Genomic DNA, 55,860 nt, shown 5'->3' with positions numbered 1-55,860 from the left:
CTGCTGAAATCCGCCAAGGGACACAAGCAAGCGCGACTATGTTTTGCGTCAGATGGCTCCCTGACCAGATGCCGCATACCGTCGATATTCAAGCGGTTTTACCAACGGTTTGATTCCGACAATAAAACCAGTCTTCGCATTTGTCTTTGCGGCATTATGTGCCGCCCCGGAACTGGCGTCCCGTTATCCCCCATTGCTCGCCGCATCATCCGGCTTCGTTGCTGCCTTTGCATCGGCAACCGGCTTCGGCTTGTCGATCGGGAAAAATGTGTAGGAAAGTGTGATGGTCTTCACATCCTTCAGATCGGGATCGTTGACGATCTCCGGATCGACGAAGAAAACCACCGGCATTTCCATGTCTTCGCCCGGCTTCAGCGTGGTATCCGTGAAGCAGAAGCACTGGACCTTGTTGAAATAGGCGCCTGCCCGGCCCGGCGAGACATTGAAGCTCGCACGACCAAAGGTCGCTTCATCGAACAGGTTGCGCGCTTCATACTTGATCATGGTGGTTTCGCCGATACGCACCGTCACTTCGCGCTGCACCGGCTTGAAATCCCAAGGCAGGCCATTAGCCGTATTGGCGTCGAAACGCACCTTGATGGTCTTGTCGAGAATCGTATCGGAATATTGCTCAACGCGCTGCGTCGTGCCGCCATAGCCCGTGACCTGACAGAACAGCGTGTAAAGCGGAACGGACGCATAGGCCGCACCGATCATGCAGACGAAGAAAGACACGCAGGCAATCGCAATGGTCCGGTTGGAACGCTGCTGCCGCTTGAGCTTATCGTCTTTGTTCTGCTGATCTGCCATGGTCTCCTCCCAGTTTCCCTCCCGAAACAGCCTAACCCGAACTGTTTGTCAGAGCGGCCGCACCAGAATATTGGCACCCAGTTTTGCTATCGTGCCGACATAGACGAGCAGCACGAACAGCGCCAAGGCAATTGCCAGTCCCCAGGACCGGTTGCGCTGGGCTTTCTTCTGCTGCTCGGTCGGCACGACCAGTTCCAGCTTCTCATGAACCGGATTTTCTGCCGTTTTATCCATTACAACACTCCAAAGGCGTGAAGCACCTTCAACGTCAGCGCCTCGACCAGCATAACCGCGAACAGGCCGGACAGATACACCAGCGAAAAGCGAAACAGCTTGCGCGCGGCAACCAGCATTTCCGGCTGCGATGCGGCCATCCACATGCGCCAGGCATAATAGATGAAGGCTCCGCCCAGCAGCACCGATACGGCACCGTAGACCGGGCCTGCAAAGCCCATCACCCATGGCAGCACGCCGACCGGCGCCATGAGCAGCGTATAGAACATCGCCTGACGGCGGGTCGAAAGCTCGCCCTTCACATTCGGCATCATCGGAATGCGCGCGGCTTCGTAATCATTGGTCGAAAACAGCGACAGCGCCCAGAAATGCGGCGGTGTCCAGAGGAAAATGATCATGAACAGCACGACGCTGTCCCAGGTGATCTCGCCCGTTGCCGCAGCCCAACCGATCATCGGCGGGAACGCGCCCGCAGCACCGCCAATGACGATATTCTGCGGCGTCGAGCGCTTGAGCCACATCGTGTAGATGACGGCATAGAAGAAGATTGTGAAGGCCAGAAGCGCTGCCGACAGCCAATTGACCATCAGGCCGAGCGTCAGCACCGAAAAGACCGACAGCGTCAGACCGAAAGCCAGAACCTGATTGGGTGCAATCACACCAGCTGGAATCGGGCGGCTGCGGGTGCGCTTCATCACCGCGTCGATATCGGCGTCGTACCACATGTTCAGCGCGCCGGATGCGCCCGCACCAACCGCGATGCAGAGAATGCTGATGGCAGCCAGAACCGGGTTCATCGTGCCCGGAGCAAGGACAAGCCCGACCAGCCCCGTGAACACCACAAGCGACATCACGCGCGGCTTCAGCAGAACCAGATAGTCCCGCGCCGTTGCCTCCGAGAACGCGACTGCGTCATTCGGACCTGAAACGCTTACGTTTTTTTCCACCAGCGACATTAGACTTCAACAACCTCAAATTCACCGGTCCGACCACCGCATCTTGTTCGATACAGCTCGACAACCAACACAACTTGTCCCTCCCGGAGAACATCCGTTCCTGCCGGAAATGCCGTGCAATTGTCGGCAGGCCAAACCTGCCAGTACGGTCATAACGCGATGGGCGGAACAGAATGTCGCCCGCCTTTAGCACAATTTGTTGGAAAGGGCGAAGCCTTTTACAGACCTCCCCCTTCCCATCGCATTATCCTAAGCAAAACCGCTTCGCACTTTTGCTGGAAATGCTCACTTTTCCCTGTCGCATTATCCTAAGCAAAACCGCTTCGCACTTTTGCTGGAAATGCTCATGCCCTTCGCGCGATTACTTGATGCGCGGCAGCTGTTCCCACTGGTGGTACGGCGGCGGTGAAGGAAGCTGCCATTCCAGCGTGGTTGCGCCTTCGCCCCATGGGTTTGCACCCGCTTCACGCTTCTTCGCGAATGCCTCGAAGACATTGTAGAGGAAGATCAGCACGGCAAAGCCCGAAATATAGGAGCCGTAGGACGACACCATGTTCCAGCCTGCATAGGCATCCGGATAGTCGATGTAACGGCGCGGCATGCCGGCGAGACCGAGGAAATGCTGCGGGAAGAAGATCAGGTTCACACCGATGAAGGTGACCCAAAAATGCAGCTTCGCGGTGAACTCGTTATACATGTAGCCGCTCATCTTCGGGAACCAGTAGTACCAGCCCGCGAAGATCGCAAAGACAGCGCCCAACGACAGAACGTAGTGGAAATGCGCCACCACGTAATAGGTGTCGTGCAGTGCACGGTCGAGACCGGCATTGGCGAGCTGAACGCCCGTCACACCACCAACCGTGAACAGGAAGATGAAGCCGATTGCCCACAGCATCGGCGCGCGGAAGGTGATCGAACCGCCCCACATGGTCGCGATCCATGAGAAGATCTTGATGCCTGTGGGAACCGCGATGACCATCGTGGCGAACACGAAATAGCGCTGCGTGTCGAGCGATAGGCCGACTGTGTACATATGGTGCGCCCAGACCACGAAGCCGACGACACCGATGGCGACCATGGCGTAGGCCATGCCGAGATAACCGAAGATCGGCTTGCGCGAGAAGGTCGAGACGATGTGGCTGACGATGCCAAATCCCGGCAGAATCAGAATGTACACTTCCGGGTGACCGAAGAACCAGAACAGATGCTGGTAGAGGATCGGGTCACCACCGCCATCCGGCGCGAAGAAGGTCGTGCCGAAGTTACGGTCGGTCAGCAGCATGGTGATGCCGCCTGCCAGAACCGGCAGCGAAAGCAGAAGCAGGAATGCCGTGACCAGAACAGCCCACGCGAAGAGCGGCATCTTGTGCAGCGTCATGCCCGGCGCGCGCATGTTCAGGATCGTGGTGATGAAGTTGATTGCACCGAGGATCGACGATGCACCCGAAATGTGCAGCGCCAGAATGGCGAAATCGATTGCCGGACCCGGCTGACCGCTCGTCGAAAGCGGCGGATACAGTGTCCAGCCGCCGCCAGGACCCCAGCCGCCCGGTGCCGAAGGCATGAACAGCGAGATCATCAGCAGCATCAGCGCAGGCGGCAGAAGCCAGAACGAAATATTGTTCATGCGCGGGAACGCCATGTCCGGCGCGCCGATCATCAGCGGCACCATCCAGTTGGCGAAACCACCGATCAGCGCAGGCATGACCATGAAGAAGATCATGACCAGCGCGTGCGCCGAGGTGAACACGTTGAACATCTGCTTGCCGGCATCAAGTGCGGCATCGCCCTCGACACCGTAGACCATGGACGCAAGGCCATGGAAAATCTGAATGCCCGGTTCCTGCAGTTCGGCGCGCATCGCGATGGACAGCGCGCCGCCGATGATACCGGCGATGATTGCGAAGATCAGGTACAGCGTACCGATGTCTTTATGATTGGTCGAGTAAACCCAACGAACCCAGCCGTGCGGCTTGTGGTCGTCATGGGCACCCTCGTGAGCTGCTGTGCCAGCCATGGAATTCGCTCCCGTTTTTCAACAGTTTGGCGTTCGGGATCAGAGACCCGCCGCAGCCACTTTATTGTTTGCGCCACCTTCGACGGCAGCCTGCAGCGCCTTGTTCGCGCCGTTCAGATCCGAGCCCGCAGCGGCGAGCCATGTCTGGTACTGCTCTTTTGAGACAACGCGCACGGCGATTGGCATGAAGCCATGATCCTTGCCGCAAAGCTCCGAGCACTGACCGTAATAGAGGCCTTCCTTGTCAGCCTTGAACCAGGCTTCGTTGATACGGCCGGGAACGGCATCCATCTTCACGCCGAAGGCGGGAATGGTCCAGGAATGGATCACGTCGGCGGCGGTTACCAGAAGGCGAACGGTTTCACCGACCGGAACAACCACTTCATTGTCGACGGCCAGAAGGCGCGGATAGCGGGACTTATCCTCTTTGCCCGCGGCGGCGCGATCTGCATCCTTCAGAAGAAGGGCGTCAAAGCTGACCGGATTGTCGACCTGATATTCATAGCCCCAATACCACTGGTAGCCGGTTGCCTTGACCGTCAGGGACGGGTCTTCCGGCGAATATTGCGCGGTCAGAAGCTGGAACGACGGCACAGCCAGGAACAGAAGAATGATCACGGGACCGACGGTCCAGATCACTTCGATCATCGTATTGTGGCTGGTCTTCGATGGTTCCGGATTGACGCTCGCCCGGAAGCGAAGCACGACGATAACCAGCAACGCCAGAACCAGCAACGTAACCGGAATAATGAACCAGAGCGTATAGCGCTCAAACCAATGAATCTGCTCGGCAATACCCGTTGCAGCGTCCTGAAATCTCCATTCCCATGGACGCGGCTGATCCGCAAAAGCGGCACCGGTCATCCACAGCACTGCAAGAGCACCAACGACGGCGCCCTTCGTTGTGGCAACAATCTTATCCACCAGAACTCTCTCCCTTTTCGCCCTTTCAGGCTGGACGCCGGACGCAAATGACGGCCGCATCCCCCGTCGGCGTTCAAATCACACCTTAACGCACACCGCAAGGAAGGCGAATATGTTCCTGTGCGGCATTTTTGCGCGCAGCTTTTGCCCGCCGACGGAACCACTCCCAATTCCGCCCGGATTTCTAGCCTTATGCCTGCGCATCCGTAAACCGGCAAAAACTTGGGAAAAACCTGTAAATCTCATAATGAAGCCATGATTTGAAAAGAGGTTTCGCCGCACGTGCTACGTGACAATCGATCCAACAGGCGATATCACCGTTGCAATGATAGCTATGATTGACGATGACTGATAATCGCGTCTCTGATTGCTTTTCATGGCTGATGCTGCGCGTTAACGTCCCACTGATTCGATCAGGGATTCGATCTGGAGATTTCATGACTGTCCGCATGCTTGCCAACCGCCCGATTCTTCAGCGCCTGATGGCTCTTGCCGCTGGCGTCAGCCTGTCGCTCGCAGCCGCAACCCTGCCGTCCGCCGCGCAGAATACGCCCGCGCCGTTGCAGACACCGGATCAGGCCCCGGCTGCGCAGTCGCAGGCGGCCCCGTCCAACCCGCAGCAAAGCGGCAAGCTGAAGTCGCAGCACGGCGCTTGGGCTGTGCTTTGCGATACGCCCGCTGGCGCCAAGACCGAGCAATGCGCGCTAATCCAGAATGTGGTTGCCGCCAAGCGTCCGGAACTCGGCCTTTCGGTCGTGGTTCTGAAGACCGCCGATAACAAGGCGCGCATTCTGCGCGTGCTGGCCCCGCTCGGCGTTCTGCTGCCGAACGGCCTCGGCCTCAACGTCGACGGCAAGGATATTGGCCGCGCCTATTTCGTGCGCTGCTTCGAAGACGGCTGCTATGCGGAAGTCATTCTCGAAGACGAGCTGTTGAAGACGCTGCGTTCCGGAAAGGCCGCAACCTTCATCGTCTTCCAGACACCGGAAGAAGGCGTCGGCATTCCCGTGGATTTGAAGGGGTTTGGTGAAGGCTTCGACGCCCTGCCCTAAGAACTATCGATATTCCGGCGCTGGCGGGCTGCAAACCGCATCCCGCTGCACTTCCGGTGCTCATGTACCCTTAAGTACATTCCGCTCTGGTTCTCGCGGCCTACGGTTTTCGCCTCACCATCACCAGAATCTCAACAGTTCTTCATCGCGTGGTTGTTCTCAACCGTTTTAAGGCTTACATCCTGCAGCAGACCCATGCTGCAGGATTTGTTTTTATGAAAAGCCTGATCGACAGTTTCGATACCGGACGTGACGATATCGAACGCCTCGTCGCCGCGAGCCTCAAGGGCAGCGACGACGGCGAACTCTTCATCGAATATCGCGAAGCTGAAGCGCTCGTTTTCGACAATGGGCGCCTCAAGACCGGTTCCTTCAATCAGGATCAGGGTTTTGGCCTGCGCTCGGTTGCCGGTGAAGCCATCGGCTATGCCCATGCGGGCGACCTTTCGATGGCCGCGCTGAAGCGCGCCTCCGATGCGGTTTCCGCCACCATCAAGGGCTATGGCGGTTCCTATGCCGCAGCGCCTGCGGGCACCAATCGCCATCTCTATACCGACGAAAACCCCATCGGCTCGCCGACCTTTGATGCGAAAGTGCAGCTTTTACAGCAGATCGACGGCTATCTGCGCGCCAAGGACCCGAAAGTCCGTCAGGTTTCCGTCTCGCTGGCCGGTTCATGGCAGCAAGTTGAAATCCTGCGCGCCGACGGCCATTTCGTGCGCGATATCCGCCCCATGGTGCGGCTCACCGTTTCGGTCGTGGCAGGCAGCGGCGACCGTCAGGAATCCGGCTCGCACACGCTGGGCGGTCGCAAGGGGTTCGGCGAATTCATCACCGTCGAAAGCTGGCAGCATGCCGCCGACGAGGCGCTGCGTCAGGCGCTGGTCAATCTGGAAGCGATCCCTGCCCCGGCAGGCACGTTCGACATTGTACTCGCCAATGGCTGGCCGGGCGTCATGCTGCATGAAGCGGTTGGTCACGGGCTTGAAGGCGACTTCAACCGCAAGAAGACCTCGGCCTTTGCCGGGCTGCTCGGCCAGCAAGTGGCATCCAAGGGCGTGACCGTCGTGGATGACGGAACGATTGCCGAGCGTCGCGGTTCGCTGACCATCGACGATGAAGGCACGCCGACCAATCGCACGGTTCTGATCGACGACGGCAAGCTGGTCAATTACATGCAGGACCGCCAGAACGCCCGCCTGATGGGCATGGAGGCGACCGGCAACGGACGCCGTGAATCCTATGCCCATGCGCCGATGCCCCGCATGACCAACACCTATATGCTGTCGGGCGACAAGACACCGGAAGAGATCATCGCCTCCATGAAGAAAGGCATCTATGCTGTTTCGTTCGGCGGCGGACAGGTGGACATCACCTCCGGCAAGTTCGTGTTCGGCTGCACGGAAGCCTATATGATCGAGGACGGCAAGATTGCCGCGCCCATCAAGGGCGCCATGCTGATCGGCAACGGCCCGGACGCCATGCAGCGCATTTCGATGATCGGCAACGACATGAAGCTCGATACCGGCAGCGGCAATTGCGGCAAGGGCGGCCAGTGGGTTCCCGTTGGCGTCGGCCAGCCGCATCTGCGTATGGATCAGGTCACCGTCGGCGGTACGGCGGTCTGAGGACCGTCGTTTAGCCTGAAACACCGCGCATTTGATAAACCGCACAGAAGGCGTTTATAAAGCTCTCTGAAGGCTTATAGAAAATATAGGCCGATCTGGAGATGCATATGCCTGGTTCTTCATATGACTGGACAGGGAAGCAGCCCGACAAGCGCAACCGGCAAAAGCGCATGCTCATCATCACGGCGATCACGATGGGCGCGCTCATCCTGCTATTAGGCATGGTGGACGGACTTTTGATCCTGCTCGGTTGATGGTGCCCGTTTACGAAATCGACTGCGCAGGTGTGACAACGCCAGACGAACTCTGGCGACGCTACCTTGCCGCGGTCCCGGCGCAGGATGTGCAGTCCTTCGGCTATACGCTCGATTCTTTCTGGGATGCGGTGCAATGGCAAGGGCCAGGTTGGCCCGGCGAATGCGAGCTTGTGTTTAAAAACACAGAAGCGCTAAGCAAATTGCGCACGCTCGGAGGCAAGCCTTTTCTGGAAGCCTTCAGACGGCTGGTGCATGACACCAGCCGCATTTCGATAAGGCTAAACTAGATCGTCAGATATTCTGACCGCCGGACACTTCGATGCGCTGGCCGGTGATCCAGCCCGTGCCGCCCGACAGAATGGCCGCTACTGCACCGCCAATATCATCCGGACGTCCCACGCGACCCATGGCAGTGGAGTTCGCCACCATCTTGTTGACTTCCGGCATGTCGCGCACCACGCCACCGCCGAAATCCGTTTCGATGGCGCCCGGCGCAATCGCGTTCACCGCAATGCCGCGCGGGCCAAGTTCGCGGGCGAGATAGCGGGTCAGAACCTCGATGCCGCCCTTCATGGTGGCATAGGCCGAATAGCCCGGCAGCGCGAAACGCGCGAGACCGGTCGAGACATTCAAAATCTTGCCGCCATCCTCGATCAGCGGCAGCAGGGACTGCGTCAGGAAGAAGACGCCTTTCAGATGCACATTCACCAGACCGTCGAAATCTTCTTCCGTGGTTTCGGCAAATGGCTTGTGAACGCCATGACCGGCATTGTTCACCAAATAGTCGAAGGTTGTGCGGCCCCATTTTTCCTGAAGCGCCTGCTGCAACTTTTCAGCAAAAGCAGCAAAACTTGCCACCTTCCCCGTGTCGAGCGGCAGGGCAATGGCGGTGCCGCCCTCGGCTGCAATTTCAGAAACCGCCTCTTCCGCGGCCTTCGCATTGCTCTGATAGGTCAGGACGATGCCGACGCCCTGTCTGGCCAGATGCAGCGCTGCGCTGCGGCCAAGGCCCCGGCTACCGCCCGTGATGAGTGCAATCGTCATGTCAGTTTCCTTTCGCTCAACGAATTCTGGTTTCTATATTGCCGCTTTCCCGTTCGTTCGGCCTGCCACATTCTCCATGAAACATGCCCATTCCTCCGAAGGCTCCGATTTCTGTGTCACGGAAAACAAAGGCTTGCTATGCTTTTCCCATGTCCGAACACGCTTCAAATCTCGCAGCCCGCTGCATCGAAATTGTCCGCGAAACTGGGGTGGGGCCTTATCCTGCACCGACCGGCATCGACGGCGTAACCGTGGTCTGCTCCCCGGCCATATCGGCCATTCGGCCCGATATGTATCAGCCGATGATTTGCCTGGTCCTCCAGGGCGCCAAAGAAATCCTGCATGGCGAACGGGCCGTTCGTTTCGATGCGGGCATGACGGCGATCGTCTCGCACGAATTGATCACAGGTGCGCGCATTGTCGAAGCCAGCCCCGATAATCCCTATATAGCCCTTGCTTGCCGGATCGATCTGGAGATTTTGCGCGCCCTTCAGGGCGAGATTGAGCCGGAGATGATCGCGGCGGCGCGTAGCGAAGCCGTGGCCACCGGCAGGGCGGATGCAGGCGTGACCGATGCCATGACGCGTTTGCTCGATCTGCGCGACAAGCCGCTGGAACGCCGCGTTCTTGAGCCGATGATCCGCAAGGAACTGCATTTCCGCGTGCTTCTGACCCGCAACGGCGCGATGTTGCGTCAGCTTGCCCAGCCGGGCAGCCCGGCAAGCCGCATCGCTAAAGCAATCACCCATATCAAGCAGCACTGGAACAATCCGATCCGCACGGAAGAGCTGGCGGATATTGCCGGAATGAGCCCTTCCAGCTTTCACGAGCATTTCAAATCCGTCATGGCCACCACGCCGCTGCAATATCAAAAGGCGTTGCGGCTTCTGGAAGCGCGCCGCCAGTTGAGCGAAACCGCAGTGCCGGTTTCATCGGTTGCTTTTGCTGTCGGCTATGAAAGCCCGACGCAGTTCAGCCGCGATTATCGCCGCGCATATGGCGCCGCGCCTCGCGAAATGCGAGCATAGAAGAATTGCCCCGCATTGCGGTGAAGATGTGGGAAACGCCGCGAAGCGTGCCCTCGCCTGACAATTTTCAGTCTGGCATCCATAAAAATAAAACCGCCTCAAAAGGCGGTTTTATTGTTCAGCAGAATGCTCAGATGCCCGGCTCTTCTTCGAGCAGGCCTGTCACGAAATCGAACAGGCCGGGGCGGCGGTCGCGACGCAGGCGCTCGGCCTCAATGATCGACTTGATCGCCGCAAAGGAGCGGTCGAGGTCTTCATTGATGACAATATAGTCGTATTTCACCCATTTCTGGATTTCAAAACGGGCATTCTGCAAGCGTGTCTCGATGACTTCCGGCGTGTCTTCCGCACGGCGGTTGAGACGCTGCTGCAATTCGCGCATCGTCGGCGGCAGGATGAAGATCGACACCACATCGGCAGGCATCTTGGCCTGAAGCTGGTCCGCGCCCTGCCAGTCGATATCGAACAGCATATCCTGACCATCGGCCAGTGCAATCTCGGCGGTTTCGCGCAGAGTGCCGTAAAAATTGCCGTGCACTTCCGCCCATTCGATCAGTTCGTCATTGTCGCGCAGACGCTCGAACTCGCGAATGGTCTTGAAGTGATAATGCACCCCTTCGATCTCGCTCGGACGGCGCTGGCGCGTCGTCACGCTGATCGACAGCGAAAGGTCCATCTTCTTGTCTTCCAGCAACAGCCGGGCAATCGTGGATTTTCCAGCGCCCGATGGCGACGAGATCACCACCATCAAGCCTCTGCGCGCGACGCCATTTTCAACTGAAGTGATGGCCATGTTACTCTTACTCCAGATTCTGTACTTGTTCGCGAAACTGATCGACGACCGCTTTCAGTTCCAGCCCGATGGCCGTGATCGACGCCGCGTTCGATTTGGAACACAGTGTATTCGCTTCACGATTAAATTCCTGTGAAAGAAAATCGAGCTTGCGCCCGACCGGCCCGCCATCGGCGAGCAATTTATGGGCGGAGGCGACATGGGTGTCGAGCCGGTCCAGCTCTTCCTGAATATCCGCCTTGGTCGCAAGGAAAGCCGCTTCCTGATAAAGCCGGGCCTCATCCAGTTCACGCGGGCCGTCAAGCAGCAGCGCAACCTGCGTCGCGAGCCGCGCCTTGATGGCATCCGTGCTTCGCGACGGATCCTGACGCGCCGCTTCGGTGAGACGGCCAATCGTATCGACATGACCCGACAGGATCGTGAACAGCGCCTTGCCTTCCTGCGCCCGCGCCTCGGCAATGGCCTTCAGCGCGCCTTCAAAGGCTGCCACGACGGCTGCTTCCAGTGCTGCCCGGGCATCGTCGTCTTCCGAGACCTGCGCCTGATCGATCATGCCGCGCAGCGACAGAACACCATCGACGCTAGCAGGTGTCAGACCGTGCTTTTCCTGCAATTCGGCACCGAGTTTCAGCACCTCGGACAGCATGGCGTGGTTGATGACGAAATTGGCCTGCTCGTCGGTCCGTTCGACACTCAGGCTCGCCTGAAAATTGCCGCGGGAAAAATGACGCGCCAGCATGGAACGCACCGGATGCTCGACCGCTTCCAGCCCCTGCGGCAGACGCAGGCGCAGATCAAGCCCCTTGCCATTGACCGAGCGCACTTCCCAAACGATACGCGCTTCGCCATTGGCGCCGTCATGCTGCGCGGCATAGCGCGCAAATCCGGTCATGCTCTGGAGCGCCATGCGTCCCTTCCCCTCAACCTGAGCCCGGAAGCGATAGTTCGCCGCCCGTGCACCGAAACTCAATCATGCACTCCAATACGCGGAATGCTGCATTCCTTTAGACATACAGAGCCGGCGCTTTTCAGCAACCGGCTCTGTCGAATCACACACAGATATGTCTGGCAGTCAGGTCACTGCGCAACCTTCTGGCTGCCAGCAGCGCCACCGGCGCTGTTCTGCTGTTCGACATTGCGCCACTTGCGGACATTGGCATTGTGTTCCTGCAAGGTCTTCGAGAAGACATGCCCGCCGGTGCCATCGGCAACGAAATACAAATCCTCGGTCGCAAGTGGATTGGCGACCGCTTCCAGTGCCGCCTTGCCCGGATTGGCAATCGGCGCCGGTGGCAATCCGTTGATGACATAGGTGTTATAGGGCGTCGGCTTTTCGATATCCGACTTGAAGATCGGACGGTCGGACGGTTTGCCCGCACCACCGAACAAGCCATAGATGATCGTCGGGTCCGATTGCAGCCGCATGCCCTTGTTCAGACGATTGACGAAAACCGAAGCGACATGCGGACGCTCCGACGCGATACCCGTTTCCTTCTCGACGATGGAAGCGAGCGTCACGAATTCATTGCGGTCCTTGACCGGCAGGTCGGGGCCGCGCTTCGCCCAGATATCGTCAACCAGCTTCTTTTGCGAAGCGATCATGCGGTCGATGATTTCGGTCCGCGTGGTGCCACGCGTGAAATGCAACGTGTCGGTGAAGAGCGAACCTTCCGGCGGCATGTCTTTCGGCATATCGCCGACCAGAATCGGATCGGACGAAATACGATCGAAAATCTGCTTGACCGTCAGCCCTTCGGGCACCGTCAGCGGATACATGATCGACTTGCCGCTGATGAGAATATTCATCACGTCGCGCATGGTTGCACCCGCTGGAATGGCATATTCACCGGCCTTGAGGTCGTTTTCGTGACCATAGGCGCGCATGCCGAAACGGAAAATACGTCCATCGCTGACGATATCGCGGGCTTCGAGGCTGTTGGCGACTTCGGAAATGCCCGCGCCGCGCTTGACCACGAAAGTCGTCTCGCTTGCCAGCGGGCCCTGCCAGTCAAATTGCATCTTGCCGAAATAAAACAGCGCCGACGCGCCCAGCAAAGCGAGCACGACCAGCGACAGCATGAAATTCATGAAGACGACGATCTGGCTGCGCGCATGGCGCGAACGCTTGCGCGGCGGCGGCGTGCCGGGTTCAGGACGCAGAGCTTCCGACGCAGATTTGGGAACAAACGGCTTTGTGGCCGCAGCCGTTTCCGCCGGCGCTTCCGTTGGCGTCTCCGGCTTGCCAGCCTTGGCTTGCTCTTCAGCAGAGTTGGTTCCGGGTTGTGCCCCGGGCTGTACCTCTGAATTCACTCCGTCACCTCGGTCTTGTAGCCTTGACCGGCCTTGCCGCCAAGAGGCGTCAACGACCTGTCCCGAGCGGCTCTCCGCACTTGATGCCCAAATCCGCTCAGGCCGAAGCCTTCCGTCAATCCGAGCGTGCTCACCCTAACCACTATTAGCGATTTTAAATATCGCATCCGGTTATATTTTGACAAAAACGCGGAGAAATCCCCGCGTTTTTATTTATTCCTATCAGATTTGGTCTGTCCGGCCAGAAATGCCGGTCAGGAATAGCGACGCAACACCAGCGAAGCGTTGGTTCCACCGAATCCGAAGGAGTTCGAAAGAGCCACGTCGATCTTGCGTTCGCGTGCCTTGTGCGGCACCAGATCGATCTTGGTCGAGACAGCCGGATTGTCGAGATTGAGCGTCGCAGGTGCGATATTGTCGCGAATGGCCAGCGTCGAGAAAATCGCTTCGGCAGCACCGGCAGCACCCAGAAGATGGCCGATGGACGACTTGGTAGAGGACATGGAAATCTTCGAAGCCGCATCGCCGACCACGCGCTCGACAGCGCCCAGTTCGATCGTATCGGCCATGGTCGATGTGCCATGGGCGTTGATGTAGTCGATCTGGTCCGGCGTGATTTCAGCGCGCTTGAGAGCCGCAACCATGCAGCGCTCCGCACCTTCGCCGCTCTCGGTCGGAGCCGTGATGTGGTAGGCATCGCCCGAAAGGCCGTAGCCGATCACTTCGGCATAGATCTTCGCGCCACGCGCCAGCGCGTGTTCGAGTTCTTCCAGAACAACAACGCCTGCACCTTCGCCCATGACGAAGCCGTCACGGTCATCGTCATAAGGACGCGATGCGGCGGTCGGATCGTCGTTGCGCTTGGTGGACAGCGCCTTGCAGGCAGCAAAGCCCGCCAGCGAAATGCGGCTGACCGGCGATTCCGTGCCACCGGCAACCATCACCTCGGCGTCGCCGAAAGCGATCAGGCGGGCTGCATCGCCAATGGCGTGCGTGCCTGTTGCGCAAGCGGTGACGACCGAATGGTTCGGGCCGCGCAGATTGTGCTTGATCGACACATGGCCGGAAGCCAGGTTGATCAGACGGCCGGGAATGAAGAACGGGGAAATGCGGCGCGGGCCCTTGTCGCGCAGCGTGTAGCCCGCTTCGACAATGCCTTCGATGCCGCCAATGCCGGAACCGATCAGAACGCCGGTGCGCACCTGATCTTCATCGCTTTCGGGATGCCAGTTCGCGTCATCCAGTGCCTGATCGGCCGCGCCGACGGCATAGACGATGAACGGATCGACCTTGCGCTGCTCCTTGGGCTCCATGTGGAGATCGGCATTGAACGTGCCGTTGGTGCCGTCGCCAACCGGAATGCGGCAGGCAATCTGGCAGGCCAGATCGTCAACCTCGAATTCCGTGATGCGGCGAGCCCCGCTTTCGCCAGCCAGAAGCCGCTTCCAGGACTCTTCCACACCGCTTGCAAGCGGTGACACCAGACCGAGACCGGTGATGACGACACGCCTCATATCCACCCCTTAAAACTGTTATGTCACGAGCATCGACCCGCAGGCTTTCACCGGCAGATGCAATGTCCGGGCCTGACTTTGAAAGGGATGATGCTCCAATCGTTAAATCGGAGTCTGCCGCAAGAGCCTGTCGAAACGATCCGACACCGGCATGCCGGCAAATTCACTTGGATGCCGAAACGGCCCGTACAGACATGTCTGTACACTGTATTTTCTACACGCTTTATTCCCGACCATTCCCGGATGCGAGGCAACCTTCATTAAAAAGGCGCAGCATCCGGCAATGTCGGAATAGAGCTCAGAATACAGGCAGGGCCGGGTTCCGAAGAGCCCAGCCCTCAGCTCTGGTCCCGATTAGGCCGAAGCCTTGTCGATGAACTTCACAGCGTCGCCGACCGTGAGGATCGTTTCTGCAGCGTCGTCAGGAATTTCAACGCCGAATTCTTCTTCGAAAGCCATGACCAGCTCGACGGTGTCGAGGCTGTCTGCGCCGAGATCATCAATGAAGCTTGCGCCTTCCGTGACCTTGTCGGCATCTACGCCCAGATGTTCAACAACGATTTTCTTGACGCGCTCTGCGGTATCGCTCATGTCGGAACCTCGACCTGTTTGTTTGTTGCTCTGCCTTGGTTAGCGGCATGCAGGATTGTAATCAAGTTCTAAGATGACTGCCAGTTTCGAGCGAAGCCGCCCGGACAGTCATCCTGTGGATATTCCTTTCGGAACAGGATCGCGGCAAATTCTACGAAATGCCACAACTCTCGATGGGCGCATTACCATGCTTCTTGAGCAAGGCAAAGCGCCTTTTCCGGTCACGCCCCATGTATTAAGGCATTTTATACCATAAATCGGGGATCGCCGAGGGTTTATGTCTGAATCAAAAAGCGGCAGGCCGCGGCGAAAATGGTGATTTCGAGAACCGGAGCGCAGCGTACATTTGGGTACGTGAGCACCGGAAGCGCAGAAATTGCCATTTGCAGACCGGCATGGCGACTTTTGGATCAGACACTTAAATCATGGCCATGCCGCCATTGACATGCAGCGTCTGACCCGTCACGTAGCCGGCCTGATCGCTGGCGAGATAGACCACGGCAGCAGCAATATCGGCGCCAACACCCATGCGCTTCATGGGAATATTGGCCATGATCGCTTCTTTTTGCTTGTCGTTCAGCTTGTCGGTCATGGCCGATTCGATAAAGCCCGGCGCAATGCAGTTCACCGTCACATTGCGGCTTGCGATTTCCTGCGCCAGCGACTTGGAGAAGCCGATGAGGCCCGCCTTCGACGCGCAATAATTCGCCTGCCCCGGATTGCCGGTCACGCCGACGATGGAGGTGATGTTGATGATGCGGCCATTGCGGCGGCGCATCATCGGATGGGTCAGCTCACGCGTCAGGTTGAAAACCGAGGTGAGATTGACATTCAGAACGGCATCCCAGTCTTCATCGCTCATGCGCACGAACAGGCCGTCACGGGTGATACCGGCATTGTTGACCAGAATATCGACGCCGCCCAGCTCTTCTTCCGCCTTCTGGCCGAGCGCCTTGACGGCTTCGCGGTCCGACAGATTGGCCGGGAAGATGAAAACACGATCGCCGAGTTCGGCGGCCAGTTCCTTCAGCTTTTCTTCGCGCGTACCGTGCAGGCCGACAATAGCGCCCTGTGCATGGAGAGCGCGAGCAATCGCTTCACCCAGACCGCCGGTCGCACCGGTTACGAGAGCCTTGCGGCCAGTCAGATCAAACATATCGGATCCTTTTAGCTAATGAGCTTTTATGCCAGAGCAGCAAGCGCTGCTTCGATTTCTTCAGCCGAACCAACAGCGGCGCCCGACACATCCTTGGAGATGCGGCGCGCCAGACCGGTCAGAACCTTGCCCGAACCTACTTCATAAAGCGAGGTCACGCCATTGGCGGCAAACCATTCCACGGTCTCGCGCCATCGCACCTGACCCGTCACCTGCTCAACCAGCAGATCGGCGATTTCACTGGCGTCCGTCACCGGCGCGGCGCGCACATTGGCGATGAGCGGGACAACCGGATTGTGCTTCTCGACACTGGCCAGCGCTTCGCGCATTGCTTCAGCAGCCGGAGCCATCAGAGTCGAATGGAAGGGTGCGGAAACCGGCAGCATGATGGCGCGCTTTGCGCCCTTTTCCGAAGCAAGCTTTGCCGCCAGTTCGACCGCAGCCTTGGAGCCGGAAATTACCAGCTGGCCGCCGCCATTGTCATTGGCGATCTGAACCGAACCGGAAGCCTTTGCTTCCGTGCAGATTGCTTCCACATCGCCATGTTCCAGACCGATGATGGCAGCCATCGCGCCTTCGCCAACCGGAACAGCCTTCTGCATCGCATTGCCGCGAATGCGCAGGAGGCGCGCCGTATCGGCAAGCGAGAAGGTGCCGGCAGCGCAAAGTGCGGAATATTCGCCCAGCGAATGACCGGCCACATAGGAAACCTTTTCCTTCAGCGAGAAGCCACGCGCTTCCATGACGCGCAGGACGGCCATCGACACGGCCATCAGCGCGGGCTGGGCATTGGCGGTAAGCGTCAGAACGTCTTCCGGGCCTTCGAACATGGTGGCGGACAGCTTTTCGCCAAGCGCTGCGTCCACTTCGTCGAAGACGGCGCGCGCTTCCGCGAACTGTTCGGCCAGGGCTTTGCCCATGCCTACCGCCTGGCTGCCCTGTCCGGGAAAGGTAAATGCTACCGCCATTGATGCCTCGTTCTGGTTCTATGCATATGATATAAGGTGAAACCGGTATCCGTTTTCGCCGCCATGCCTGCAATGAAATGCACAATTTGGCGCGATGTGCCTTAGCCTTGGGCGAAAAGTCAAGCATTTGTCGGTTTTTCGGGGATATCGCGCTTGCAAACAAGGGGAAAAACACGTAATAGCCGCCCGTTCATTGCTCGGCACCAGCTGGGGGCTGAACGGAGGGCCGTGTCTTCTTGCCGTTAAAAGCCGGATAACACGTTGGAAGTCATAAGCGCTTCTGCCTCCCGTGTCTCCGCTCTCGACCGTCTCAAATACGCGTCCTTTCTTCACCGGTTTCCGGCAAAAGAGAAGTCGCAGGGGCTTAGCCGCTGGTGTCGGCGTGATATAACGAAGAAAGGCAAAGCCAATGGCTCTTTATGAACATGTGCTTCTTGCCCGCCAGGACATTTCCCAGCAGCAGGTCGACGCTCTCGTCGAACAGTACAAGGGTGTCCTCGAAGCTAATGGCGGCAAGGTCGGTAAGGTTGAAGCTTGGGGTCTGCGTCCCCTCACCTACCGTATCAACAAGAACCGTAAGGCGTATTATACGCTTCTGAACATCGACGCTCCGGCTGCTGCCGTTGCTGAAATGGAACGTCAGATGCGTATCAATGAAGACGTCCTGCGCTTCATGACCATTCGCGTTGAAGAACACGAAGAAGGCCAGTCGGCTATGCTGACCCGCCGTGACGACCGTCGCGAGCGTGATGGTGATGACCGTCCGCGCCGCCGTGAAGGTGGTTTCGACCGCGGTGATCGTGGCGATCGCGGTGATCGCGGCCCACGTCGCCCACGCGACAACGAAGCTGGTGAAGGAGCATAATCATGGTTGATATCAATCAGATCCCGACCCGCCGTCCTTTCCATCGCCGTCGCAAGACGTGCCCGTTCTCCGGCGCAAACGCACCGAAGATCGACTACAAGGACATCAAGCTTCTGCAGCGTTACATTTCCGAACGCGGCAAGATCGTTCCTTCCCGTATTACGGCTGTCAGCCAGAAGAAGCAGCGTGAACTCGCCAAGGCGATCAAGCGCGCCCGTTTCCTCGGCCTGCTGCCTTACGTTGTGAAGTAAGACTTTTTTCGGGAGGCATTCTCGTGAGAGATTGCCTCCCGGACCCCTTCCTCCCTTGCGATGGGCGCAACGGAGCGTACTGAAAACCCAAGTTGGGGCATTTGCCTCTAACTGCACGAGCCGGCAAGACCGGGGCAGGACAGCGAAACTGATGAAATTCAATGGAACCATAGTTGGTGTCGGCATATTGGCGGGGCTTGCCTCGGCACTGATGTCGTCCGGCGTCATTGTCCAGTCGGGCATGGCGATGGTTCTGTATTTCCTGACACCGCTTCCCATTTTTGTTGCAGCACTCGGCTGGGGTTCCACCGCCGGTATTGTCGCAGCAGCCGTAGCAACTGTCGCGGTCGGCGTATTCGCCGTTCCGATGGCGGCCCTCCTGATGGCGCTGACGAGCTATATTCCTGCGGCCATCGGTGCATATCTGTCCGGCCTTGCGCGCCCCGCCGAAGAACTGGGCGGACCGAAAGGCGTGATGGTCTGGTATCCGCTGTCGGATATCGTTTTCCGCCTCGCCCTGATGGTGGCGGTTTCCTTCATCATCATCGGCGCAGTTCTGGGTTTTGGCCCGGATATGGCGCGCGAGCTTGCCAATGCGGTCATCGACCGCGTTGCCGAAGCCGACCCGCAATTCACCGCCAGCGATGAAATGCGCAACACCATGTCGGCGCTGCTGATGTTCGCCCTTCCGGCGATCCAGCCCGCCACGTGTCTTGCCATTCTGGTCGGCAATCTCTATCTGGCGCTGCGCCTGACTGCCATGTCGGGCCGCCTGCGCCGTCCGCGTGACGACTGGCCCGCAACGCTGCGCATGCCGCGCACGGCGCTGATCGTTTTCGCAGTAGCACTTGCAGTCGCTTTCCTGTCGGGCGCCGCCGGTCTGGTGGCAACCGTCGTGGTCGGCTCGCTCGGCGCAGGCTTCATGATGGCGGGCCTTGCCATCATGCATATGCGCACACGCGGCAAGGTATGGCGCCCGGTGGCGCTGTGGTTTGCCTATTTTGCGATCATTCTTTTCGCATTTCTGCTTTTCGTCTTCATGGTTCTCGGACTTTTCGATACGTCGCGTGGCGCGCCGATCTCGAAAATTCCGGGCAATGACAAACAATAACCCGGATTAAACACTCGAAAGGAAACTCCAATGGAAGTCATTCTTCTGGAACGCATTGGCCGCCTCGGCCAGATGGGCGAAACCGTCAAGGTCAAGGACGGCTATGCCCGTAACTTCCTGCTCCCGCAGGGCAAGGCTCTTCGTGCCAACGAAGCCAATAAGAAGAAGTTCGAAGGCCAGCGCGCTCAGCTCGAAGCCCAGAACCTGGAACGCAAGAACGAAGCAAGCGCCGTTGCTGAAAAGCTGAATGGCCAGAGCTTTATCGTTGTGCGTTCGGCTGGTGAAACCGGTCAGCTCTACGGTTCGGTTTCGACCCGCGACATCGCCGACATCATCACCGCAAACGGCTTCACCCTGCACCGCAACCAGGTTGAACTGAACCATCCGATCAAGACGATCGGCCTGCACGAAGTTTCGATTTCGCTGCATCCGGAAGTTCAGGTTGAAGTGACCGTCAACATCGCTCGTTCGAACGAAGAAGCTGAACGTCAGGCAAAGGGTGAAGACCTCACCTCGATCGAAGCCATCTACGGCATCGAAGAAGCCCCGCTTTCGGAAGAAATCTTCGACGAAGACGAAGAAGCTGAAGACCAGGCTTAATTGTTACACTTACCTCCGGAAAAGCCAGCTTTGTCAGCAGGCGTTCCAATGGTGGTAAACTTTAAATGATCATGCCCGGCGGCCTCCGCCGGGCATTTTCTCTTTCCAGAACGGGAAAACTGCCTATTCTTCTCCATGGTAATGTATTGGAGAGGGTGCAGACGGAAACGTCCGCGTTGCTTAAGACAGCGTTCCCAGGGCCGGTAGACCTTACGGAAACTGCCTGAAAATCTGATGACAGTGTGGCTCGAGAAGAGGATACACAAGCCGCCTGCCATGCAACCGCATGGATGCTACGCCTGTCTCACTCCATAAAAGGAGATGGGGCCGATGTATGGAATGATGCGTACTGTTCTTTCGCATATGATTAAAACCGGAGACCTGACGGTCACCGATTCTAGTGGTGCGCGTTCGCAGTATGGCGACAAGACCGGGGTGCCGGTTCATATACACTTCAAGACAAAGCACGCCGAGCGCGCCGTAGCGCTCGACCCCGAACTGAAGCTCGCCGAATGTTTTATGGACGGCGAGATCGACTTTCTGGACGGCGATATCTACACGCTGCTTCAAATCGTGTTCGAAAACACCGGGCCGACCGCCGCGACAGAACCGTGGATGAAGGCGCTGGCCAAACTGCGCATCCTGTTCCGCCGCTTCCAGCAGATGAACACGATTGCGCGCTCGTCCAACAATATCAAAAGTCACTACGACCTTTCCGGCGAGCTTTACGACCTGTTTCTCGACCCGGACAAGCAGTATTCCTGCGCCTATTTCGAAACACCGAATGCAACGCTTGCCGAAGCGCAACTTGCAAAAAAGCGCCATATCGCCGCGAAAATGCTGGTGAAGGAAGGCGACAAGGTGCTCGATATCGGCTGCGGCTGGGGCGGCATGGGGCTTTATCTCGCCCGCCATCTCAAGGCCAATGTGACCGGCGTGACCCTTTCGGAAGAACAGCACGGCATCGCCAACCAGCGCGCCGCCGATGAAGGACTTTCCGACCGCGCCAAGTTCGAGCTGACCGACTATCGCAATATCGAAGACAAGTTCGACCGGCTGGTTTCGGTCGGCATGTTCGAGCATGTCGGTGTCGGCCATTTCGCGGAATATTTCCAGCATGTGGCGCGACTGATGAAGCCGGATGGTGTGTTCATGCTGCATGCCATCGGGCGTGCCGATGGACCGGGCGCGACCAATCCGTTCATCCGCAAATATATCTTCCCGGGCGGTTACATTCCTGCTTTGTCGGAAGTGCTGCCGCATATCGAAAAGGCCGGGCTCTATGTCACCGACATCGAAATCCTGCGGCTGCATTATGCGGAAACGCTGAAAGCCTGGCGTGAGGCCTTCATGGCCAATCGCGAACGCGCCAAGGCGCTTTACGACGAACGCTTCTGCCGCATGTGGGAGTTTTATCTGGCCGCATCGGAAAGCGCCTTCCGCTGGCAGAACATGATGGTGTTCCACATCCAGATCGCGCACCGGCAGGAATCCGTTCCGCTGACGCGCAACTATATCGAAGCGGAAGAAAAGCGGCTCAAGCGGCTCGACAGCGCTCCGAAGGGAGCCAATAGCGAGGCCCGCGCCGTCAAGAAGAGCGCGAACGCCTGATCCGGCGAGCACCGGTTCACAAAAAGGGCTGCCGTCTCCGGCAGCCCTTTTGCATTTTCACTCGACCTTCGGCACTCATCCTTGTTTTAGTCGGCCTTCGGCACTCCGGTTTCCCACTTGTCCCAACCGGTAACGATATCATCGACCAGCGGCGAACCGACGAGATAGATATTCTGCACCGTCTCCGCAAAACCGCCTGCCGTCTGACCCGGCGCTGGATCAAGATGCTGCAAGGTGGTTTCGTTCGGGTTGCCCTGATCGAAGTTCACCGAGCCGCGCAGGCTGGCGATACGATCCGTGCCGAACTGGCGCTTAATGACCAGCGTAATTGCAGCCGCTTCCATTTCCGTCACCAGATAATCATCCGCACCGTAGAGATGCGCGATATATTGCGCCTCTTTCGACAGGCCGGGCCCGTGGAAGAACGTATCGCCGGTCATATGCGTGCCTGTCTTGAGCGACGGCTTGGCCTGTGCGGCCTTGTCGGGATAACGCATGCGATAGTTCTGAGCGTCCTGCGAATCAAGCAGTTCGACCTTCGAATCGAGACGAAGCGCGGCGGCGATCAGATCTGGATTCAGCTTGAAGACCCGGTAATCCTCATAACCCTTCCGCGGCATGAAAACCGGCTCGCCGGGCTTGCCTTCTTCCGGCGCCCAGCGATGGCCGAGATCGTAATCGACCAGCCAGGTCGCCCAACTGACATCGCCGATGGTGCCGCGCGATGGCGGCGTACCACCGACGCCCGACAGAATATAATAGCTCTTCGAGAAATCGAAGGCCGGATCGAGCAGAATAGCCTGCATGCTGGAGGAGGAATTGACCTTGCCCATGCCAAGCACCGAGCCGCAAACGCCGTCATTGTTGCAATAGACCGGCTTCAGCGCGCCCTTCACTTCGATGGGCTTTGCGTCTTTCCAGTAACGGTCATACCACCACTGGAATTCACCGGCGCGATCACCGCTATTCTGTCCGATTTCGAACATGGCGGCGATGAAGACCTTGACCTTGATCGGCTCGGCAGCCGTAGCCGGTGCCGTAAACGAAGCGAGATAAGCAAGGCAGGAAAGCCCGGCTGCGATCAGACGATGCCGCATGAATGAACCTTTGCATGAAGAACCTGTCACCGGGATCTGGCACGACCGTGGACAGGGTGAATTTGATGATCGGGAGGCAGAGTAATATCCACTGCTATTCGCGGCAACGCCCGTCAAGAACATAGCGCTCATGCACAGGCGCAAACTGTGAATCAGTGTGAATCATGGTATAGCTTATTCCTTCCAGCAGGAATCATCCGAAGCCGCGTTGCGTTTGGCATCACATGACGGTTAGCTGGCAGCATCAGGGACAGGATCAAGAATCATGGCGGAAGCGGCGGTACGCAAACTCGAGGATGTGCGCGATCAGAAGGACGCACTCTATCGGGAAGCACCACACAATATCGAAGCGGAACAGGCATTGCTGGGCGCAATCCTGATCAACAACGATGCCTTTTACCGCATATCGGACTTCCTGAAGCCGACCCATTTCTTTGAGCCGCTGCATCGCCGTATCTACGAAATCACCACCGATCTGATCCGCGTCGGTAAGATGGCCAATCCGGTTACGATGAAGACCTTTCTGCCCGAGGGCAAGGTCGGCGATCTTTCGATCTTCCAATATGTCACCCGCCTTGCCACCGAGGCCGTCACCATCATCAATGCTGCCGATTATGGCCGCGCGATCTACGATCTGGCGACCCGCCGCGCGCTAATCGGGATCGGCGAGGACATGGTCAATCTCGCCTATGATGCGCCGGTCGACAACGCGCCGCAGGAGCAGATCGAGGACGCCGAGCGCCGCCTGTTCGAACTGGCAGAAACCGGTCGTTACGATGGCGGATTCCTGCCGTTCAAGGACGCCGTGACCACCGCAGTGGACATGGCCAATGCCGCTTTCATGCGCGATGGCCACCTGTCGGGTATCTCCACCGGCATTCACACGCTTGACGGCAAGATGGGCGGCTTGCAGCCGTCCGACTTGATCATCCTCGCCGGACGTCCGGGCATGGGTAAAACCTCGCTCGCCACCAATATCGCCTTCAACATCGCCAATGCCTATGAGGGCGAACAGCAGGCCGATGGAACGGTGAAAGCCAAGAATGGCGGTGTAGTCGGCTTCTTCTCGCTCGAAATGTCGGCGGAACAGCTCGCCACCCGTATCATTTCCGAGCAGACGGAAGTGTCGTCCTCGAAAATCCGCCGTGGTGATATCACCGAGACCGATTTCGAAAAGCTGGTCGCCTGCTCGCAGGTGATGCAGAAAATCCCGCTTTATATCGACCAGACCGGTGGTATTTCCATCGCGCAGCTGGCCGCCCGCGCCCGTCGCCTCAAGCGCCAGCGCGGCCTTGATGTTCTGGTCATCGACTACGTGCAGCTGATGACCGGCTCGTCCAAGGCCTCGGCACAGAACCGCGTGCAGGAAATTACTGAAATCACCACCGGCCTGAAGGCGCTCGGCAAGGAACTGAACGTTCCGATCATCGCGCTTTCCCAGCTCTCGCGTCAGGTGGAAAGCCGCGACGACAAGCGCCCGCAGCTCTCCGATCTTCGTGAATCGGGCTCGATCGAGCAGGACGCCGACGTGGTGCTGTTCGTGTTCCGCGAGGAATATTACGTCAAGAACCTCGAACCGCGCGACGAGTTCGACCCGAAATACGAAGAATGGAAGCAGCATTTTGAAAAAGTGCGCGGCACTGCCGATGTCATCATCGCCAAGCAGCGCCACGGACCGACCGGCACGGTCAAGCTCGCCTTCCAGTCCGAATTCACGCGATTTGCAGATCTGGCCGAGGGTTCCTATCTTCCCGAACAGTATGAATAATATCTCTTCGAAAAAGGCGCGTCTCTGATGGCCAAGGCGCGCATTCAGTTCATCTGCCAAAATTGCGGCACAGTGCATACGCGCTGGGCGGGCAAGTGCGATTCCTGCGGCGAGTGGAACACGCTTGTCGAGGAAGGCACCAATAGCGGTATCGGTTCCGGTCCGGGCGCCATGTTGTCGAAGCGCAAGGGCCGCGCCGTGGCGCTGACCTCGCTGTCCGGCGACATTGAAGATGCCCCGCGCATTATTTCCGGCATCAGCGAACTCGACCGTGTAACCGGCGGCGGCTTCGTGCGCGGGTCGGCGCTGCTGATCGGCGGCGATCCCGGCATCGGCAAGTCAACGCTTTTGACGCAGGCGGCAGCAGCCCTTGCCAATCGCGGCCACCGCATCGTCTATGTTTCAGGCGAAGAAGCGGTCGCGCAGATCCGCCTGCGCGCGCAGCGTCTCGGCGTCGCCACATCGGCGGTGGAACTTGCCGCCGAAACCAATGTCGAAGACATCATCGCCACCATTTCCGACGGCAAACGTCCCGATCTCGTCATCATCGATTCGATCCAGACGCTTTGGACCGACATGGCGGATTCTGCCCCTGGCACGGTCACACAGGTGCGCTCCTCGGCGCAGGCGATGATCCGTTACGCCAAGCAGACCGGCGCGGCGGTTGTGCTCGTCGGCCATGTCACCAAGGACGGCCAGATTGCCGGTCCCCGCGTGGTCGAACACATGGTCGATGGCGTTCTCTATTTCGAAGGCGAAGGCGGGCATCATTACCGCATCCTGCGCACGGTGAAAAACCGCTTTGGCCCCACCGACGAAATCGGCGTTTTTGAAATGTCCGATGGCGGCTTGCGTGAAGTGTCCAATCCGTCCGAGCTTTTTCTGGGCGAACGCAACGAAAAAGCGCCGGGGGCAGCGGTTTTCGCCGGGATGGAAGGCACGCGCCCGGTTCTGGTGGAAATTCAGGCCCTCGTCGCGCCCTCCTCGCTCGGCACGCCGCGACGCGCGGTCGTGGGCTGGGATGGCGGGCGTCTCGCCATGATCCTCGCAGTGCTCGAATCGCATTGCGGCGTTCGCTTCGGCCAGCATGACGTCTATCTGAATGTCGCGGGCGGCTATCGGATCAGCGAACCGGCTGCCGATATTGCGGTTGCATCGGCGCTTGTTTCCTCCATGGCCGGTATTGCCCTTCCGCCAGATTGTGTTTATTTCGGCGAAATCAGCCTTTCCGGTGCTGTTCGTGCGGTGACGCATGCAGTACAGAGATTGAAGGAAGCGGAGAAACTCGGCTTCCGGCAGGCGGAGGTGCCAAGCGGCAGCGGCGAACTTTGGAAAGATCGCAGCTTCCGTCTCATGGAAACCGCCGCCCTGCCCGACCTCGTTGCGCGCATTGCAGCATCGGGTGCCGGAAAGAAGTAATAATTCAGGGGCTTAACGCGGGAAGATTCTGTCAACCTTCCGATGTTAAGCTTCCGCGTCTTTGACTGCCCTGCGCACCGGAACGCATGCGCGAAACACTGAGGACAGGCCAGAATGCCGATAACCATACTTGATGGAATTCTACTCGGAATAACGCTGGTATCAGCGGTTCTGGCGATGGTACGCGGGTTTTCCCGCGAAGTGCTGTCGCTGGTTTCCTGGGCCGCTGCCGCCGCTGCTGCATTCCTGTTCTACAAGCCGGTGCTGCCCTACATAAAGCCCTATATCAATAACAACACGCTGGCCATGATCGCCGCTATGGCTGCGGTTTTCCTCGTGGTGCTGATCATCGTTTCGCTGATCACCATGAAGATCGCGGATTTCATCATCGACAGCCGCATCGGCGCGCTCGACCGCACGCTGGGCTTCCTGTTCGGTGCGGCCCGCGGCGTGCTTCTGATGGTCGTCGCCATGCTGTTCTTCAACTGGGCGGTGCCGGATAACCAGCCTGCGTGGATCACCAACGCCAAATCGAAGCCGATGCTCGATTCCTTCGGCGAACAGTTGCGCAATCTCCTGCCGGCTGACCCGGAAAAGATGGTCGACAAGTTCAAGCCGCAGCAGAACAATGCTCCGGCCACTGGCGAGCAGGAAGAAGCGCCTGTCCCGGATGACGCGCCTGCACAGCAATAATCACAATCTGACTTAAAAAATTGAAACCGGCTTGTGCCGGTTTCATCTGTTTTTGGCCCCAATAAAGGCCTATATGATCAGCTTAACTGACGCGGGTTCAAGGGATCGCTTTCAAAACGGCGTCCTTTCATGTAAATGTTGTTTTTAACAACCCGCAATCGAAAGGCCTTGCGGACAATGTTCCAACAGTCGCATGATGAGACTTCCTTTATGCTGGATGACGACACCCTGCATGAAGAGTGTGGTGTATTCGGCATTTTGGGTCATGAAGACGCCGCAGCGCTGACAGCGCTCGGTCTGCACGCCCTTCAACATCGCGGGCAAGAAGCCGCCGGTATTGTGTCCTATCACAATCGCCGCTTCCACTCCGAACGCCATATGGGCCTCGTCGGGGACCATTTCACCGACGCCGCCACGCTGAACCGCCTGCCCGGCGACCGCGCCATCGGCCATGTGCGCTATTCCACCACCGGCGAAACGATCCTGCGCAATGTGCAGCCGCTTTTCGCGGAACTGGAAGTCGGCGGCATTGCGATTGCCCATAACGGCAATTTCACCAACGGCATTTCGCTGCGCAAACAGCTCATCGCCTCGGGTGCGATCTTCCAGGCGACTTCCGATACGGAAGTCGTTTTGCATATGATCGCCCGGTCGCGTTTCGCCTCGTCTTCCGACCGGTTCGTGGATGCGATCCGTCAGGTCGAGGGCGGTTACGCCATGCTGGCGCTGACCCGCACCAAGCTGATCGCTGCGCGTGACAGCATCGGCATTCGTCCGCTCGTCATGGGCGAACTGGACGGCAAGCCGATCTTCTGCTCGGAAACCTGCGCCCTCGACATCATTGGCGCGAAATATATTCGCGACGTCGAAAATGGCGAAGTGATCGTCTGCGAAATCCAGCAGGACGGCTCGATCACCACCCAGTCCATCAAGGCGGAAAACCCGCAGCCGGAACGCCTGTGCCTGTTCGAATATGTCTATTTCGCCCGCCCGGATTCGGTCGTCGGCGGACGCAGCGTCTACGTGGCGCGCAAGAACATGGGCATCGAACTTGCTGGTGAAGCCGGTGTCGAAGCGGATGTCATCGTGCCGGTGCCCGATGGCGGTACGCCTGCGGCGCTCGGCTTTGCGCAGGCAAGCGGCATTCCATTCGAATATGGCATCATCCGCAATCATTATGTGGGCCGTACCTTCATTGAGCCGACGCAGCAGATTCGCGCCCTGGGCGTGAAGCTGAAGCATTCGGCCAATCGCGCCATGATCGAAGGCAAGCGTGTTGTGCTGGTGGATGATTCCATCGTGCGCGGCACCACTTCGGTCAAGATCGTGCAGATGATGCGCGATGCGGGTGCGAAGGAAGTGCATATTCGCGTGGCAAGCCCGATGATCTATCATCCGGATTTCTACGGCATCGATACACCGCATGCCGACAAGCTTCTGGCCAATCAGCATGAAGATCTGGAATCCATGTGCCGTTACATCGGTGCGGATTCGCTGGCCTTCCTGTCCATCGACGGTCTCTACAAGGCTGTCGGCGGCAAGGTTCGTGATCCGAAGGCGCCTGCCTTCACGGATCACTATTTCACGGGTGACTACCCGACCCGCCTTCTCGATCAGGAAGGCGAAAGCAACATCCACACGCTGTCGCTGCTTGCGAGCAACGGCTGACGCATATTCGCGAACGGGCGGCCTCCGGGCCGCTCTAATCTCTTCATAAAAGTCATTGGGGACGGAATGACAATCGACCTTACGGGCCGGCTGGCCTTGGTAACGGGCGCATCGCGCGGCATTGGCTATTTTCTTTCGCTGGAACTGGCAAAGCGCGGCGCGCATGTGATCGCCGTGGCGCGCACTGTCGGCGGCCTTGAAGAGCTGGACGACGACATTCGCAAGCTCGGCGGCAACGCGACTTTGGTGCCGCTCGACATCACCGATATGGAAGCCATCGACCGCCTTGGCGGCTCGATCCACGAGCGCTGGGGCAAGCTGGATATCATGGTCGCCAATGCGGGCGTGCTGGGCACGATCTCGCCGATCGGCCATGTGGAAGCGAAGACCTTCGAGAAGGTCATGAATGTCAACGTGACGAGCGTTTGGCGGCTGATCCGCTCTACCGATCCGCTGCTGCGTCTTTCCGATGCCGGGCGCGCCATTCTGCTTTCATCCGGCGTTGCGCATAGCTGCCGCGCCTTCTGGGGGCCTTATGCGGCCTCCAAGGCGGCTGTCGAGGTCATGGCCCGCAGCTGGGCCGAAGAGACCAGGCAGATGGCGCTGAACATCAACTCGGTCAATCCCGGCGCAACCCGCACCGCCATGCGCGCGCAAGCGATGCCCGGCGAAGACCCGGACACCCTGCCGACACCGCAGGAAGTGGCCGAAAAAATCGTGAAGCTTGCCGATCCGGCGCTCAATGTCACGGGCAAGCTGTTCGACGTGCGGCAGGACCGCTTCCTCGACTATCACATGCCGTCCTAATACTATTTGGCTGGCCTTGCCAATTAGCAAGGCCAGCGTTATTTTACAAATACTTGCCCCCTCGCTGCCTTGTCTTCGGCCTTTTTTAGCGGGCTTTTTCCCTCTCCCCTCCCAAAGAAATCCATCGTCACCGGCATGCGCTTTCGCACGCCGCAACTCACTTCATTTGTCTGGAGAACAGAATGGCTGACAACCAAGCCCGATTTCACGTCATCAGCGGCGGCCCCGGATCGGGCAAGAGCACGCTGATCGACGCACTCGAACAGCACGGCTACGCCCGCACCGTGGAGGCCGGACGCGCCATCATTCAGGATCAGGTTGCCATTGGCGGCACGGCCCTGCCCTGGGGCGACCGCGCTCTCTTCGCCGAGCTCATGTTATCGTGGGAAATACGCTCATACCGCTTGGCGCAAGACCAAACAGGGCCGGTCTTCTTTGATCGTGGCGTGCCGGATGTGATCGGCTATCTTTCGCTTTGCAACTTGCCCGTACCGCCGCATATGGAAGCGGCAGCACAGCAGATTCGTTATAACAAAACAGTGTTTCTCGCCCCGCCATGGCCGGATATTTTTGGGCAAGATGCCGAGCGCAAGCAGGATTTCGACGAGGCTGTGTGCACCTTCACGGCGATGGAAACAACCTATCGCCGGTTCGGATATGAAATCGCGCTCCTGCCGAAAACTTCGGTTGAGGAGCGCGTTGCGTTCATTCTGGAAAAGCTGCCGTCAGTTTTCTTCTGACGCCGACGACTTTTCTTCCTCGCTCTCGGTCGCGGTTTCTTCCGCCGCTGCCCGATCCGCAGCCTCGCGGCGGTTCCACGCGGCAAGGCTGAACGGCAGGAACGCCAGATAGGCGAGAGCTGTCAGGCTCAGCGTCTGCCATGTGAAGCTCATCAGGAACGCCACATAGACCACCACGCAGAGGATCAGCGGCATGACGATATCGCGGCGCACGAGGCTGCCCGCTGATTTGCCATTATAAACCGGCAGGCGGCTCACCAGCAGGAACGCGATGGCTACCGTATAGATGGCGACGCCGAAGGCCAGCCCGCGCGATGGCGTCAGGCCGAGAAAACCGAGATAGACCGGCAGCAGCACCAGCATGGCGCCTGCGGGCGCAGGCACGCCGATGAAATAATTGCTCTGCCATGCAGGCCGGTTCGGGTCTTCCAGCATCACATTGAAGCGCGCAAGACGAAGGCAGCAGGCAATCGCATAGAGAAGACCGGCGATCCAGCCGAAGGAACGCGCCTGATCCAGCATGAAAGCATAAAGCACCAGCGCGGGCGCAACGCCGAAATTGACGATATCGGCCAATGAATCCATCTGCTCGCCGAATTTCGACGAGCCTTTCATCATGCGCGCGACACGTCCGTCGATGCCGTCGAGAAATGCCGCAACCAGCACCATAGCGACGGCCAGCTCGAAGCGGTTTTCGAAAGCAAGACGAATACCGGTCAGACCAGCGCAAATGGCCAAAACCGTAATGAGGTTCGGAATAACAATACGCAGCGGTATCTGCGACAGCTTTGGGCCGCGGGATGACTCCACGCGGCCATTGGGCTCGAAAGGCGGAAAAGGTGTTCCCATCGGCTACGCAATCCGGACGACGGGTTCGCTACGGTTGCTGCCATAATCGGCAAGCACCGTTTCACCAGCAACAGCCGTCTGACCGACGGCAACGCGCACAGTCGCATCAGCGGGCAGATAGACATCCACGCGGGAACCGAAGCGGATAAGGCCAAAACGTTCTCCGACCGACAGATCGTCATCCTGATTGGACCAGCACACGATGCGGCGCGCCACCAGACCAGCGATCTGCACCACGCCGACCTTGCCATGCGGGCTCTCGATCAGAACGCTGTTGCGTTCGTTTTCGGTGCTGGCCTTGTCGAGTTCGGCATTGAGGAACTTGCCCGGGCGATGCTCGACCTTAACGATCTGACCACGAACCGGCGAGCGGTTGATGTGCACGGAAAAAACATTCATGAACACGGAAACGCGCGTCAGCGGCTCGTAACCGAGATCAAGCTCCGCAGGCGGAATGGCCGGGCCGACGAAGGATACCTTGCCGTCAGCCGGGCTGATGACGAGATCGTCGTCCATCGGTGTCACGCGTTCGGGATCGCGATAGAAATAAATACACCAAACCGTCAGCACCATGCCGATCCAGAACAGCGGGTCCCACAACCAGCCAAGGATCAGCGAAACCACGAAAAAGCCCGCTATAAACGGATAGCCTTCCCGGTGAATCGGCACGAAAGTGTTGCGGATAGTGTCAGTCAGGCTCATCGCTTGTTCCTCGCGTTTCGCCGTGTGTAGCGCATCCCTTCCAGAATCTCAAAATGCATTTCGCAATTTATGCACGACTGTCAGGTGGCGTGATCACTCCGCCGCAGGCGTTCCGCGCACAACCACGCCCATATCGTCGCTTTCGCGCACCTGACGCAGGCGTTCTTCGGCCTCGTCAGCCTCACGCTGACGATCCCACATCGAAGCATAAAGGCCTTTGTGCTTCAGAAGCTGGCGATGCGTGCCGCGCTCGGCGATCAAGCCATCCTTCAGCACGATGATTTCATCAGCACCGATCACCGTTGAAAGGCGGTGCGCGATAACCAGCGTCGTGCGGCCACGGCTGACGATATCCAGCGCCGACTGGATTTCCTGCTCGGTCGCCGTGTCCAGCGCCGAGGTCGCTTCATCGAGGATCAGGATCGGCGGTGCTTTCAGGATCGTGCGCGCAATCGCCACGCGCTGCTTTTCGCCGCCTGAAAGCTTCAGGCCGCGTTCGCCGACCATGGACTTATAGCCGTCCGGCAGATGCTGGATGAAACGGGAGATCTGCGCCATTTCGGCTGCCTTCTCCACCTCTTCCTCGGTCGCATCGGTGCGGCCATAGCGGATATTATAAGCGATGGTGTCGTTGAACAGCACCGTATCCTGCGGCACCATGCCGATAACCTTACGCAGGCTTTCCTGCGTCACGTCGCGAACATCCTGACCGTCAATCGTCACCGAGCCCGACTGGATATCGTAGAAGCGGAACAGCAGCCGCGAAATCGTGGACTTGCCCGCGCCCGAAGGCCCGACAATCGCCACCGTCTTGCCTGCCGGAACTTCAAAACTGATGCCCTTGAGGATTGGACGGTTGGAATCATAGGCAAAATGCACGTCATCGAAGCGGATTGCGCCCTTGTCGACCTGCACCGGCTTGGCATCCGGCTTGTCACTCACTTCCTGCTTTACGTCGAGCAGGTCGAACATCTGTTCGATATCGGTCAGACCCTGACGGATTTCGCGATAGATGAAGCCGATGAAGTTGAGCGGAATGGAAAGCTGCATCAACAGCGCATTGATGAACACGAAATCGCCGATGGATTGCGTTCCGGCGCGCACTTCCAGCGCCGACATCACCATGACGATCGCCATGCCGACACCGAAGATCACCGCCTGACCGAAGTTCAGCCAGCCGAGTGAGGTCCAGGTCTGGGTCGCAGCCTTTTCATAACGCGCCATGGAGCTATCGAAACGCTTGGCCTCCATCGCCTCATTGCCAAAATATTTCACGGTCTCGAAGTTCAGCAGGGAGTCGATAGCCTTGGTGTTGGCGTCCGTATCGGAATCATTCATCTCGCGACGGATGTTAATGCGCCAATCGCTCGCCTTGATGGTGAACCACGTATAGAGCCACACCGTCGCCGCGACGACGACCAGATAGGAAATGCCGTAGGAGACGGCGAAGATCACCGCCGTCATTGCAAATTCCAGAATGGTCGGCAGCGTGTTGAGAATGGTGAAGCGGACGATGGTTTCGATGCCCTTCGTGCCGCGCTCGATCACGCGTGACAGGCCGCCCGTGCGCCGCTCCAGATGAAAGCGCAGCGAAAGCTGGTGCATGTGCACGAACGTCCGATAGGCGAGCTGACGCACAGCATATTGGCCGACACTGGCAAACAGCGCGTCACGCAGCTGGTTGAGACCGGCCTGCACGACCCTCGATCCGTTATAGGCCACCACCAGCATGACCGCGCCGGTCAGGAAGAGCGGCACATAGCCCGGCGCTTGCAGCTGCCCGTTCAGCGCATTCGTCGCCCATTTGAAGAAATAGGGAACGAGAATGAGTACGATCTTCGAAATGACCAGATAGAACGTCGCCCACACCACGCGCATGCGCAGGTCCGGCCTGCCCTCGGGCCACATATAGGGCCAGAGATTGCGCAGGGTCTTGAATGTTTCGCCGGATTCGGCAGAAACCGTTTTGGAGGAGCTCATCAGGCGTTCTTTCGGGTCAGATCATAACGTGCAACAACCACCGGCGAATGCGGCAAGGTGGGTGCGAATGGCATTGATTTGCTGCCAGTTGACGCTGTAGCGCGAAGACTGGCGTTCGGGTCGATAGTCGATCAGCCTTGCGGTCACGAGAACCTTCAAATGCTGCGAAACAGTGGATTGGGCGAGATCCAGCCTGCCGACAATGTCCTTGCAGCAGCAGGCGTCCTCAAGGATCAGCTGCCGTAAGATGGCGATACGCACCGGATGCCCCAGCGCGGCATAGATCCGCGCAGCATCCTCGTCGCCTTTCGCCATCGTGCCGAGATCGGCTGCGGGCTGATCATTCATGGAAATCTTCATCGTATATCGACGATAAACGATTATACCTTAAAGCACAAGATTTCACGGCGTCTTTTCCAAAAAACGCCGTGAATGTAAAAACAAGCTATCGTGATTGTTAAGTAGCACGACAGTTGCAAATTCGTCAGGCCGTGGCGAAACGAGTGATTTTCGAGCACCGGAGCGGAGCGTACTTTTGGGTACGTGAGCACCGGAGCACAGGAAATTGCTCGTTGCAGACCGGCATCACGAAGAATGCAACTGTCGTGGTAGAACGAAGACTGGTCAGTTTTGACGTTCCTGCCTCTGGCGCTTCACTTCCTCATCGCCCAGTGGCTCTTTGGGCATGTGGAACACCTGCCCCGGCCAGATGAGGTCCGGATTCCTGATCTGCTCGCGATTGGCCAGATAGATCGTCGTGTAGCGTGTGCCCTTGCCATAAGCGCGCTTGGAAATCGTCCACAGATTATCGCCGCGGCGGATGATCACCGAACCATCGACCTTTTGCAGCGCGGCCTTGTCCTCGGCACCGGCTTCCGCGGGCGCAGCGCCGCTGGCGGCGGGGGCGACCGCCGAAATATTCGCGCCAGCCTCGCGACGGAACGGCACACGCGCAGTTGCGACGATACGATTGGCATTGTCGAGAAGATCGGCGCGAATGATGTAATCGGCAACAGCCAGCGGCTGCGTGCTCTGCACGAGGAAACGGCCTTCCGGCGAAACGGCGCTGGAGCCGATCAGAATATCGTTGGCATGGACGATCACGCGGTTTCCGCCCTTGGCGTTGCCTGCCACGAAGATGGCGTCTCCTTCGATTTCCACCGCTTCGATGGCAATCGGAAGTTCCTCCGCAGGCTTGGCCTGCGAACTTTCGCCCGGTGTCGGCGCTGTAGCCGCGCCATTCGACGGGCCGGAGGCGCTGTCGGCGGGCTGCGCGGGAGCCGCTTCGGGCTTGGTGATCAGGCGGCTTGCTGCGCCCGGCTCTTCAACCAGCGCCAGAACCTGTCCGCTTTTTGAATCCGGCACGGAGACAATGGCGGTTTGGGCGGAAGTGGCAACCTTGTCCTGCCCCGAGGCGCGCAACACCAGCTGATGATCGCCCGGCTTCAAAGGATCGTCCAGCACCACGACGAAATCGCCATTGGGGCCTGCCTTGGCCTTGCCGAGAACACTGGCGCCAGCCACGACTTCGACGTCCGAATTCGGCATGGCCTTGCCTGCAATCACCACGGAACCGTCCGGTTCTACGCGCAAGACGTCGAAGATCGGCGTCTGGTGTTGCTGTTCCGGTTCAACGGCAGCCTGTTCGGCAGGGGTGGTCGGCTTATCGGCCTTTGGCGCAGCCGCAGCGGATTGCGCTGGGGGTGTTTCCGTCTGGGGCGTTTGCGGCTGTGCTGCCTGTTGTTCGCCGCCGGAAGCGGCGGGCGCGGAAACGCCGGCCTTCGGCGTATCTGGCTCTGTCTTTTTCGCGTTCCAATAAAGACCGAGCCCGACAATAACCGCCATCACGCCAGCGCCGAGCAATCCAAAGCTGTTCTTCTGCATTTCGTTTCGAAACCCACGCAAGAGACTTGCGCGTTTCCGGTTAAAACGGAGACTTTGGAACCGCGCTATCTATTTTTTTCTGCGCATCATCCAACACAAACCGCTTCGCACTTTTGCTGGAAATGCTAACTTCTTCCCCTGTCGCATTATCCAACGCAAAACCGCTTCGCACTTTTGCTGGAAATGCTCTCTAGAACGGGTTTATAGCTTTTGGCTTCCCCCCACAACAAATCTGCACCGAATTAGAGAAAGCTACGAGGGTTTTTCTTAGCTTGCTTATTGTTCTGCACAGCTTGTAGGCTTTTCCTGCTCCGGGTCGTCCATAAGATTGTAGAGACTAGCCTCCGGGCCCTTGGTCCACCAGACATAAACCCCACCGGCATATTTCGCGCCTGAGCCAGAAATGACGTTGGAAGCGACGACGGTTTCATCATCCAGCTCAAGCTCGGCCAGCGAAATATCACCGGCATTGTAATAGGTGACGGACACGTCCTTTTCGCCGCATTTATAAAGGACGGAATTGGTCGTCACCGCCGTATCGTCCGGCAGTTTGATGGTAATTTCAGCAGCCGATGCCACCGAGGTGGTCAGAGACAGTGCAAAAAGTGCGACGGACAATTTCATGGGTGACAACATTTTCAAATTCACTCCGATTTGATTTGCAAAATAAGACTTAGAATACCGGCCCTGAATGTACAGGACATGAACGGTTTTTGCGCCACTGCGGCGTGACGCCCGACTTGACGCTTACGCATCAAAAGCCCAAAAAAGCACTATGTCTGAGATTCGATCCATTTGCGTTTATTGCGGCTCTTCCATGGGCCAGAACCCCATCTATCGCGAAGCGGGACTGGCGCTTGGCCGCTCGATTGCCGAGCATGGTCTGCGCCTTGTCTATGGCGGCGGCACACGCGGCATCATGGGCGCGGTGTCGCAGGGCGTGATGGAAGCTGGCGGCGAAGTCACCGGCATCATCCCGACTTTCCTGCTCGACAAGGAAGCAAGCCTCGAAAAGGCGGAACAGCTGACCGAACTGATCGTCGTTGACGATATGCACGAGCGCAAGCACCTGATGTTTCAGAAATCAGATGCATTCGTCACACTGCCCGGTGGCATCGGCACGGTCGAGGAAATCGTCGAGATGATGACATGGGGACAGCTCGGCAAGCACCGCAAGCCGATGGTCTTCGCCAATATCAACAATTTCTGGCAGCCCATGCTGTCGCTGCTCGACCACATGCGCGCGGAAGGGTTTCTCCATACCGCCCATCAGGTGCAGCCGCTGGTCATCGACCGGGCGGAAGACATTGTGCCGGCCATCATCGCCGCCAATGGCAAGCCGCGCGAAGGCGATCCCGAAATCATCGAAAAGATGTGAGGTTAGGGGAGTAAGGGAATAGGGGAGTAGGGCAGTATGTTTGCTTCGCGCAAACCCACGCTCTTCCCCAGAACATATTCCCCTATTCCCTTACTCCCCTACTCCCTTATTTCTTCACCAGCGTCGCCACCGCTTCCACATGCGGCGACCACAGGAACTGGTCGATGGGCGTGACGCGCTGGATGCGATAGCCGCCCTTCAGCAGAATGGCGAGATCGCGGGCGAGCGTCACCGGGTTACACGACACGGCAACCACCCTTTCCACCTTGGACTTAGCCAGTTCCTGCGCCTGTTCTTCGGCACCCGCGCGCGGCGGATCGAAGACAACGGCGTTGTACGGCAGCAATTCCTTCGGCATCAGCGGACGGCGGAACAGATCGCGCCGTTCGACCGAGACAGGCTTCAAGCCCTGCACATGGCGCACGCCACGGTCGAGCGCCGCCAGAGCAGCCGCATCGCTTTCCACCGCATGCACAGCGCTTTTCTCTGCGATTCTCAGTGCAAACGTGCCGACGCCGCAGAAGAGATCAGCGACGCGCTTCGCCTTGCCGACATGGTTCAGCACCAACGCCGTCATGGTTTCCTCGGCTTCAGCCGTCGCTTGCAGGAAGCAGCCGGGCGGCACCGGAACCGGAACCTTGCCGAAATGGATCAGTGGCTTTTTCGGCTCGACGATGATTTCGCCCTCGTGCGAAAGACGCGCAAAGCCTTTCTTGATGACCAGCGCGGTCAGGGCGCGGCGCTGGTCGTCATCCAGCACACCGCAGCCGCTTGCCGCCAGATCGAGGCCGGATGCCGTCAGTGTTGCCGCCAGCTTGAACGGCTTGGAACCCGGCGCCAGCAAAGCGCCGACATCGCGCAGATCGTCGAGGCGCGCGATGATTTCCGGCACGGTGACCGGGCATTCGACAATATCGATAATTTCGTGGCTGAGATGGCGATTGAAGCCGAGCAGAACGCCCTTCTCGGTCTTGCGCACCGCAAAAACGGCCCGGCGGCGCGTATGCGGCGCGCAAGCCACCAGCGGTTCAACCTCTACGTCGATGCCCCTGCCCTTCAGGGCCGAGACCACCAGTTCGCGCTTCCAAAGGCGATAGGGTTCGTCCTGCCAGTGTTGCAGCGCACAACCGCCGCAGGCTTCGAAATGCTCGCAGGCCGGGTCCTGCCGTTCTGGCGAGGCTTCCAGCAAGGCCATCAGTGTCGCGCGGTTCTTGTCGCGCGCCACATTGGCCACTTCGCCCGGCAGGGTGAAAGGCACATAAATCTGACCATCGGGAAGATTGGCGACGCCATCGCCGCCCGCACCAATCGAGCGGATTGTTAACTGCGTCGTCATCGGTCCTTCTTTCCTGCCAAGAGATATTCACGATTGCCATCGCCGCCTTCAATGGGTGACGGGCAAAGACCGAGCGCGCGCCAGCCGGGCTGCGTCTCAAGCCAGAGTTTGAGTTCTTCTGCGATGCGTTCGCCGTCTGCCGGGTGGCGCAAAATGCCGCCCTTGCCGATGGCTTCACGTCCTGCCTCGAATTGCGGCTTTACGAGAAGCGCGCAGATAGCATCTTTTTGCGCAAAGGCCAATGCCGGGGGCAAAGCCAGCTTCAGCGAGATGAAACTGACATCCGAAACAACGCAATCAATATCGCGTCCGTCGAGATGGGCCAATTCCAGCGCGCGGGCGTTGACGCCTTCCTTGTTGGTGACGCGAGCGTCGGCGCGCAGGCTGTCATGCAACTGATCGTGGCCGACATCGATGGCGATGACATGACTTGCGCCGCGTTCCAGAAGCACCTGTGTAAAACCACCAGTCGATGCACCGATATCGAGCGCGGTGCGCCCCTTCACATCGAGATCGAAATGATCGAGCGCCGCAATCAGCTTGAGCGCCGCGCGCGAGACATAGGCGCTGGCCGGATCGTCCACCGTGATCGCCGCGTTGTGGGCAACCGTCTGGCCCGGCTTGGTGACGGCTTTGCCATCCACCTTGACCGTGCCGCGCTGGATCGCATCGCGAGCGCGCGAGCGCGTGGCGAACAATCCGCGTTCCACCAGCAACTGATCAAGGCGCGCCCTGAAATCAGGCACGGAACGGTGTCGCGATATCTTCGCGGCCAAGCGCCGAAAAGACCGTATGCACGATACCGGCACGGTCGAGACCGGCGCTGGCATACATCGCATCCGGCTTGCCGTGATCCTGATATAGATCGGGCAGCGTCAGCGCACGAACCTTGAGGCCACGATCCAGCAAACCATCGGTGGCGAGGAATTGCAGCACATGCGAGGCAAAGCCGCCTACCGCACCCTCTTCGACCGTCACCAGCACTTCATGCTCACGGGCGAGACGACGGATGAGATCGTGATCGAGCGGCTTGGCAAAGCGCGCATCAGCAACTGTCGTCGAAAGTCCGGCAGCGCCCAGTTCATCGGCGGCGGCAAGGCATTCCTGCAACCGCGTCCCGAAGGATAGCAGCGCCACTTTGGTGCCTTCGCGCACGATGCGGCCCTTGCCGATTTCCAGCACCGAGCCGCGCTCCGGCAGATCGACGCCAACGCCGTCGCCGCGCGGATAGCGGAAGGAAATCGGGCTTTCGTCATATTCGGCGGCAGTGCGCACCATATGGCGCAGTTCAGCCTCGTCGGAAGCCGCCATAACGACAAACCCCGGCAGAGCCGCGAGGAAACCCGTATCGAAGGAGCCTGCATGAGTGGCACCATCGGCACCCACCAGACCGGCGCGATCGATGGGGAAGCGAACCGGAAGGTTCTGGATCGACACATCATGCACGACCTGATCGTAACCACGCTGCAGGAAGGTCGAGTAAATAGCGCAGAACGGCTTGAAGCCCTCGCTGGCGAGACCAGCTGCAAATGTGACGGCGTGCTGTTCGGCAATGCCCACATCGAAGGTGCGCTGCGGAAAAACTTCACCGAAGAGATCAAGCCCGGTGCCGGTCGGCATGGCGGCGGTGATGGCCACGATCTTGTCGTCGTGACGCGCTTCCTCGATCAGGCTCGTGCCGAAAATCTTGGTATAGCTCGGCGCATTTGCGGGCGGCTTCGCCTGCTTGCCGGTGATGACATCGAACTTGTTGACGCCATGATATTTGTCGGCAGCAGCCTCCGCAGGCGCGTAGCCCTTGCCCTTCTGCGTCACCACATGGATCAGCACCGGGCCTTTTTGCGTGTCACGAACATTTTTCAGCACGGGCAGAAGATGGTCGAGATTATGCCCGTCGATAGGCCCGACATAATAGAAGCCCAGCTCTTCGAACAGCGTGCCGCCGGTGAAGAATGCGCGGGCATATTCTTCCGACTTGCGCGCCTTGTCCTGAAGGAATTTCGGCAGTTTCTGCGCTACCTGCTTGGCGGCTTCGCGGACGCTGCGATAGGTGCGGCCCGAAACGAGGCGCGCCAGATAGGCGCTCATCGCGCCGGTCGGCGGCGCAATCGACATGTCGTTGTCGTTGAGGATCACGATCAGCCGCGCATCCAGCGCACCGGCATTGTTCATCGCTTCATAGGCCATGCCCGCCGACATGGAGCCATCGCCGATGACGGCAATGACATTGCGCTTTTCGCCGGAAAGATCGCTGGCCACCGCCATGCCGAGACCGGCGGAAATCGACGTCGAGGAATGCGCCGCGCCGAATGGATCATATTCGCTCTCGGAACGCTTGGTAAAACCGGACAAGCCGCCTTCCTGCCGCAGCGTGCGGATGCGGTCGCGACGACCGGTCAGGATCTTGTGCGGATAGGCCTGATGGCCAACATCCCAGATGATGCGGTCATGCGGCGTATCGAAAACATGGTGCAGCGCGACCGTCAGCTCGACCACGCCCAGCCCCGCGCCCAGATGTCCGCCCGTGGTGGACACGGCGTCGATCAGCTCGGCGCGCAGTTCTGCCGTCAGTTGCGGCAGGTCCTGCTCCGGCAATGCGCGCAGGCGATCCGGGGTCGGCGCCTTGTCGAGCAACGGGGTGTTGGGTCGGGACATCGAAACAACCTGTCTTTGGGATTATCTGGATTGGTCGTCGGTATAGCAGCATCGCGGCCAGATCAAGAAGCACAGGCCGATCTGGGCCAATATGCCCAAGCTAGCACGATAAGGCTATCATTCAGGCAAAGGTATGAAATCCTGTTCGTCGCCCGGCACGATATCGAAACGACCTGTGCGCCATTCTTCCTTGGCCTGCTCGATGCGCTCCTTGGAGGATGAAACGAAATTCCACCAGATGTAACGTTTCGAGCCAAGCGCCGCACCGCCGAAAAGCATGATATGCGCGCCTTCAGGCCCGGCCTGCACGACGATATCGTCACCGGGGCGGAAGGCCAGAAGCCGGTCGGGCGGAAACACTTCGCCGCCAATGCCCACATTGCCGCTCAGCGTATAGATCGCGCGTTCTTCCGCTGTCGGCGGGATGGGAAAACGGCCATGCGGCTTGATGCGGATATCGGCATAAAGCGTATCGGCATGCTGGATGACCGGCGATTTCAGCCCATGCATCGAACCTATGATCAGGCGACCGTCAAATTCGGGATCCGTCATCAACGGCAGATCGGGCGCATTGGTATGATAGAAATGCGGGTCGATTTCTTCCAGCGCGTCGGGCAGCGCCAGCCATGTCTGCACGCCGGAAATCGAGAGCGGCCCATTGCGTTCTTCTTCGGGCGAGCGCTCCGAATGCACAATGCCGCGCCCCGCCGTCATGAGGTTCACATCGCCGGGGCGCACCACCATTTCCGTGCCGAGACTGTCGCGGTGACGGATGTGACCGTCAAACAGATAGGTCACCGTCGAAAGGCCGATATGCGGATGCGGGCGCACGTCGAGCGCATCGCCATCGCGCAGCACTGCCGGCCCCATGCGGTCGAAGAAGATGAACGGCCCCACCAGCCTGCGGCGAACGGTCGGCAGTGCGCGGCGCACTTCCAGCCCGCCAATGTCGCTTGTGCGCGGAATTACCAGCGTCTCAATCGCATCCACTGTCGTCTTGTCGCCAAGCACCGGATCGGGACAGGGGAAAAAGCTCATGAGACATCCTTTCCAACCGGATCAGCCGCAAAACCAGCCGATCAAATCTGTTCAAAACAAAACCGCACCGGCAGGCCGGTGCGGTCCGCATTCATCAATATGGCGCTAGCTCCACGCTTTTCCAGAGCCGCATTATCCTACGCATCGAAGCGGGATCAGAAATCAGTCCAGTGGACTGATTTCCCCGCGTAGGCGCTACGCACTTTTGCTGGAAACAGCTTTTTCCTACGCATTATCCTACGCAAAACCGCTACGCACTTTTGCTGGAAATGCTTTAGCGACCCTGCAACAGCTTGGAAAGCGCGTTGGTGTCCGGCACCTGACCGTTGGCGGTCAGCTTGTCCACCAGACCCGGCAACACCTGCGAAAGCTGGTTCAGCAATTCCTGCTGGTCAATGCCTGCATGCTGGGCAATTTCGCTAAGCGTCTTCTGGCCAATAGCATCGCCAAGCTGGCCCGGCTCGATGGGGTGGTTCTGCCCCTGGCCGACCCAAGATTCAACCTTTTCACCAAGACCTGCCTGGTTCAGTTGTTCCAGCAGGCCGCCAAGGCCACCGCTGAGCGGACCCGGCGCGGAAGGTGCTGCCGATGCGTTGCCCGCAGCAGCGCCACCAAGCAGGCCACCAAGCCCGCCGAGAATGCCACCGAGCAATCCACCACCAAGCCCGCCAGCCTGACCCGCAGACGGTGCAGCCGAAGCATTACCGGCAGCGCCGCCGCCAAGCAGGCCACCGAGAAGATCGCCCAAGCCGCCGCCAGCCTGAGACTGGTCAGGCACCGGCTGCGCCTGCGTCGGTGCGGGTTCTTCCTTGCTGCCGCCGAGCATCTTGCCAACCAGCAACGCGCCAAGTGCAATCATGATTGGCTTGGCAAGACTGCCGCCGGGGATCGGCGAACCGTTTGAGTTATCGTCGTAACTACCCATGACGCAATACTCCCTGTTATCCCATGCAGCTTGACGTGCATGCGGTAAGTTGAAGTTAAAACGATTTCTCGTTTTGACAAGCATATTAACTTGCCTCTGCGCAATAAATATGAAAATTTTCCGCGAGCGCGAAACAAATGTTTATCTGCGCTTCGGGAGATATAAGATGTCTGTAATAAGCTGGATCATACTCGGCCTGATTGCTGGCTTCGTCGGCAGCAAAATCGTTAATAAAAGCGGTCAAGGCGTCTTCTTTGACATCGCATTGGGTATTGTCGGCGCAATCGTCGGCGGCGTGCTTTCATCTTCACTGTTCGGGCGCGGCGTCACCGGCGCATTCGATCCGATCAGCCTTATCATCGCCATTGTCGGCGCAGTCATCGTGCTTTGGGCCTATCACGCCATCACCGGCAAACGTTCTATCGGCTGATATTTTGATTTATATGTTTCCGGCTCCGGTCCGCGCCGGAGCCGTTTGCGTTTCAGGACCAGCGGTTTCTCAGCAAAGATGTTGAATTTATGAGCTTTCTCGAACCCTACATCACAGCCTATGGCGCGTTGGCGCTGTTCGTCATCGTCTATTTCGAGTCGTTCGGCGCGCCGCTTCCCGGCGAAAGCGCGCTGATCGCAAGCTCGCTTCTGGCGCTGCATGGCACACTGAATATCGAAGCCGTGCTGCTGGCGGTGTTTATCGGCGCGGTGCTGGGCGATTGCACCGGCTATCTGATCGGGCATTTCGGCGGGCGCAAGCTGATCCTGCGCTATGGCCATCTGGTCAAGCTCACGCCGGAAAGGCTCGATCAATTTGAAAAGCTGTTCGACAGCAAGGGGTTTTATGTGGTCGCGACGGCGCGCTTCGTCGTGCTGTTGCGCCAGCTCAACGGCATTGTCGCGGGCTCCATGAATATGAACCCGCTGCATTTTCTGGCTGCAAATGTGATCGGCGCTGCCGGGTGGACGCTCTGCTGGGGCCTTGGCCCCTATTTGCTGAGCGGCGTGCTCGCGCCCTATGTCTCTCAACTCAGGGCGCTGTTCTAACTATTCCGCGTCGAGCGGTTCCGTGCCGACAGGCTGACCATCGCGGCCGATGCGGATTTTTTCGACCTTGTCTTCCGCCGATTTCAGCAGCGTGTCGCAATGCTTCTTCAGCGCTTCGCCGCGCTCATAGATGCGAATGGATTCTTCCAGCGGCACATCGCCCCGCTCCAGATCGTCGACGATCTTTTCAAGCTGCTTGAGGGCATCCTCGAAGCTCATGACCGCAATATCGGCGTTGGACGGTTCGGTTACCATGATTCATCCTTTCAACAGCCGCGTAATATGCGTAGATGCGGACTGCGACAAGCCCTCTAGATCATATCCACCCTCCAGCACACTCACGAGCCGGTGATCGCAGAAGCGTTCCGCCCGTTCCATGAGTTTGCCGGTCGCCCAGTCGAAGTCCGCCTCGTCGAGATTGATCTCGGCCAGCGGATCGCGAAAATGAGCATCGAAGCCAGCCGAAATAAGGATCAAATCTGGCCGGAAGTTGTCCAAAGCGGGCAATACGCGACTATTAAATGCTTCGCGAAATTCGCGGCTGCCCGTATTGGGTGATAGCGGCGCATTGACGATATTGCCGACGCCGGTTTCATCCTTCGCGCCCGTGCCGGGATAGAGCGGAAACTGATGCGTGGAGCAGAACAGAACGCTTGGATCGTCCTGAAAAATATCCTGCGTTCCGTTGCCATGATGCACGTCCCAATCGATGATGGCGACCCGCTCGGCACCGTGTCGGCGCTGCGCATGACGAGCCGCAATGGCAATCGAATTGAACAGGCAAAAGCCCATGGCGCGCTCACGCTCGGCATGGTGGCCTGGGGGGCGTGCAGCGACAAAGCCGTTGCTGGCGGCGCCTGAAAACACGTCATCCACCGCGCCCATCGTTGCGCCGATGGCGGTGAGCGCTGCCTCCATGCTTTTCGGGCTGACATAGGTGTCGCCGTCGAGCTTCACGACGGGCTGCGGCGCTTCTTCATCCTCGACCGGCTCCGGGATTTTGGCGCGCACCGCGTCAAGATGCTCTTCCGGATGGGCGAGAAGGATCGTGTCTGCGCTCGCCTTCGATGCCTCGACCCGGTCGAGCCGGTAGAAATCCGGCTCTTCCAGCTCGCTCATCAGCGCGCGAATGCGATCCGGGCGCTCGGGGTGCCCGGACGGTGTCAGATGTTCCAGATAAATCGGATGCCAGTAAAGCCGTGTCGTCATGCGCGTATGATAGCATTGATAGCTTAAGCGACTATGACGACCATGATATTTTTATCAATGAACTTTCAAATCGGAGTTGGCTTCACTATTACCTTAATATTGGTCACAGTGAAAGGATCAACTCCGGTAGGAGAATAAGAACACTCAATAGTTGCATATAGCTCATCGTGGGATGAGCCAAAGTTTGGCTGATACCAATTCGATTCCACTGTGAATTCAAATTTCCCATCATCGTTGGATAAAACACTACTCCCCTCGTCAATAGTAATTAATTCTTTTTGACAGTGAACAAAAAGAAGAACCTTCCCTTTAAACCCAGCCCCATTATTTGTAAGAGAACCTTTAACCTTTTTTGTATCGTATGAATCCATAATTAGAATTCCAAGCGGCAAATCATCGATCTCTAAGCCATAACCATCCATATTATCACCTCAATATTAAATTATAACTATTTTAGGGCTTCATGATAAAAAAATAACTTATCTGGCATAACTGGAGTTGTTTACAGTATCAATACATAGCTACTTTAAATATTAACAAGGAATTCATTAAATATCGAATTGTTATAGATAATTACAAAAATAAAATCGCGACGCCAATCGAAATTAGCATCGCAATCCGATCTGTTCGGGATGTTACGTGAGTCTTCAGATAATCTCGGTGCGGGCAATGCCGATGCCGAAACCTTCGAGGCCGACATAGTGACGCTCGCGCGAGGCCAGCAGCACGATGGAGGTGATGCCCAGATCTTTGAGGATCTGCGCGCCAAGGCCGATCTGCCGCCATTCTTCTTCACGGGCGCGGGCTTCCGCATGGCTTTCATGCTCGCCTGGCAGATTATCGCGGGCGCGCGCATCGTGATGATCGGCGCGAACACCGACCGAACCTTCACGCAGATAGACCAGAACGCCCCGGCCTTCCTTGCCCATGCGCTCCATGATCGCGTCGAGATTGCTGCCGCCCTTGCCGAACACGTCGTTCAGCACGTCTTCGCGATGCAGGCGCACCGGCACTTCCTCCCCATCGCGAATATCGCCGAACACCACCGCCACATGCTGCATCGGCTCCCATGGCAGTTCGTAAGTGTAGGCGTGGGCATTGCCAGCGCAGGTCTTGATCGCCGCATCGCCGACACGCTTGACCAGCGTTTCCTTGCGCTGACGATAGGCGATGAGGTCTGCCACCGTCACGCGGTGCAGCGAATGTTTTTCGGCGAAAGCGGTCACATCGGGGCCGCGCATGACCGAGCCGTCATCATTGACCAGTTCGCAGATGACGCCGATGGGCGGCAGATTGGCGAGCTTGCAAAGATCGACGGCAGCTTCGGTGTGGCCCGAGCGCATCAAAACGCCGCCTTCGCGCGCGATCAGCGGGAAAATATGACCGGGACGCACAAAATCATCCGCACCTGCATTCGGGTTCGCCAGATTGCGCGCCGTCAGCGTGCGGTCTTCGGCCGAAATACCGGTGGTCGTACCATGGCGATAATCAACCGTGACCGTGAAAGCGGTGGTGTGGGCGGATTCATTCTCGGCGACCATCGGCGCGAGATTGAGGCGCTTCGCTTCCTCACGTGGCATCGGCGTGCAGACGATGCCCGATGTGTGGCGCACGATGAAGGCCATCTTTTCCGGCGTGCAATGCACGGCGGCAACGATCAGGTCGCCTTCGTTCTCGCGGCCATCATCGTCCATGACGACGACGATTTCGCCGCGCTCGAAAGCGCGCAATGCATCCACAACCTGCTTCTGATTATAGCTCATCGACATACACCTCTGTTAAATCCGTCCGGTCTGGCCCCGTTTTATCAGACGCGGCCAGTCTGGCCGCGGTGACGCAGATAATGATCCGCAATGGCGCAAGCGACCATCGCCTCGCCAATCGGCACGGCGCGGATGCCCACGCATGGATCGTGACGTCCCTTGGTCATCACGTCCACTTCCTTGCCGTCCTTGTCGATGGAGCGGCGCGGCGTCAAAATGGAAGACGTCGGCTTGACCGCAAAGCGCGCCACCACCGGCGCGCCGGTGGCGATGCCCCCTAAAATGCCGCCGGCATGGTTGGACAGGAACAGCGGCGTGCCGTCATTGCCCATCCGCATTTCATCGGCATTTTCTTCGCCGGTCAGGCGCGCAGCTTCAAAACCATTGCCGATTTCGACACCCTTCACGGCGTTGATCGACATCAGCAGGCTGGCAATATCCTGATCGAGCTTGCCATAGATCGGCGCGCCTATACCGGCGGGCACGCCCTCGGCCACGATCTCGATCACCGCGCCGACCGACGATCCGCTCTTGCGAATGCCGTCGAGATAATCCGCGAACAATTCGACCGACCCGGCATCCGGCGAGAAGAAAGGATTGTTGTCCACTTCCGACCAGTTCCAGCGGCGGCGGTCGATGCCGTGTACGCCCATGGCGACCAGCGCGCCCTTGACTTCAAGGCCCGGCACGATCTTGCGCGCAATGGCGCCAGCCGCCACACGGGCCGCCGTTTCCCGCGCCGACGAGCGGCCCCCGCCACGATAATCGCGAATGCCATATTTGACGTCATAGGTGTAATCGGCATGCCCCGGACGGTACTGGCGGGCGATCTCGCCATAATCCTTGGAGCGCTGATCGGTGTTTTCGATCATCATTGAGATGGGTGTGCCGGTGGAGGTCATGGTCACGCCGTCTTCGCCGAGAAGAACGCCGGATAGCACGCGCACCTGATCCGGCTCGCGACGCTGGGTGGTATATTTGGACTGACCCGGCTTGCGCTTGTCGAGATAGGACTGAATTTCAGCTTCGGTGAAGGTGATGCCGGGCGGGCACCCATCCACGACGCAACCCAGCGCCAGACCGTGGCTTTCGCCCCAGGTGGTTACGCGGAACAGATGACCAAAACTATTATGAGACATGCGCGACGCCTGACTAAAATGACCCCGGAGGCGAACCCTGACGGGCAGGATACCAGCTACTTCACCGGGCGTTTTATTGAGCTTTTCGGGATCGGTCAAATCATGGCCACCGCCGACCCGAAATTTCCTTCGGATCATCCCGTTCCGGTATTTTTTTTGACACATTCGACACGCTAGATTGAGGGCAACAAAGAGCAAGTCGCTAATAAACAAATGGCGACGTCGTGTCGATTCGGTGAAGTCTTGCTTCACGACAATGAAACCGGGCGAAAGAGCGGGCAAAGGAACGGAAAACCATGCAGTATCTGGTCGGATTGATCCTCATTCTCGCCTCGCTGTTTTCGACAGTCGCCATGGCCGACGATGCCGAAGGCAAGATCACGTCCATCAACAAGGATAGCGAAACGCTTTCACTCGATGACGGTAAGACTTACAAACTGCCGGGCGAATTCGATTACAGCGCCATCAACAAGGGCATGAAGGTCATCATCATCTACGATATGGTGGATAATACCCGCTTCATCACCGACATTCAGGAAGCGCCGTAAGCCGCAGACCAAAAACTGCCTTAAAGTGACTGCGGGCTATTATGACAATAAGTCCGCAGTCGCGAATAGCTTGCGTTAATCGATTTTCGAGAAATAGCTCACAAGGCGCTTCGCAGTTTCTCTAGCCAGATCATTATCATAGACAATGCCAAAACCCGCCGCACCCATTTGATGCCCGGAATGACGGTAACGATAGCCGACGTCATCATCAGGAACGTAAATCTTGCCGACGCGGTACGGCCACTTGAGTTCCAGACTGGCGGTATTCATCGGGCCAGACCTGTTATGACCGATTGTGACTGATTTTCCTTCGTTGGTCGTCAACTCCAACAGATCTACGAAACCACTGCTGTTACCGCTGATCTTGCTGAGATGGTCCCATTTGGTCGTTGAACAATCGAGCACTTTTTCACGAACCTGCATATCTCTCGGTCGTCCGAAATAACCCATTTGATCCTTATGGTTTTCATAGCAGACCATGAGACCTGTCGGCCGCACATGATAGGTATCGCTTTCGGCACTTTCCCCCAAAGTAACGGATTTTATCTTGTTGTCTTTCAATGCCGGGGTGATGGACTGACATATCGCCGGTCCCTTCATATTGTCCCCACCGTCGGACCATGGGATTTGGATAATGAGGCCGGGCAAAGCCAGATCAACCTCAATATCTTTTTTCTCCAGAAAAGCTTCAATATTCCATATCTGCAAATATACGATCGCACCGGCCTGGAAAAAATGATTTACTTTAAATAAGGAGTTATAATAATCAGCACTTCCTCCAGTTTCTAATGATTTTTTTATATAATCATCATGCTTTATTTTTACGGAAGAAATGTATTTCTTTGAACAATCTATCAGGTCTCTGAGAGCTCTTTTTTCATACTCGATATTCCCATCGCTAATGGAAACTTTAGCTCCGTTGTGAATAACTTCCAATCGAAATGCGATGATAATATTGACTAAAGCACAATAGGCCGGAGAAAAGAAATACTCATATCTATGGCCTTTCAGTTCAAAGTTTTTTTCCAATCCTATAAAATATGCTGTGTAGGTGTTATATAATTTTTGAGCTTGTTCCTTGTCTCCCGCGTTGAGCACCTCGGAAAAGCTTCTGACCTTATCGCCGCATTCGGCAATTTTACCCTGCAATACACCCCACTGGCTCTGGTCGATCTCTTCACCAACGAGCGTCTGAACCTCCTGCTTGATCTGGGCCCAGACATCCGGCGCGTCTTTTGGCCAGAAGGTCTTCACGAGCGTCTTTAACAGAGACCCGACGACAGGAACGAAGCCTGCAAAAAAGGCCAGTATATCTCTTGCCGCATCCAAAGGATCTACATCGAATCCAAGTTCAACGCGCGCAGGTACACCATTTTTCAACAGCAATTCCGGCATTCGAAAAATCTCCAAATATAAATTTTGAAATCAAATCAATAACACAGGATATCCCTTCCGTTTTACCGCAAGAAATATAAAGATAACGACCGATATGTCGTACTAAATAATTATCAAATTTATTTATTTTGTCGTCAATTATAACTGTATGAACGCAAGAAAATACCCGATTTTATTCTCGGGTAACTTTACAGATCAAACCCACTCCAGCTTGCCGTTTTCGAACTTCAGAATCTTGTCCTGCGGGATGGAGAGATTGGCGGCCTCATGGCCGTCGAGATCACCATAGAGATAAAACAATGTGCGAATGCAGCCGCCATGCGTGACGCAAACGGTTGGCCATTCCACGGCCTCCACCCAGCGGCCAATGCGCTGCGACAGGCTCATATAGCTTTCCGCAGTCGTGCCCGGCGGCACGAAATTCCACTTGTCGCGGGCGCGCGCTTCCACCAGATCATTCCGCTCCCTGGCGATATCTTCCATCATGAAGCCCTGCCAGTCGCCGAAATTCACTTCCATCAACTGCGGATCGGTGCGGAAATCATAAGGGTCAAGACCCATGCGCAACCGGATGCGTTCCATCGTTTCGCGCGTGCGGCGCAGCGGGCTTGCCACGAAATCGAAGCCCGCGCCGTCGCCGATCAGCGATTTCAGCATATCGCCGTTGCGATCAGCCTGGGTGCGTCCATGGGCGTTGATGTCGATATCCAGCTGCCCCTGAATGCGCTGCGAAACATTCCAGTCTGTTTCGCCGTGACGCGAAAAGTAGATGATCTCCCGGGCCAAAGCCTTACCTCTAAAGCGTTGCCAGTCGAAAACAGCTGTCGAAGCCGTTCCGGCTGTTCTTCTCGAAATTAGGGATAACTTTCCCGGTCCGGGAAAGACAAAGAAAAATCCCGAAAAGCGTCTCAACTTTTCGGGATTTCAAAAGGATCGTATCAGTCCTTGACGACTGAAATGTCCGGCGCGTCCACCGCCTTCATACCGATGACGTGGTAACCGCTATCGGCGTGGTGCACTTCACCCGTCACCGAACGCGACAGGTCGGAGAGGAAGTAGAGGCCGACATCGCCCACTTCCTCGATGGTCACGGTACGGCGCAGCGGCGCATTGTACTCGTTCCACTTGAGAATATAGCGGAAATCGCCGATGCCCGAAGCGGCCAGCGTCTTGATCGGGCCTGCCGAAATCGCGTTGACGCGGATGTTCTGCGGGCCGAGATCGACGGCGAGATACTTTACGCTTGCTTCGAGTGCAGCCTTGGCAACGCCCATGACGTTGTAATTCGGCATGACCTTCTCGGCGCCGTAATAGGTCAGCGTCAGGATCGACCCGCCATCAGCCATCAGCTTTTCCGCGCGGCGGGCAACTGCCGTCAACGAATAGACCGAAATCAGCATCGTATTGGTGAAATTGGCTTCCGACGTATCGAGGTAGCGGCCGGTCAGTTCGTCCTTGTCGGAGAAACCGATGGCGTGCACCAGAAAGTCGATCTTGCCCCACTTCTTCTCAAGCGCGTCAAAAACAGCGTCGATGCTCGCGGCATCCGCCACGTCGCAATGACCGGCAACAAAAGCGCCAAGTTCTTCGGCAAGCGGCTCGACGCGCTTCTTCAATGCATCGCCCTGATAGGTGAATGCGAGTTCTGCGCCGGCATCGCGGGCGGCCTTGGCAATGCCCCAGGCGATGGAGCGGTTGTTGGCCACGCCCAGAATCAATCCACGCTTGCCCTGCAACAAACCAGACTGTGCGGTCATTAAGGGTCCTCATTGAAAAACTATAAACTTGTTGCCCTATCGCACAGGCTTGCATCACCTTCAAGCAATTGCAGCGAAAAAGCCGGGCATTGTCACTTTACTGCCGCAAAGCTACAACACCCGGCCCGCATTTTGGCCCGCGTGACCACAGAAAAAACAGTTCTGATCGATTGAAAAGCAATTCAATCGATCAGAATCGCATCAATTCTTATTGTGTGGCCTTATTGCCTCCCAAAGCGATTTTTCGCTTCGGGAGAACAATATCAGCCTTCGCGGCGCTTCTGAAGGAATTCTTCCAGTTCCTTGTCACCGCCCTCCGGCAGCATGATGCGGATATGAACATAAAGGTCGCCGCGCCCGCCCGCTTTCAGCGGCAGGCCCTTTTCCTTCAGGCGCAGCACCCGATCCGAACTCGACCAGGCGGGAACCTTCACCGCAATACGCCCATCAAGCGTCTCGACCTCTTCCTTGCCGCCAAGGGCTGCAACGCTGAGATTGACCGGCAAATCCACATGCACGTCGCGCCCTTCAAGACGGAAACGCGGATGCGGCTTGAAGCGGATCGTCACAAGCGCATCGCCGGGCGTTCCGCCCATCAGCGGCTCGCCTTGCCCTTTCAAGCGGATGGTCTGGCCATCCTCGACATATTTCGGCAGCTTGATGTTGAGATGCTTGCCATTCGGGAAAATCGCCTCGACCTTCTCCGCGCCTGCCGCTTGCGACAGGGTCACGTCGATGGATGCGGACAGATCTTGGCCCTTGGCACTGCCGCCCGCGCGGCCACGCTGCCGTCCGCCGCCGCCAAAAGCACCGCCGAACAAATCGTTCAGAATGTCTTCTGCGCCGCTGAAGCCGCCGCCCTGACCGCCGGGACCGGAACGGAATTCGAAATGGCTATTGCCGCCGCCCTGGCGGAAGCCCGCAAACGGATCGCCATGTGCACCGCCGAAACCACCGCCGCCCTGGAAACCCTGAAACAAGGGCTTGCCTTCGGCATCGATCTCGCCACGGTCGAACTGACCGCGCTTATCCTTGTCGCCGACGATTTCATAGGCCTGATTAACTTCCGCAAAGCGCTCCTGCGCCTTTGGATCATCCTGGTTCTGATCCGGATGGTGCTTTTTGGCCAGCTTGCGAAAGGCCGATTTTATTTCTTCGGGCTTCGCCGTTTTGGCGACGCCCAGCACGCTATAGGGATCGCGCATATAGTTCCTCATTCAGGAAAATGACTGTGAAGTCAGTGGTAAGACTCAATTGAGCCTAATATGCGCATCAGGCAAGAAAAGTTCCAGTCTGTACGGACGTCAGACTGCGCATATTGTCAAAGACTGAATCAAAAAGCGGCATGTGTGTGCGAAAATGGTGATTTTCGAGTACCGGAGCGGAGCGTACTATTCGTACGTGAGCACCGGAACGGAGAAGATTGCCATTTGCAGCCACACAGGACGACTTTTGGAACAGGCTCTCAGATTGGCGCGAAGGCCGTGACCGTCCACTGGCCGCCGCGCTGCATGCAGGTTTCACCGCGATAGATGGAAACGCCGTCAAAAGCTTCGCGTGAGGTTTCGAATTCACGGCAGAGCTGATCGTTCTTGTTGCTCTCGGCAACGGTCGTGATCGTGCCCTGGCTGCCAGTATCCGGATTGGTCCACGGCACCGGCTTCTTACCCCATTGCGTGAAGTTTAAAGCGGAAACCACGTTCTTGACTGTTGACTGATCGGAAAGCGTACTGGAATCCGGCACGGTCGGCTGCTGCACCGAACCGGTGATGGTGGTCGAATCAGGAACGGCCTTGTCGATGCTGACGCCACCCATGGCACAACCGGCCAGCGAAAACAGCGTCATGCCGATCACGGCATTGCGCAGGGCCGCAGCAAAATCAACGGCAGAGCGGATATGTTTCTGGTGACAGACAGTTCCAGCAGCCAAACGCTACGTCCTCAATTTTACACGCTATGGATGCAGCGATTATGGCGGTGGTGGGTTAACAAGCGATGAGCTGGCAAGGTAAACAAAACCATACCAATGCACAACAGCAACTCTGTGGGTTTCCTCAGCCGACGGGCAGAAAAATCCACGCCCATTCTTGTGATGCGGCATATGCATTCAACCCCGCCCCCCGTCCCTGTCCAGGAGGTGGACAAGACGCGTTTTATGGAGGAAGCTCGCGCCAGTTTTTCAGGTCGGGATTCCCGTTCCGACCCCGCCTATCACCACAATCATTCGAGAATAGTGGAAATGACCAGCTCAAGCGACGATTTCACCCTGTCTTCCCAGCCCTTCAAGCTTTTTGCGGAGTGGCTGGCCGATGCGGGCAAAACTGAACCGAACGATCCCAATGCCGTAGCGCTTGCCACCGTCGATCCCGATGGGCTGCCCAATGTGCGCATGGTGCTGCTGAAGGATTTCGACGAACACGGCTTTGTCTTCTACACCAATTACGAAAGCACCAAGGGGCAGGAAATCCTGTCTGCTGAAAAGGCTGCCATGTGCTTCCACTGGAAGACGCTGCGCCGTCAGGTGCGCGTGCGTGGGCCGGTTGAGAAAGTCAGCGATGCCGAAGCCGACGCTTATTACGCCTCGCGTCCACGCGGCAGCCGTATCGGCGCATGGGCCTCAAAACAGTCGCGCCCGCTGGAAAGCCGCTTCGCGCTGGAAAAATCGGTGGCGGAATATACCGCGAAATATGCCATCGGCGACATTCCACGCCCGCCACACTGGTCGGGCTTCCGTATTCGCCCGGTCTCAATCGAGTTCTGGCACGACCGCCCGTTCCGCCTGCACGACCGCGTCTTGTTTACCCGTCCCGTGCCGGAAGGGGACTGGAACAAGGACCGGCTTTATCCGTAAGATAAAGAAAAGCTGCTACGCCCCGCCCTCACCTTGAGGTGCGGAGCGTAGCGAAGCCTCGAAGGGGCGGCCCTTCGACAAGCTCAGGATGAGGGTCGCGCGTTTACGCCTGCCCCTCAATTACACAATCGGCTTGATCGCCACCCAGAGGCTGCCGAAAACGAGGCCGAGGAAGATCAGCCAGCCGACGATATTGTTCGACTTGAACAGTTTCAGGCACTGGTCGGGGTTGTCGATATCGAGCACGATAATCTGGCGGTAGAGATGTACGCCAGCGGCCAGCAATCCGGCCAGCGCCGGCATCGGCACCTGCGCCACCGCAAAAGCGGCGGCAAAGAAACCGATAGCGCCGCCATAAAGGATCATCAGTGCGGTCTTGGTGTGCTTCCCGAACAGGCGCGCCGTGGAACGCACGCCGACCAGCGCGTCGTCTTCCTTGTCCTGATGGGCGTAAATCGTGTCATAACCGATGGTCCACAGGATCGCGCCGATATAGAGCAGCGCCGGTGGCAATGAGAGCGATCCTTCGACCGCAGCCCAACCCATCAGCGCGCCCCATGAAAAGGCGAGACCCAGCACAAATTGCGGCCAGTCGGTAATGCGTTTCATGAAGGGATAGGCAGCGACGATCAAAAGCGAGAAAATGCCGAGCGCAATCGAAAACCAGTTGAATTGCAGCACCACGACAAGCCCGACCAGCGCTTGCAGGACGAGAAAGGCTTTGGCCTGACCGCGTGTCACCTGCCCGGCAGGCAGCGGGCGTGAACGGGTACGGTCCACCTGATCGTCGATATCCTGATCGACCAGATCATTATAGGTGCAGCCCGCGCCGCGCATGGCGATGGCGCCAACCAGAAACAGGAACAGGTGCCAGATCGACGGCATGACCGACCAGGCACCGTCACCGGGCTGCGCACCGGCACCCGCCACCAGTGCCGCCGACCACCAGCACGGCCACAACAGAAGCTGCCAGCCAATCGGGCGATCCCAGCGCGCAAGCTGCGCATAGGGCCACAGCGACTGCGGCAACAACTTATAGACCCAATGGCCCGATGGTGCATCTTTCACCCGTCCGCGTTCGTCGCGGGACTGGATACTTGAGCCTGTTTTCGACTGCTGCATGATCGATTCCGTTTCTAAAAAATAGACCCGTTCCGGCATTTTTCGTCGGAATCTGGCGCTTTGGCCTTGCCCGGAACAAGCAGGGGCAATAGAGAGCCGAAGTCAGTAAGTGTTTACTTATCTCAGACGTAGGGAGCAAGGCATGAAAGTTCTGTTGATCGGTTCGGGTGGTCGCGAGCACGCTCTGGCCTGGAAACTGTCCGCTTCTCCGTCACTAACAAAACTCTATTGCGCGCCGGGCAATCCTGGCATCGCGGAAGCCGCCGAACTGGTCGATATCGATGTCAGCGACCATAAGGCCGTGATTGCCTTCGCCAAGGATAAGGCCATCGATCTGGTCATCGTCGGACCGGAAGCGCCGCTGGTTGCAGGCCTTGCC

Annotated in this window: 56 protein-coding genes and 2 pseudogenes; 22 read left to right on the top strand and 36 right to left on the bottom strand. The window is 57.9% G+C overall.

Features of this window, described 5'->3' with window-relative positions:
- Window positions 1–183 precede the first annotated feature (183 nt).
- The 5 genes from HWD97_RS13700 to coxB all read right to left on the bottom strand — a co-directional run bounded on the left by HWD97_RS13700 (window position 184) and on the right by coxB (window position 4,881).
- Window positions 184–810, bottom strand: a complete 627-nt coding sequence (locus HWD97_RS13700; RefSeq protein ID WP_109368494.1) for a cytochrome c oxidase assembly protein — start codon at window positions 808–810, stop codon at window positions 184–186.
- Window positions 811–858: 48 nt separating this feature from the next.
- A complete protein-coding gene (locus tag HWD97_RS13695; RefSeq protein WP_109368493.1) occupies window positions 859–1,044 on the bottom strand; it encodes a hypothetical protein in 186 nt (61 codons plus the stop codon).
- Window positions 1,044–2,000 (bottom strand): heme o synthase, encoded by a 957-nt coding sequence (locus HWD97_RS13690; RefSeq protein WP_371835123.1) that lies wholly within the window; start codon window positions 1,998–2,000, stop codon window positions 1,044–1,046. The genes HWD97_RS13695 and HWD97_RS13690 overlap by 1 nt, the downstream gene beginning before the upstream one ends.
- A 361-nt stretch (window positions 2,001–2,361) precedes the next feature.
- Window positions 2,362–4,017 (bottom strand): cytochrome c oxidase subunit I, encoded by a 1,656-nt coding sequence (gene ctaD / locus HWD97_RS13685; protein ID WP_109368491.1) that lies wholly within the window; start codon window positions 4,015–4,017, stop codon window positions 2,362–2,364.
- Between the two features lie 39 nt (window positions 4,018–4,056).
- Window positions 4,057–4,881, bottom strand: coding sequence for a cytochrome c oxidase subunit II (gene coxB / locus HWD97_RS13680; RefSeq protein ID WP_171317181.1), 825 nt, complete (start codon window positions 4,879–4,881; stop codon window positions 4,057–4,059).
- Window positions 4,882–5,378: 497 nt separating this feature from the next.
- Between coxB and HWD97_RS13675 the strand changes: the two genes are divergently transcribed.
- The 4 genes from HWD97_RS13675 (at window position 5,379) to HWD97_RS13660 (ending at window position 8,165) form a co-directional block, all read left to right on the top strand.
- Window positions 5,379–5,993, top strand: coding sequence for an invasion associated locus B family protein (locus HWD97_RS13675; RefSeq protein WP_109368489.1), 615 nt, complete (start codon window positions 5,379–5,381; stop codon window positions 5,991–5,993).
- A gap of 215 nt (window positions 5,994–6,208) precedes the next feature.
- A complete protein-coding gene (tldD, locus tag HWD97_RS13670) occupies window positions 6,209–7,621 on the top strand; it encodes a metalloprotease TldD (protein WP_371835122.1) in 1,413 nt (470 codons plus the stop codon).
- A 107-nt stretch (window positions 7,622–7,728) separates the two neighbouring features.
- Entirely contained in the window at window positions 7,729–7,875 is a 147-nt protein-coding gene (locus HWD97_RS13665; protein ID WP_167836051.1) for a hypothetical protein, read from the top strand.
- Window positions 7,875–8,165: a barstar family protein gene (locus tag HWD97_RS13660; RefSeq protein WP_140025446.1), complete on the top strand. Its 291-nt coding sequence runs from the start codon at window positions 7,875–7,877 to the stop codon at window positions 8,163–8,165. The genes HWD97_RS13665 and HWD97_RS13660 overlap by 1 nt, the downstream gene beginning before the upstream one ends.
- Window positions 8,166–8,169: 4 nt before the next feature.
- On the opposite strand, the gene HWD97_RS13655 is transcribed toward HWD97_RS13660, so the two are convergent.
- Window positions 8,170–8,922, bottom strand: coding sequence for an SDR family NAD(P)-dependent oxidoreductase (locus HWD97_RS13655; RefSeq protein WP_109368487.1), 753 nt, complete (start codon window positions 8,920–8,922; stop codon window positions 8,170–8,172).
- A 149-nt stretch (window positions 8,923–9,071) separates the two neighbouring features.
- Here HWD97_RS13655 and HWD97_RS13650 point away from each other — a divergent pair, with 149 nt between their 5' ends.
- A complete protein-coding gene (locus HWD97_RS13650; RefSeq protein ID WP_167836050.1) occupies window positions 9,072–9,950 on the top strand; it encodes an AraC family transcriptional regulator in 879 nt (292 codons plus the stop codon).
- 130 nt (window positions 9,951–10,080) lie between these two features.
- Here HWD97_RS13650 and gmk read toward each other — a convergent pair whose 3' ends face one another.
- The 7 genes from gmk to fabD all read right to left on the bottom strand — a co-directional run bounded on the left by gmk (window position 10,081) and on the right by fabD (window position 17,282).
- Window positions 10,081–10,743 carry a guanylate kinase gene (gmk, locus tag HWD97_RS13645; RefSeq protein WP_109368484.1) on the bottom strand — a complete coding sequence of 221 codons (663 nt, stop codon included), beginning with the start codon at window positions 10,741–10,743 and terminating at the stop codon, window positions 10,081–10,083.
- Window positions 10,744–10,750: 7 nt separating this feature from the next.
- Window positions 10,751–11,650: a YicC/YloC family endoribonuclease gene (locus HWD97_RS13640; protein WP_121537359.1), complete on the bottom strand. Its 900-nt coding sequence runs from the start codon at window positions 11,648–11,650 to the stop codon at window positions 10,751–10,753.
- A gap of 170 nt (window positions 11,651–11,820) precedes the next feature.
- Window positions 11,821–13,053, bottom strand: a complete 1,233-nt coding sequence (gene mltG, locus HWD97_RS13635; protein WP_371835121.1) for an endolytic transglycosylase MltG — start codon at window positions 13,051–13,053, stop codon at window positions 11,821–11,823.
- 254 nt (window positions 13,054–13,307) lie between these two features.
- Window positions 13,308–14,567: a beta-ketoacyl-ACP synthase II gene (fabF, locus tag HWD97_RS13630; protein ID WP_109368481.1), complete on the bottom strand. Its 1,260-nt coding sequence runs from the start codon at window positions 14,565–14,567 to the stop codon at window positions 13,308–13,310.
- Between the two features lie 354 nt (window positions 14,568–14,921).
- On the bottom strand, window positions 14,922–15,158 hold the full coding sequence (locus HWD97_RS13625) for an acyl carrier protein (protein WP_002963616.1): 237 nt from the start codon (window positions 15,156–15,158) through the stop codon (window positions 14,922–14,924).
- Window positions 15,159–15,576: 418 nt separating this feature from the next.
- Entirely contained in the window at window positions 15,577–16,314 is a 738-nt protein-coding gene (gene fabG, locus HWD97_RS13620) for a 3-oxoacyl-[acyl-carrier-protein] reductase (protein ID WP_109368480.1), read from the bottom strand.
- A gap of 26 nt (window positions 16,315–16,340) precedes the next feature.
- Window positions 16,341–17,282 carry an ACP S-malonyltransferase gene (gene fabD, locus HWD97_RS13615; protein WP_109368479.1) on the bottom strand — a complete coding sequence of 314 codons (942 nt, stop codon included), beginning with the start codon at window positions 17,280–17,282 and terminating at the stop codon, window positions 16,341–16,343.
- A gap of 409 nt (window positions 17,283–17,691) precedes the next feature.
- On the opposite strand from fabD, the gene rpsF reads away from it, so the two are divergent.
- The 5 genes from rpsF (at window position 17,692) to HWD97_RS13590 (ending at window position 21,720) form a co-directional block, all read left to right on the top strand.
- Window positions 17,692–18,147, top strand: a complete 456-nt coding sequence (gene rpsF / locus HWD97_RS13610) for a 30S ribosomal protein S6 (RefSeq protein ID WP_121537353.1) — start codon at window positions 17,692–17,694, stop codon at window positions 18,145–18,147.
- Between the two features lie 2 nt (window positions 18,148–18,149).
- The gene (gene rpsR, locus HWD97_RS13605; RefSeq protein WP_006466219.1) at window positions 18,150–18,398 is read left to right on the top strand and encodes a 30S ribosomal protein S18; all 249 of its coding nucleotides are present in this window, start codon (window positions 18,150–18,152) and stop codon (window positions 18,396–18,398) included.
- A gap of 151 nt (window positions 18,399–18,549) precedes the next feature.
- The gene (locus tag HWD97_RS13600; protein ID WP_371835120.1) at window positions 18,550–19,509 is read left to right on the top strand and encodes a DUF2232 domain-containing protein; all 960 of its coding nucleotides are present in this window, start codon (window positions 18,550–18,552) and stop codon (window positions 19,507–19,509) included.
- Window positions 19,510–19,539: 30 nt separating this feature from the next.
- Window positions 19,540–20,109 (top strand): 50S ribosomal protein L9, encoded by a 570-nt coding sequence (gene rplI, locus HWD97_RS13595; RefSeq protein WP_109368476.1) that lies wholly within the window; start codon window positions 19,540–19,542, stop codon window positions 20,107–20,109.
- A gap of 330 nt (window positions 20,110–20,439) precedes the next feature.
- The gene (locus tag HWD97_RS13590) at window positions 20,440–21,720 is read left to right on the top strand and encodes a class I SAM-dependent methyltransferase (RefSeq protein ID WP_371835119.1); all 1,281 of its coding nucleotides are present in this window, start codon (window positions 20,440–20,442) and stop codon (window positions 21,718–21,720) included.
- 86 nt (window positions 21,721–21,806) lie between these two features.
- Here the strand turns inward: HWD97_RS13590 and HWD97_RS13585 are convergent, their stop codons facing one another.
- Window positions 21,807–22,817: a purine nucleoside permease gene (locus HWD97_RS13585; RefSeq protein WP_371835118.1), complete on the bottom strand. Its 1,011-nt coding sequence runs from the start codon at window positions 22,815–22,817 to the stop codon at window positions 21,807–21,809.
- A 265-nt stretch (window positions 22,818–23,082) separates the two neighbouring features.
- Here HWD97_RS13585 and HWD97_RS13580 point away from each other — a divergent pair, with 265 nt between their 5' ends.
- From HWD97_RS13580 to HWD97_RS13555, 6 genes are all read left to right on the top strand, one after another.
- Window positions 23,083–24,585 carry a replicative DNA helicase gene (locus HWD97_RS13580; RefSeq protein ID WP_109368473.1) on the top strand — a complete coding sequence of 501 codons (1,503 nt, stop codon included), beginning with the start codon at window positions 23,083–23,085 and terminating at the stop codon, window positions 24,583–24,585.
- 27 nt (window positions 24,586–24,612) lie between these two features.
- The gene (gene radA, locus HWD97_RS13575; protein WP_109368472.1) at window positions 24,613–26,004 is read left to right on the top strand and encodes a DNA repair protein RadA; all 1,392 of its coding nucleotides are present in this window, start codon (window positions 24,613–24,615) and stop codon (window positions 26,002–26,004) included.
- A 114-nt stretch (window positions 26,005–26,118) separates the two neighbouring features.
- Complete coding sequence (locus HWD97_RS13570; RefSeq protein ID WP_371835117.1) at window positions 26,119–26,697, top strand: CvpA family protein; 579 nt, start codon at window positions 26,119–26,121, stop codon at window positions 26,695–26,697.
- 177 nt (window positions 26,698–26,874) lie between these two features.
- Window positions 26,875–28,365 (top strand): amidophosphoribosyltransferase, encoded by a 1,491-nt coding sequence (gene purF / locus HWD97_RS13565; RefSeq protein WP_109368470.1) that lies wholly within the window; start codon window positions 26,875–26,877, stop codon window positions 28,363–28,365.
- A 66-nt stretch (window positions 28,366–28,431) separates the two neighbouring features.
- Window positions 28,432–29,172, top strand: coding sequence for an SDR family NAD(P)-dependent oxidoreductase (locus tag HWD97_RS13560; RefSeq protein ID WP_109368469.1), 741 nt, complete (start codon window positions 28,432–28,434; stop codon window positions 29,170–29,172).
- 182 nt (window positions 29,173–29,354) lie between these two features.
- Window positions 29,355–29,912 (top strand): AAA family ATPase, encoded by a 558-nt coding sequence (locus tag HWD97_RS13555; protein ID WP_371835116.1) that lies wholly within the window; start codon window positions 29,355–29,357, stop codon window positions 29,910–29,912.
- On the opposite strand, the gene pssA is transcribed toward HWD97_RS13555, so the two are convergent.
- From pssA to HWD97_RS13525, 6 genes and pseudogenes are all read right to left on the bottom strand, one after another.
- Window positions 29,898–30,761: a CDP-diacylglycerol--serine O-phosphatidyltransferase gene (gene pssA / locus HWD97_RS13550; RefSeq protein ID WP_109368467.1), complete on the bottom strand. Its 864-nt coding sequence runs from the start codon at window positions 30,759–30,761 to the stop codon at window positions 29,898–29,900. The two genes, HWD97_RS13555 and pssA, sit on opposite strands and share 15 nt — an antisense overlap.
- 3 nt (window positions 30,762–30,764) lie before the next feature.
- A pseudogene (locus tag HWD97_RS13545) lies at window positions 30,765–31,469 on the bottom strand (phosphatidylserine decarboxylase); the annotation flags it as partial.
- 87 nt (window positions 31,470–31,556) lie between these two features.
- Window positions 31,557–33,443: an ABC transporter ATP-binding protein/permease gene (locus tag HWD97_RS13540; protein WP_109368465.1), complete on the bottom strand. Its 1,887-nt coding sequence runs from the start codon at window positions 33,441–33,443 to the stop codon at window positions 31,557–31,559.
- A 21-nt stretch (window positions 33,444–33,464) separates the two neighbouring features.
- Window positions 33,465–33,791: a metalloregulator ArsR/SmtB family transcription factor gene (locus HWD97_RS13535; protein ID WP_349496900.1), complete on the bottom strand. Its 327-nt coding sequence runs from the start codon at window positions 33,789–33,791 to the stop codon at window positions 33,465–33,467.
- Window positions 33,792–34,067: 276 nt separating this feature from the next.
- A complete protein-coding gene (locus tag HWD97_RS13530) occupies window positions 34,068–35,327 on the bottom strand; it encodes an Ig-like domain-containing protein (RefSeq protein ID WP_121537339.1) in 1,260 nt (419 codons plus the stop codon).
- Between the two features lie 276 nt (window positions 35,328–35,603).
- Window positions 35,604–35,951 carry an MliC family protein gene (locus HWD97_RS13525; RefSeq protein WP_109368462.1) on the bottom strand — a complete coding sequence of 116 codons (348 nt, stop codon included), beginning with the start codon at window positions 35,949–35,951 and terminating at the stop codon, window positions 35,604–35,606.
- 151 nt (window positions 35,952–36,102) lie between these two features.
- Between HWD97_RS13525 and HWD97_RS13520 the strand changes: the two genes are divergently transcribed.
- Window positions 36,103–36,705, top strand: coding sequence for a TIGR00730 family Rossman fold protein (locus HWD97_RS13520; protein ID WP_109368461.1), 603 nt, complete (start codon window positions 36,103–36,105; stop codon window positions 36,703–36,705).
- Between the two features lie 106 nt (window positions 36,706–36,811).
- Here the strand turns inward: HWD97_RS13520 and HWD97_RS13515 are convergent, their stop codons facing one another.
- The 5 genes from HWD97_RS13515 to HWD97_RS13495 all read right to left on the bottom strand — a co-directional run bounded on the left by HWD97_RS13515 (window position 36,812) and on the right by HWD97_RS13495 (window position 42,659).
- Complete coding sequence (locus HWD97_RS13515; protein WP_371835115.1) at window positions 36,812–38,041, bottom strand: class I SAM-dependent RNA methyltransferase; 1,230 nt, start codon at window positions 38,039–38,041, stop codon at window positions 36,812–36,814.
- The gene (locus HWD97_RS13510; protein ID WP_371835114.1) at window positions 38,038–38,787 is read right to left on the bottom strand and encodes a TlyA family RNA methyltransferase; all 750 of its coding nucleotides are present in this window, start codon (window positions 38,785–38,787) and stop codon (window positions 38,038–38,040) included. The genes HWD97_RS13515 and HWD97_RS13510 overlap by 4 nt, the downstream gene beginning before the upstream one ends.
- A complete protein-coding gene (gene dxs / locus HWD97_RS13505) occupies window positions 38,780–40,696 on the bottom strand; it encodes a 1-deoxy-D-xylulose-5-phosphate synthase (RefSeq protein WP_109368456.1) in 1,917 nt (638 codons plus the stop codon). Before dxs ends, HWD97_RS13510 begins: the two co-directional genes overlap by 8 nt.
- Window positions 40,697–40,813: 117 nt before the next feature.
- Complete coding sequence (locus HWD97_RS13500; RefSeq protein ID WP_109368455.1) at window positions 40,814–41,734, bottom strand: pirin family protein; 921 nt, start codon at window positions 41,732–41,734, stop codon at window positions 40,814–40,816.
- A 274-nt stretch (window positions 41,735–42,008) separates the two neighbouring features.
- A complete protein-coding gene (locus HWD97_RS13495; protein ID WP_109368453.1) occupies window positions 42,009–42,659 on the bottom strand; it encodes a YidB family protein in 651 nt (216 codons plus the stop codon).
- 166 nt (window positions 42,660–42,825) lie between these two features.
- Between HWD97_RS13495 and HWD97_RS13490 the strand changes: the two genes are divergently transcribed.
- Both HWD97_RS13490 and HWD97_RS13485 read left to right on the top strand, forming a co-directional pair.
- Complete coding sequence (locus tag HWD97_RS13490; RefSeq protein WP_109370181.1) at window positions 42,826–43,089, top strand: GlsB/YeaQ/YmgE family stress response membrane protein; 264 nt, start codon at window positions 42,826–42,828, stop codon at window positions 43,087–43,089.
- 89 nt (window positions 43,090–43,178) lie between these two features.
- Entirely contained in the window at window positions 43,179–43,697 is a 519-nt protein-coding gene (locus HWD97_RS13485) for a DedA family protein (RefSeq protein ID WP_109368452.1), read from the top strand.
- On the opposite strand, the gene HWD97_RS13480 is transcribed toward HWD97_RS13485, so the two are convergent.
- From HWD97_RS13480 to aroC, 5 genes are all read right to left on the bottom strand, one after another.
- Window positions 43,698–43,952 carry an exodeoxyribonuclease VII small subunit gene (locus HWD97_RS13480; RefSeq protein WP_078338030.1) on the bottom strand — a complete coding sequence of 85 codons (255 nt, stop codon included), beginning with the start codon at window positions 43,950–43,952 and terminating at the stop codon, window positions 43,698–43,700.
- Window positions 43,953–43,955: 3 nt separating this feature from the next.
- Window positions 43,956–44,906, bottom strand: coding sequence for a histone deacetylase family protein (locus HWD97_RS13475; protein ID WP_171316533.1), 951 nt, complete (start codon window positions 44,904–44,906; stop codon window positions 43,956–43,958).
- A 65-nt stretch (window positions 44,907–44,971) separates the two neighbouring features.
- A complete protein-coding gene (locus HWD97_RS13470; RefSeq protein ID WP_171316536.1) occupies window positions 44,972–45,328 on the bottom strand; it encodes a hypothetical protein in 357 nt (118 codons plus the stop codon).
- 225 nt (window positions 45,329–45,553) lie between these two features.
- Window positions 45,554–46,669, bottom strand: coding sequence for a 3,4-dihydroxy-2-butanone-4-phosphate synthase (gene ribB / locus HWD97_RS13465; protein ID WP_109370180.1), 1,116 nt, complete (start codon window positions 46,667–46,669; stop codon window positions 45,554–45,556).
- Between the two features lie 44 nt (window positions 46,670–46,713).
- Window positions 46,714–47,808 (bottom strand): chorismate synthase, encoded by a 1,095-nt coding sequence (gene aroC, locus HWD97_RS13460; protein WP_171316539.1) that lies wholly within the window; start codon window positions 47,806–47,808, stop codon window positions 46,714–46,716.
- A 296-nt stretch (window positions 47,809–48,104) separates the two neighbouring features.
- Between aroC and HWD97_RS13455 the strand changes: the two genes are divergently transcribed.
- Window positions 48,105–48,356 (top strand): DUF1344 domain-containing protein, encoded by a 252-nt coding sequence (locus tag HWD97_RS13455; RefSeq protein WP_109368449.1) that lies wholly within the window; start codon window positions 48,105–48,107, stop codon window positions 48,354–48,356.
- Window positions 48,357–48,431: 75 nt separating this feature from the next.
- On the opposite strand, the gene HWD97_RS13450 is transcribed toward HWD97_RS13455, so the two are convergent.
- The 5 genes from HWD97_RS13450 to HWD97_RS13430 form a co-directional block, all read right to left on the bottom strand.
- Window positions 48,432–49,751: an insecticidal delta-endotoxin Cry8Ea1 family protein gene (locus HWD97_RS13450; RefSeq protein ID WP_171316542.1), complete on the bottom strand. Its 1,320-nt coding sequence runs from the start codon at window positions 49,749–49,751 to the stop codon at window positions 48,432–48,434.
- A gap of 195 nt (window positions 49,752–49,946) precedes the next feature.
- Entirely contained in the window at window positions 49,947–50,537 is a 591-nt protein-coding gene (locus HWD97_RS13445) for a histidine phosphatase family protein (protein WP_121537335.1), read from the bottom strand.
- Between the two features lie 152 nt (window positions 50,538–50,689).
- The gene (gene fabI / locus HWD97_RS13440) at window positions 50,690–51,508 is read right to left on the bottom strand and encodes an enoyl-ACP reductase FabI (protein WP_109368447.1); all 819 of its coding nucleotides are present in this window, start codon (window positions 51,506–51,508) and stop codon (window positions 50,690–50,692) included.
- Between the two features lie 263 nt (window positions 51,509–51,771).
- Window positions 51,772–52,713 carry a DnaJ C-terminal domain-containing protein gene (locus HWD97_RS13435; protein WP_171316544.1) on the bottom strand — a complete coding sequence of 314 codons (942 nt, stop codon included), beginning with the start codon at window positions 52,711–52,713 and terminating at the stop codon, window positions 51,772–51,774.
- Between the two features lie 260 nt (window positions 52,714–52,973).
- On the bottom strand, window positions 52,974–53,438 hold the full coding sequence (locus HWD97_RS13430) for an RT0821/Lpp0805 family surface protein (RefSeq protein WP_371830798.1): 465 nt from the start codon (window positions 53,436–53,438) through the stop codon (window positions 52,974–52,976).
- A 309-nt stretch (window positions 53,439–53,747) separates the two neighbouring features.
- Here HWD97_RS13430 and pdxH point away from each other — a divergent pair, with 309 nt between their 5' ends.
- Entirely contained in the window at window positions 53,748–54,359 is a 612-nt protein-coding gene (gene pdxH / locus HWD97_RS13425; RefSeq protein WP_171316546.1) for a pyridoxamine 5'-phosphate oxidase, read from the top strand.
- Between the two features lie 120 nt (window positions 54,360–54,479).
- On the opposite strand, the gene ubiA is transcribed toward pdxH, so the two are convergent.
- Window positions 54,480–55,481, bottom strand: a complete 1,002-nt coding sequence (gene ubiA / locus HWD97_RS13420; RefSeq protein ID WP_171316549.1) for a 4-hydroxybenzoate octaprenyltransferase — start codon at window positions 55,479–55,481, stop codon at window positions 54,480–54,482.
- 142 nt (window positions 55,482–55,623) lie between these two features.
- On the opposite strand from ubiA, the pseudogene HWD97_RS13415 reads away from it, so the two are divergent.
- Window positions 55,624–55,860: pseudogene (locus HWD97_RS13415) on the top strand (phosphoribosylamine--glycine ligase); the annotation flags it as partial.

This window comes from Ochrobactrum sp. C6C9, assembly GCF_022627935.1.
GTDB lineage: Bacteria > Pseudomonadota > Alphaproteobacteria > Rhizobiales > Rhizobiaceae > Brucella > Brucella teleogrylli.
The sequence above is the reverse complement of the archived record's forward strand: the minus strand, read 5'-3'. Positions and strand labels throughout refer to the sequence as shown.

Bases quoted from the DNA above. Each gene is read 5' to 3' on its own strand.
- rpsF (WP_121537353.1), top strand. From the start codon at position 17,692: ATGGCTCTTTATGAACATGTGCTTCTTGCCCGCCAGGACATTTCCCAG.
- pssA (WP_109368467.1), bottom strand. From the start codon at position 30,761: ATGGGAACACCTTTTCCGCCTTTCGAGCCCAATGGCCGCGTGGAGTCA.
- HWD97_RS13450 (WP_171316542.1), bottom strand. From the start codon at position 49,751: ATGCCGGAATTGCTGTTGAAAAATGGTGTACCTGCGCGCGTTGAACTT.
- HWD97_RS13560 (WP_109368469.1), top strand. From the start codon at position 28,432: ATGACAATCGACCTTACGGGCCGGCTGGCCTTGGTAACGGGCGCATCG.
- HWD97_RS13570 (WP_371835117.1), top strand. From the start codon at position 26,119: ATGCCGATAACCATACTTGATGGAATTCTACTCGGAATAACGCTGGTA.
- HWD97_RS13475 (WP_171316533.1), bottom strand. From the start codon at position 44,906: ATGACGACACGGCTTTACTGGCATCCGATTTATCTGGAACATCTGACA.
- ribB (WP_109370180.1), bottom strand. From the start codon at position 46,669: ATGAGCTATAATCAGAAGCAGGTTGTGGATGCATTGCGCGCTTTCGAG.
- fabF (WP_109368481.1), bottom strand. From the start codon at position 14,567: ATGAGGCGTGTCGTCATCACCGGTCTCGGTCTGGTGTCACCGCTTGCA.
- HWD97_RS13590 (WP_371835119.1), top strand. From the start codon at position 20,440: ATGTATGGAATGATGCGTACTGTTCTTTCGCATATGATTAAAACCGGA.
- pdxH (WP_171316546.1), top strand. From the start codon at position 53,748: ATGACCAGCTCAAGCGACGATTTCACCCTGTCTTCCCAGCCCTTCAAG.
- HWD97_RS13540 (WP_109368465.1), bottom strand. From the start codon at position 33,443: ATGAGCTCCTCCAAAACGGTTTCTGCCGAATCCGGCGAAACATTCAAG.
- HWD97_RS13515 (WP_371835115.1), bottom strand. From the start codon at position 38,041: ATGACGACGCAGTTAACAATCCGCTCGATTGGTGCGGGCGGCGATGGC.
- HWD97_RS13640 (WP_121537359.1), bottom strand. From the start codon at position 11,650: ATGGCGCTCCAGAGCATGACCGGATTTGCGCGCTATGCCGCGCAGCAT.
- rpsR (WP_006466219.1), top strand. From the start codon at position 18,150: ATGGTTGATATCAATCAGATCCCGACCCGCCGTCCTTTCCATCGCCGT.
- fabD (WP_109368479.1), bottom strand. From the start codon at position 17,282: ATGGCGGTAGCATTTACCTTTCCCGGACAGGGCAGCCAGGCGGTAGGC.
- HWD97_RS13695 (WP_109368493.1), bottom strand. From the start codon at position 1,044: ATGGATAAAACGGCAGAAAATCCGGTTCATGAGAAGCTGGAACTGGTC.
- HWD97_RS13435 (WP_171316544.1), bottom strand. From the start codon at position 52,713: ATGCGCGATCCCTATAGCGTGCTGGGCGTCGCCAAAACGGCGAAGCCC.
- tldD (WP_371835122.1), top strand. From the start codon at position 6,209: ATGAAAAGCCTGATCGACAGTTTCGATACCGGACGTGACGATATCGAA.
- HWD97_RS13495 (WP_109368453.1), bottom strand. From the start codon at position 42,659: ATGGGTAGTTACGACGATAACTCAAACGGTTCGCCGATCCCCGGCGGC.
- radA (WP_109368472.1), top strand. From the start codon at position 24,613: ATGGCCAAGGCGCGCATTCAGTTCATCTGCCAAAATTGCGGCACAGTG.
- purF (WP_109368470.1), top strand. From the start codon at position 26,875: ATGTTCCAACAGTCGCATGATGAGACTTCCTTTATGCTGGATGACGAC.
- HWD97_RS13535 (WP_349496900.1), bottom strand. From the start codon at position 33,791: ATGAATGATCAGCCCGCAGCCGATCTCGGCACGATGGCGAAAGGCGAC.
- dxs (WP_109368456.1), bottom strand. From the start codon at position 40,696: ATGTCCCGACCCAACACCCCGTTGCTCGACAAGGCGCCGACCCCGGAT.
- HWD97_RS13690 (WP_371835123.1), bottom strand. From the start codon at position 2,000: ATGTCGCTGGTGGAAAAAAACGTAAGCGTTTCAGGTCCGAATGACGCA.
- HWD97_RS13655 (WP_109368487.1), bottom strand. From the start codon at position 8,922: ATGACGATTGCACTCATCACGGGCGGTAGCCGGGGCCTTGGCCGCAGC.
- HWD97_RS13585 (WP_371835118.1), bottom strand. From the start codon at position 22,817: ATGCGGCATCGTCTGATCGCAGCCGGGCTTTCCTGCCTTGCTTATCTC.
- aroC (WP_171316539.1), bottom strand. From the start codon at position 47,808: ATGTCTCATAATAGTTTTGGTCATCTGTTCCGCGTAACCACCTGGGGC.
- HWD97_RS13525 (WP_109368462.1), bottom strand. From the start codon at position 35,951: ATGAAATTGTCCGTCGCACTTTTTGCACTGTCTCTGACCACCTCGGTG.
- HWD97_RS13490 (WP_109370181.1), top strand. From the start codon at position 42,826: ATGTCTGTAATAAGCTGGATCATACTCGGCCTGATTGCTGGCTTCGTC.
- HWD97_RS13600 (WP_371835120.1), top strand. From the start codon at position 18,550: ATGAAATTCAATGGAACCATAGTTGGTGTCGGCATATTGGCGGGGCTT.
- HWD97_RS13500 (WP_109368455.1), bottom strand. From the start codon at position 41,734: ATGAGCTTTTTCCCCTGTCCCGATCCGGTGCTTGGCGACAAGACGACA.
- HWD97_RS13665 (WP_167836051.1), top strand. From the start codon at position 7,729: ATGCCTGGTTCTTCATATGACTGGACAGGGAAGCAGCCCGACAAGCGC.
- gmk (WP_109368484.1), bottom strand. From the start codon at position 10,743: ATGGCCATCACTTCAGTTGAAAATGGCGTCGCGCGCAGAGGCTTGATG.
- coxB (WP_171317181.1), bottom strand. From the start codon at position 4,881: ATGACCGGTGCCGCTTTTGCGGATCAGCCGCGTCCATGGGAATGGAGA.
- HWD97_RS13530 (WP_121537339.1), bottom strand. From the start codon at position 35,327: ATGCAGAAGAACAGCTTTGGATTGCTCGGCGCTGGCGTGATGGCGGTT.
- rplI (WP_109368476.1), top strand. From the start codon at position 19,540: ATGGAAGTCATTCTTCTGGAACGCATTGGCCGCCTCGGCCAGATGGGC.
- HWD97_RS13650 (WP_167836050.1), top strand. From the start codon at position 9,072: ATGTCCGAACACGCTTCAAATCTCGCAGCCCGCTGCATCGAAATTGTC.
- HWD97_RS13485 (WP_109368452.1), top strand. From the start codon at position 43,179: ATGAGCTTTCTCGAACCCTACATCACAGCCTATGGCGCGTTGGCGCTG.
- HWD97_RS13520 (WP_109368461.1), top strand. From the start codon at position 36,103: ATGTCTGAGATTCGATCCATTTGCGTTTATTGCGGCTCTTCCATGGGC.
- HWD97_RS13480 (WP_078338030.1), bottom strand. From the start codon at position 43,952: ATGGTAACCGAACCGTCCAACGCCGATATTGCGGTCATGAGCTTCGAG.
- fabI (WP_109368447.1), bottom strand. From the start codon at position 51,508: ATGACCGCACAGTCTGGTTTGTTGCAGGGCAAGCGTGGATTGATTCTG.
- ctaD (WP_109368491.1), bottom strand. From the start codon at position 4,017: ATGGCTGGCACAGCAGCTCACGAGGGTGCCCATGACGACCACAAGCCG.
- HWD97_RS13675 (WP_109368489.1), top strand. From the start codon at position 5,379: ATGACTGTCCGCATGCTTGCCAACCGCCCGATTCTTCAGCGCCTGATG.
- HWD97_RS13660 (WP_140025446.1), top strand. From the start codon at position 7,875: ATGGTGCCCGTTTACGAAATCGACTGCGCAGGTGTGACAACGCCAGAC.
- ubiA (WP_171316549.1), bottom strand. From the start codon at position 55,481: ATGCAGCAGTCGAAAACAGGCTCAAGTATCCAGTCCCGCGACGAACGC.
- HWD97_RS13580 (WP_109368473.1), top strand. From the start codon at position 23,083: ATGGCGGAAGCGGCGGTACGCAAACTCGAGGATGTGCGCGATCAGAAG.
- HWD97_RS13625 (WP_002963616.1), bottom strand. From the start codon at position 15,158: ATGAGCGATACCGCAGAGCGCGTCAAGAAAATCGTTGTTGAACATCTG.
- HWD97_RS13700 (WP_109368494.1), bottom strand. From the start codon at position 810: ATGGCAGATCAGCAGAACAAAGACGATAAGCTCAAGCGGCAGCAGCGT.
- HWD97_RS13455 (WP_109368449.1), top strand. From the start codon at position 48,105: ATGCAGTATCTGGTCGGATTGATCCTCATTCTCGCCTCGCTGTTTTCG.
- HWD97_RS13555 (WP_371835116.1), top strand. From the start codon at position 29,355: ATGGCTGACAACCAAGCCCGATTTCACGTCATCAGCGGCGGCCCCGGA.
- fabG (WP_109368480.1), bottom strand. From the start codon at position 16,314: ATGTTTGATCTGACTGGCCGCAAGGCTCTCGTAACCGGTGCGACCGGC.
- HWD97_RS13470 (WP_171316536.1), bottom strand. From the start codon at position 45,328: ATGGATGGTTATGGCTTAGAGATCGATGATTTGCCGCTTGGAATTCTA.